The organism is Nonomuraea sp. NPDC049714, from assembly GCF_044465295.1.
Classification (GTDB): domain Bacteria; phylum Actinomycetota; class Actinomycetes; order Streptosporangiales; family Streptosporangiaceae; genus Nonomuraea.
This window is the reverse complement of record NZ_JBITLM010000025.1, coordinates 1-55,814: the sequence shown is the minus strand read 5'-3', so window position 1 is coordinate 55,814 and position 55,814 is coordinate 1. Positions and strand designations below refer to the sequence as shown.

Annotated in this window: 52 protein-coding genes (1 of these 52 running past the window's edge); 23 read left to right on the top strand and 29 right to left on the bottom strand. The window is 70.6% G+C overall.

The features are described from left to right. Positions 1 to 833: the 5' portion of an ATP-binding cassette domain-containing protein gene (locus ACIBQX_RS49465; RefSeq protein WP_397017586.1), read on the bottom strand. The gene continues 112 nt to the left of window position 1, outside the view; the window shows 833 of its 945 coding nt (coding positions 1–833); the start codon lies at positions 831 to 833; its stop codon lies off the left edge, out of view. A gap of 86 nt (positions 834 to 919) precedes the next feature. On the opposite strand from ACIBQX_RS49465, the gene ACIBQX_RS49460 reads away from it, so the two are divergent. After that, positions 920 to 1,639 carry a TetR/AcrR family transcriptional regulator gene (locus tag ACIBQX_RS49460; RefSeq protein WP_397017584.1) on the top strand — a complete coding sequence of 240 codons (720 nt, stop codon included), beginning with the start codon at positions 920 to 922 and terminating at the stop codon, positions 1,637 to 1,639. A 107-nt stretch (positions 1,640 to 1,746) separates the two neighbouring features. Here ACIBQX_RS49460 and ACIBQX_RS49455 read toward each other — a convergent pair whose 3' ends face one another. Both ACIBQX_RS49455 and ACIBQX_RS49450 read right to left on the bottom strand, forming a co-directional pair. Beyond that, positions 1,747 to 2,193, bottom strand: a complete 447-nt coding sequence (locus ACIBQX_RS49455) for a DUF6294 family protein (protein ID WP_397017582.1) — start codon at positions 2,191 to 2,193, stop codon at positions 1,747 to 1,749. Between the two features lie 51 nt (positions 2,194 to 2,244). Then, positions 2,245 to 2,952: a hypothetical protein gene (locus ACIBQX_RS49450; protein ID WP_397017580.1), complete on the bottom strand. Its 708-nt coding sequence runs from the start codon at positions 2,950 to 2,952 to the stop codon at positions 2,245 to 2,247. Positions 2,953 to 3,106: 154 nt separating this feature from the next. Here ACIBQX_RS49450 and ACIBQX_RS49445 point away from each other — a divergent pair, with 154 nt between their 5' ends. After that, on the top strand, positions 3,107 to 5,047 hold the full coding sequence (locus ACIBQX_RS49445; RefSeq protein WP_397017578.1) for a sensor histidine kinase: 1,941 nt from the start codon (positions 3,107 to 3,109) through the stop codon (positions 5,045 to 5,047). Further along, the gene (locus ACIBQX_RS49440) at positions 5,044 to 5,697 is read left to right on the top strand and encodes a response regulator (protein WP_397017576.1); all 654 of its coding nucleotides are present in this window, start codon (positions 5,044 to 5,046) and stop codon (positions 5,695 to 5,697) included. The genes ACIBQX_RS49445 and ACIBQX_RS49440 overlap by 4 nt, the downstream gene beginning before the upstream one ends. A gap of 40 nt (positions 5,698 to 5,737) precedes the next feature. Here the strand turns inward: ACIBQX_RS49440 and ACIBQX_RS49435 are convergent, their stop codons facing one another. Beyond that, positions 5,738 to 6,559: a siderophore-interacting protein gene (locus ACIBQX_RS49435; RefSeq protein WP_397017574.1), complete on the bottom strand. Its 822-nt coding sequence runs from the start codon at positions 6,557 to 6,559 to the stop codon at positions 5,738 to 5,740. Positions 6,560 to 6,756: 197 nt separating this feature from the next. Between ACIBQX_RS49435 and ACIBQX_RS49430 the strand changes: the two genes are divergently transcribed. Beyond that, positions 6,757 to 7,977: an NAD(P)/FAD-dependent oxidoreductase gene (locus tag ACIBQX_RS49430; protein ID WP_397017572.1), complete on the top strand. Its 1,221-nt coding sequence runs from the start codon at positions 6,757 to 6,759 to the stop codon at positions 7,975 to 7,977. A 38-nt stretch (positions 7,978 to 8,015) separates the two neighbouring features. On the opposite strand, the gene ACIBQX_RS49425 is transcribed toward ACIBQX_RS49430, so the two are convergent. Then, the gene (locus ACIBQX_RS49425; RefSeq protein WP_397017570.1) at positions 8,016 to 8,705 is read right to left on the bottom strand and encodes a nitroreductase; all 690 of its coding nucleotides are present in this window, start codon (positions 8,703 to 8,705) and stop codon (positions 8,016 to 8,018) included. A gap of 98 nt (positions 8,706 to 8,803) precedes the next feature. Beyond that, on the bottom strand, positions 8,804 to 9,280 hold the full coding sequence (locus ACIBQX_RS49420; protein WP_397017568.1) for a MarR family winged helix-turn-helix transcriptional regulator: 477 nt from the start codon (positions 9,278 to 9,280) through the stop codon (positions 8,804 to 8,806). 182 nt (positions 9,281 to 9,462) lie between these two features. Between ACIBQX_RS49420 and ACIBQX_RS49415 the strand changes: the two genes are divergently transcribed. Further along, positions 9,463 to 10,185 (top strand): VOC family protein, encoded by a 723-nt coding sequence (locus tag ACIBQX_RS49415; protein ID WP_397017566.1) that lies wholly within the window; start codon positions 9,463 to 9,465, stop codon positions 10,183 to 10,185. Positions 10,186 to 10,314: 129 nt separating this feature from the next. On the opposite strand, the gene ACIBQX_RS49410 is transcribed toward ACIBQX_RS49415, so the two are convergent. Together ACIBQX_RS49410 and ACIBQX_RS49405 are read right to left on the bottom strand one after the other, a co-directional pair. Continuing rightward, positions 10,315 to 10,947 (bottom strand): ABC transporter permease, encoded by a 633-nt coding sequence (locus ACIBQX_RS49410; RefSeq protein WP_397017564.1) that lies wholly within the window; start codon positions 10,945 to 10,947, stop codon positions 10,315 to 10,317. Next, positions 10,944 to 11,333: a hypothetical protein gene (locus ACIBQX_RS49405; RefSeq protein ID WP_397017624.1), complete on the bottom strand. Its 390-nt coding sequence runs from the start codon at positions 11,331 to 11,333 to the stop codon at positions 10,944 to 10,946. Before ACIBQX_RS49405 ends, ACIBQX_RS49410 begins: the two co-directional genes overlap by 4 nt. Between ACIBQX_RS49405 and ACIBQX_RS49400 the strand changes: the two genes are divergently transcribed. Then, positions 11,290 to 11,646, top strand: a complete 357-nt coding sequence (locus tag ACIBQX_RS49400; protein ID WP_397017562.1) for an SDR family oxidoreductase — start codon at positions 11,290 to 11,292, stop codon at positions 11,644 to 11,646. The genes ACIBQX_RS49405 and ACIBQX_RS49400 overlap by 44 nt on opposite strands. Before the next feature lie 61 nt (positions 11,647 to 11,707). Here the strand turns inward: ACIBQX_RS49400 and ACIBQX_RS49395 are convergent, their stop codons facing one another. Both ACIBQX_RS49395 and ACIBQX_RS49390 read right to left on the bottom strand, forming a co-directional pair. Continuing rightward, positions 11,708 to 12,559 carry a carbonic anhydrase gene (locus ACIBQX_RS49395; RefSeq protein WP_397017560.1) on the bottom strand — a complete coding sequence of 284 codons (852 nt, stop codon included), beginning with the start codon at positions 12,557 to 12,559 and terminating at the stop codon, positions 11,708 to 11,710. A gap of 145 nt (positions 12,560 to 12,704) precedes the next feature. Then, positions 12,705 to 13,304 (bottom strand): TetR/AcrR family transcriptional regulator, encoded by a 600-nt coding sequence (locus tag ACIBQX_RS49390; protein ID WP_397017558.1) that lies wholly within the window; start codon positions 13,302 to 13,304, stop codon positions 12,705 to 12,707. A gap of 257 nt (positions 13,305 to 13,561) precedes the next feature. Here ACIBQX_RS49390 and ACIBQX_RS49385 point away from each other — a divergent pair, with 257 nt between their 5' ends. After that, positions 13,562 to 14,743 (top strand): YbfB/YjiJ family MFS transporter, encoded by a 1,182-nt coding sequence (locus ACIBQX_RS49385; protein WP_397017556.1) that lies wholly within the window; start codon positions 13,562 to 13,564, stop codon positions 14,741 to 14,743. Positions 14,744 to 14,965: 222 nt separating this feature from the next. On the opposite strand, the gene ACIBQX_RS49380 is transcribed toward ACIBQX_RS49385, so the two are convergent. Continuing rightward, positions 14,966 to 15,661, bottom strand: coding sequence for a DNA alkylation repair protein (locus tag ACIBQX_RS49380; RefSeq protein WP_397017554.1), 696 nt, complete (start codon positions 15,659 to 15,661; stop codon positions 14,966 to 14,968). Positions 15,662 to 15,725: 64 nt separating this feature from the next. Continuing rightward, on the bottom strand, positions 15,726 to 16,448 hold the full coding sequence (locus ACIBQX_RS49375) for a sulfite exporter TauE/SafE family protein (protein ID WP_397017552.1): 723 nt from the start codon (positions 16,446 to 16,448) through the stop codon (positions 15,726 to 15,728). Between the two features lie 174 nt (positions 16,449 to 16,622). On the opposite strand from ACIBQX_RS49375, the gene ACIBQX_RS49370 reads away from it, so the two are divergent. Then, positions 16,623 to 17,321 carry a thioesterase II family protein gene (locus ACIBQX_RS49370; protein ID WP_397017550.1) on the top strand — a complete coding sequence of 233 codons (699 nt, stop codon included), beginning with the start codon at positions 16,623 to 16,625 and terminating at the stop codon, positions 17,319 to 17,321. Here ACIBQX_RS49370 and ACIBQX_RS49365 read toward each other — a convergent pair. The 6 genes from ACIBQX_RS49365 to ACIBQX_RS49340 all read right to left on the bottom strand — a co-directional run bounded on the left by ACIBQX_RS49365 (position 17,302) and on the right by ACIBQX_RS49340 (position 28,076). Beyond that, positions 17,302 to 22,362 (bottom strand): SDR family NAD(P)-dependent oxidoreductase, encoded by a 5,061-nt coding sequence (locus ACIBQX_RS49365; protein WP_397017548.1) that lies wholly within the window; start codon positions 22,360 to 22,362, stop codon positions 17,302 to 17,304. The two genes, ACIBQX_RS49370 and ACIBQX_RS49365, sit on opposite strands and share 20 nt — an antisense overlap. 19 nt (positions 22,363 to 22,381) lie before the next feature. Next, entirely contained in the window at positions 22,382 to 24,052 is a 1,671-nt protein-coding gene (locus ACIBQX_RS49360) for a non-ribosomal peptide synthetase (protein WP_397017546.1), read from the bottom strand. A gap of 50 nt (positions 24,053 to 24,102) precedes the next feature. Further along, on the bottom strand, positions 24,103 to 25,317 hold the full coding sequence (locus tag ACIBQX_RS49355) for a peptidogalycan biosysnthesis protein (protein WP_397017544.1): 1,215 nt from the start codon (positions 25,315 to 25,317) through the stop codon (positions 24,103 to 24,105). Between the two features lie 25 nt (positions 25,318 to 25,342). After that, on the bottom strand, positions 25,343 to 26,275 hold the full coding sequence (locus ACIBQX_RS49350) for a sulfotransferase domain-containing protein (RefSeq protein WP_397017542.1): 933 nt from the start codon (positions 26,273 to 26,275) through the stop codon (positions 25,343 to 25,345). A gap of 170 nt (positions 26,276 to 26,445) precedes the next feature. After that, positions 26,446 to 27,594, bottom strand: coding sequence for a hypothetical protein (locus tag ACIBQX_RS49345; RefSeq protein ID WP_397017540.1), 1,149 nt, complete (start codon positions 27,592 to 27,594; stop codon positions 26,446 to 26,448). Then, entirely contained in the window at positions 27,591 to 28,076 is a 486-nt protein-coding gene (locus ACIBQX_RS49340; protein WP_397017538.1) for a SigE family RNA polymerase sigma factor, read from the bottom strand. The genes ACIBQX_RS49345 and ACIBQX_RS49340 overlap by 4 nt, the downstream gene beginning before the upstream one ends. 306 nt (positions 28,077 to 28,382) lie before the next feature. Between ACIBQX_RS49340 and ACIBQX_RS49335 the strand changes: the two genes are divergently transcribed. Further along, entirely contained in the window at positions 28,383 to 29,186 is an 804-nt protein-coding gene (locus ACIBQX_RS49335; RefSeq protein WP_397017536.1) for a glycerophosphodiester phosphodiesterase family protein, read from the top strand. A 105-nt stretch (positions 29,187 to 29,291) separates the two neighbouring features. Here the strand turns inward: ACIBQX_RS49335 and ACIBQX_RS49330 are convergent, their stop codons facing one another. Further along, complete coding sequence (locus ACIBQX_RS49330) at positions 29,292 to 29,744, bottom strand: MarR family winged helix-turn-helix transcriptional regulator (protein WP_397017534.1); 453 nt, start codon at positions 29,742 to 29,744, stop codon at positions 29,292 to 29,294. Positions 29,745 to 29,826: 82 nt separating this feature from the next. Here ACIBQX_RS49330 and ACIBQX_RS49325 point away from each other — a divergent pair, with 82 nt between their 5' ends. Continuing rightward, the gene (locus tag ACIBQX_RS49325) at positions 29,827 to 30,660 is read left to right on the top strand and encodes an alpha/beta fold hydrolase (protein ID WP_397017532.1); all 834 of its coding nucleotides are present in this window, start codon (positions 29,827 to 29,829) and stop codon (positions 30,658 to 30,660) included. 14 nt (positions 30,661 to 30,674) lie between these two features. On the opposite strand, the gene ACIBQX_RS49320 is transcribed toward ACIBQX_RS49325, so the two are convergent. Next, positions 30,675 to 31,679 (bottom strand): aldo/keto reductase, encoded by a 1,005-nt coding sequence (locus ACIBQX_RS49320; protein ID WP_397017530.1) that lies wholly within the window; start codon positions 31,677 to 31,679, stop codon positions 30,675 to 30,677. 150 nt (positions 31,680 to 31,829) lie between these two features. Between ACIBQX_RS49320 and ACIBQX_RS49315 the strand changes: the two genes are divergently transcribed. Continuing rightward, entirely contained in the window at positions 31,830 to 32,672 is an 843-nt protein-coding gene (locus tag ACIBQX_RS49315) for a helix-turn-helix transcriptional regulator (RefSeq protein WP_397017528.1), read from the top strand. Positions 32,673 to 32,688: 16 nt separating this feature from the next. Here the strand turns inward: ACIBQX_RS49315 and ACIBQX_RS49310 are convergent, their stop codons facing one another. The 4 genes from ACIBQX_RS49310 to ACIBQX_RS49295 all read right to left on the bottom strand — a co-directional run bounded on the left by ACIBQX_RS49310 (position 32,689) and on the right by ACIBQX_RS49295 (position 37,143). Then, complete coding sequence (locus tag ACIBQX_RS49310; RefSeq protein ID WP_397017526.1) at positions 32,689 to 33,402, bottom strand: GntR family transcriptional regulator; 714 nt, start codon at positions 33,400 to 33,402, stop codon at positions 32,689 to 32,691. A 131-nt stretch (positions 33,403 to 33,533) separates the two neighbouring features. Further along, a complete protein-coding gene (locus tag ACIBQX_RS49305) occupies positions 33,534 to 35,228 on the bottom strand; it encodes a dihydroxy-acid dehydratase (protein WP_397017524.1) in 1,695 nt (564 codons plus the stop codon). Between the two features lie 47 nt (positions 35,229 to 35,275). After that, positions 35,276 to 36,250 carry a cyclase family protein gene (locus ACIBQX_RS49300; RefSeq protein ID WP_397017522.1) on the bottom strand — a complete coding sequence of 325 codons (975 nt, stop codon included), beginning with the start codon at positions 36,248 to 36,250 and terminating at the stop codon, positions 35,276 to 35,278. A gap of 29 nt (positions 36,251 to 36,279) precedes the next feature. Next, positions 36,280 to 37,143: a carbon-nitrogen hydrolase family protein gene (locus tag ACIBQX_RS49295; protein WP_397017520.1), complete on the bottom strand. Its 864-nt coding sequence runs from the start codon at positions 37,141 to 37,143 to the stop codon at positions 36,280 to 36,282. Between the two features lie 143 nt (positions 37,144 to 37,286). Here ACIBQX_RS49295 and ACIBQX_RS49290 point away from each other — a divergent pair, with 143 nt between their 5' ends. The 5 genes from ACIBQX_RS49290 (at position 37,287) to pta (ending at position 45,128) form a co-directional block, all read left to right on the top strand. Continuing rightward, positions 37,287 to 38,042: an SDR family NAD(P)-dependent oxidoreductase gene (locus tag ACIBQX_RS49290; protein ID WP_397017518.1), complete on the top strand. Its 756-nt coding sequence runs from the start codon at positions 37,287 to 37,289 to the stop codon at positions 38,040 to 38,042. Between the two features lie 36 nt (positions 38,043 to 38,078). Next, on the top strand, positions 38,079 to 39,125 hold the full coding sequence (locus tag ACIBQX_RS49285; protein ID WP_397017516.1) for an ABC transporter permease: 1,047 nt from the start codon (positions 38,079 to 38,081) through the stop codon (positions 39,123 to 39,125). 70 nt (positions 39,126 to 39,195) lie between these two features. Then, positions 39,196 to 40,365, top strand: a complete 1,170-nt coding sequence (locus ACIBQX_RS49280) for a substrate-binding domain-containing protein (RefSeq protein ID WP_397017514.1) — start codon at positions 39,196 to 39,198, stop codon at positions 40,363 to 40,365. Between the two features lie 70 nt (positions 40,366 to 40,435). After that, complete coding sequence (locus tag ACIBQX_RS49275; protein ID WP_397017512.1) at positions 40,436 to 42,928, top strand: ATP-binding cassette domain-containing protein; 2,493 nt, start codon at positions 40,436 to 40,438, stop codon at positions 42,926 to 42,928. A gap of 106 nt (positions 42,929 to 43,034) precedes the next feature. Then, positions 43,035 to 45,128: a phosphate acetyltransferase gene (gene pta / locus ACIBQX_RS49270; RefSeq protein ID WP_397017510.1), complete on the top strand. Its 2,094-nt coding sequence runs from the start codon at positions 43,035 to 43,037 to the stop codon at positions 45,126 to 45,128. Here the strand turns inward: pta and ACIBQX_RS49265 are convergent. Beyond that, complete coding sequence (locus ACIBQX_RS49265; RefSeq protein ID WP_397017508.1) at positions 45,111 to 46,301, bottom strand: acetate/propionate family kinase; 1,191 nt, start codon at positions 46,299 to 46,301, stop codon at positions 45,111 to 45,113. The genes pta and ACIBQX_RS49265 overlap by 18 nt on opposite strands. A 105-nt stretch (positions 46,302 to 46,406) precedes the next feature. On the opposite strand from ACIBQX_RS49265, the gene ACIBQX_RS49260 reads away from it, so the two are divergent. Both ACIBQX_RS49260 and ACIBQX_RS49255 read left to right on the top strand, forming a co-directional pair. Beyond that, positions 46,407 to 46,952: a hypothetical protein gene (locus ACIBQX_RS49260; protein ID WP_397017506.1), complete on the top strand. Its 546-nt coding sequence runs from the start codon at positions 46,407 to 46,409 to the stop codon at positions 46,950 to 46,952. A gap of 119 nt (positions 46,953 to 47,071) precedes the next feature. Then, positions 47,072 to 47,677, top strand: coding sequence for a copper resistance protein CopC (locus ACIBQX_RS49255; protein ID WP_397017505.1), 606 nt, complete (start codon positions 47,072 to 47,074; stop codon positions 47,675 to 47,677). 44 nt (positions 47,678 to 47,721) lie between these two features. Here ACIBQX_RS49255 and ACIBQX_RS49250 read toward each other — a convergent pair whose 3' ends face one another. Continuing rightward, complete coding sequence (locus tag ACIBQX_RS49250) at positions 47,722 to 48,081, bottom strand: cysteine hydrolase family protein (RefSeq protein ID WP_397017503.1); 360 nt, start codon at positions 48,079 to 48,081, stop codon at positions 47,722 to 47,724. Next, on the bottom strand, positions 48,062 to 49,408 hold the full coding sequence (locus ACIBQX_RS49245) for an MFS transporter (protein WP_397017501.1): 1,347 nt from the start codon (positions 49,406 to 49,408) through the stop codon (positions 48,062 to 48,064). Before ACIBQX_RS49245 ends, ACIBQX_RS49250 begins: the two co-directional genes overlap by 20 nt. Before the next feature lie 105 nt (positions 49,409 to 49,513). Here ACIBQX_RS49245 and ACIBQX_RS49240 point away from each other — a divergent pair, with 105 nt between their 5' ends. Continuing rightward, the gene (locus tag ACIBQX_RS49240; protein ID WP_397017499.1) at positions 49,514 to 50,476 is read left to right on the top strand and encodes a LysR family transcriptional regulator; all 963 of its coding nucleotides are present in this window, start codon (positions 49,514 to 49,516) and stop codon (positions 50,474 to 50,476) included. 53 nt (positions 50,477 to 50,529) lie between these two features. On the opposite strand, the gene ACIBQX_RS49235 is transcribed toward ACIBQX_RS49240, so the two are convergent. Further along, positions 50,530 to 51,099: a helix-turn-helix domain-containing protein gene (locus ACIBQX_RS49235; RefSeq protein WP_397017497.1), complete on the bottom strand. Its 570-nt coding sequence runs from the start codon at positions 51,097 to 51,099 to the stop codon at positions 50,530 to 50,532. An 84-nt stretch (positions 51,100 to 51,183) separates the two neighbouring features. On the opposite strand from ACIBQX_RS49235, the gene ACIBQX_RS49230 reads away from it, so the two are divergent. Together ACIBQX_RS49230 and ACIBQX_RS49225 are read left to right on the top strand one after the other, a co-directional pair. Continuing rightward, the gene (locus ACIBQX_RS49230; RefSeq protein WP_397017495.1) at positions 51,184 to 52,119 is read left to right on the top strand and encodes an NADP-dependent oxidoreductase; all 936 of its coding nucleotides are present in this window, start codon (positions 51,184 to 51,186) and stop codon (positions 52,117 to 52,119) included. A gap of 50 nt (positions 52,120 to 52,169) precedes the next feature. Further along, positions 52,170 to 52,922, top strand: a complete 753-nt coding sequence (locus tag ACIBQX_RS49225; RefSeq protein ID WP_397017493.1) for an alpha/beta fold hydrolase — start codon at positions 52,170 to 52,172, stop codon at positions 52,920 to 52,922. A 68-nt stretch (positions 52,923 to 52,990) separates the two neighbouring features. On the opposite strand, the gene ACIBQX_RS49220 is transcribed toward ACIBQX_RS49225, so the two are convergent. Beyond that, entirely contained in the window at positions 52,991 to 54,343 is a 1,353-nt protein-coding gene (locus tag ACIBQX_RS49220) for a hypothetical protein (protein ID WP_397017491.1), read from the bottom strand. 83 nt (positions 54,344 to 54,426) lie between these two features. Between ACIBQX_RS49220 and ACIBQX_RS49215 the strand changes: the two genes are divergently transcribed. Together ACIBQX_RS49215 and ACIBQX_RS49210 are read left to right on the top strand one after the other, a co-directional pair. Next, positions 54,427 to 55,188: a class I SAM-dependent methyltransferase gene (locus ACIBQX_RS49215; protein ID WP_397017489.1), complete on the top strand. Its 762-nt coding sequence runs from the start codon at positions 54,427 to 54,429 to the stop codon at positions 55,186 to 55,188. A gap of 131 nt (positions 55,189 to 55,319) precedes the next feature. Then, positions 55,320 to 55,814 (top strand): hypothetical protein (locus ACIBQX_RS49210; RefSeq protein WP_397017487.1); only part of this gene is annotated, 495 nt, incomplete at its 3' end.

The window sequence follows — 55,814 nt, the reverse complement described above, 5'->3', positions numbered from 1 at the left end:
ATGTCGGCGAGCCGCAGCGCGCCGCCGGGCAGGGCGACGCTGAGCCGGTCGGCGCCCGTCAGCGTGGGCTCGGTCCCGGTCAGGGCGTTCAGTGCGGTCGCCGCCGGACGCAACGCGGCGGGGTCTTCGAGGACGACGTCGAGGCGGTCCCCGATCGTGGCCTTCAGCTCGTCGGGGGTGCCGGTGGCGATCACCTGCCCGTGGTCGACGACGGCGATGGCGTCGGCCAGCCGGTCGGCCTCGTCCAGGTACTGGGTGGTGAGCAGGACCGTGGTGCCGTCCGCCACCAGCTCGCGGACGCTGTCCCAGATCTCGCCGCGGCTGCGAGGGTCCAGGCCGGTGGTCGGCTCGTCCAGGAAGAGCACCTCGGGGCGCAGGATGAGGCAGGTGATCAGGTCGAGGCGGCGGCGCATGCCGCCGGAGTAGCCGGCGACCTGGCGATCGGCGGCGTCCATCAGGCCGAAGCGGTCGAGCAGCTCGTCGGCCCGCTGGTGCGCCTGGCGCCGGGACAGGTGGTAGAGGCGCCCGAACATGCGCAGGTTGCCGCGGCCGGTGAGCTTCTCGTCCACGGCGGCGTACTGGCCCGCGAGCCCGATCCGGGCCCGCACCTCGGCGGCGTCGCGGACGACGTCGTATCCGGCGATGCGGGCGTGCCCGGCATCGGGATCGGCCAAGGTCGCCAGGATGCGCACCGCAGTCGTCTTGCCCGCGCCGTTCGGTCCCAGCACGCCGCAGACCGTTCCCGGCGGAACGCTCAGGTTCAGGCCCCGTAGGGCGTGGGTGCCGCCGAAGGACTTGTGCAGCCCTTCGGCGACCACGATCGGATCCGCCATGATCCCTCCAACTGGGTACGTTGTACGCGGTTATGGCGGTCACACTAGATTATTGGGTACGATGTACGCAAGGGGGAGGTGGAGCGGTGACCGACGCCGAGTACGTGAGCATCTGGATGCGGCCCGAGCGCCCGGCCCGTGGGCCCAAGCCGGCCTACAGCCGCGCCCAGATCGCCGAGGCGGCGATCCGGATCGCCGACGCCGAGGGGCTGGAGGCCGCCACCATGCGGCGCATCGCCGCCGAGATCGGCGCGGGCGCGATGTCCCTCTACCGGTACGTCCCCAGCCGCGACGACCTCGTCGAGCTCATCGCCGACCGGCTGCAGGGCGAGATCGACGTCGACGGCATGCCCTCCGGCGACTGGCGCGCGGACCTGACCCGCTACGCCGAGGGGCTGCGGGCGATGTGGCTGCGGCACCCGTGGATCGCCACCGTGCAGCGGTCGCTCCCCAGCTTCGGCCCCAACCAGCTGCGCCTGATCGAAGGGGTGATGGGCGCCCTCGACGCCCACGTCTCCATCGACGAGAACTTCGGCCTCATGGCCATGCTGAACGGTTACGTCGAGGGCGCCGTCCGCGAGGAGGTCAGCTCGGCCGAGGAAGTCCGCCGCAGCGGGCTCAGCGAGTCGGAGTGGATGGCACGGAGCTCCGCGCGCGTCCACCAGCTGCTGGAGAGCGGGGAGTATCCGATCTTCAGCAAGATCGTGACGCAGGCCAGCCGGCCGCATCTGAGCCGCGACGAGCAGTTCCGGCACGGGCTGGAACGCGTCCTCGACTGCATCGCCGCGGCCCTGCCGGCAAAGTAGCCGGGCTCCGGGACTCCGGCGCGGCCCGTGAAGAGGTCCCGTCCTCCTGCTGGAGGGCGGGACCTCTGCTCCTCGCTGAGGTGCGGGTCAGGCGTGCCGGTCCCGGCTCAGCAGTGCTTGCCCAGCGACATGCGCTTGATGAGGTGGTACTTGGCGGCGTTGAAGCTGCCGGAGGCGAACCATCGGTATCGCTGGGTGCGGCTGGGCAGGTTCTTGACGAACTTGGCCCTGTCGGCGGGGTCCTGGATGTCGGCGTTGGCCAGTGAGCCGAGCACGGCGCCGTTGGCGTCCTTGAGTCGCGCCCACATCAGCCAGGCGTCGTTGTTGCCGCTGCTGGTGACCGTGGCGTCGAACGTCGCCGTGCCGTTCGAGTACAAGATCCACCGTGCGCCATGGAACATCGTGCAGTCGCCCGCCGTCATATGGTTCCAGGTGAAGCTCTTGGAGGCGAGCGCGTTGTCGCCGTGGGCCGTCCCGGTGGCCGGGAGTGACAGCCCCGCGGTCAGGGCCAGCGCGGCCAGGGTCGAGCCGACGAGCGTGCGGATTCTACGCATGACACTGTTTCCTTCTCTTTAAGGGGATTTTTGTGGATATATCGAGCAGATTCAGCGAGGAGCGCTGAACCCCTGCGGCTCGTAGTCGTCGTCGCGCATCCTGGCCAGGGTGAGCGCGGCGGCGGCGAAGCCGAGGGCGGTCAGTCCCCAGGCGGCGCCGTCGAGGAGCTTGGGGCCCGCACTGACCACCACGGCCAGGTGCAGCGGCTGGGAGGCGATCAGCGCCACCCCGGCCCAGGCCGGGACGGCCCCGGACCGCCAGAGAGCCGCGCCGAGCAGGACGGTCCCCACGACATGGCCCAGGACGAACAGGCCGACGGAGGTCGCGAGCGCCGGCTGTTCCGCCAGCTCGGCCAGCAGCGCGGTGCCGTCCGGCGGGCTCAGCCCGGCCGTGACGGCGGCCAGTGCGGCGGCGTCCGAAACACCGAGCGCGGCGATGCCCAGATAGCCGGGCACGGCCAGCGTCGTGGCCACGATCGCCAGCACGGGCGCCCGGCGCATCGCCATCCGGGTGAGCGCGAACAGGCCGGGGACCAGCGCGATCAGGGCCAGCGGGCCGAGCCAGAGGACGGCGGCCTGCGCCTCCTGGCCGGCGGCGACCGCCGCGAGCTGAGCCGACGGGCCGTCCGTCGTGCTGTAGGGGAGCATCACCCGCAGCGCGGCTACGCACAGCGGTCCGATCGGCAGGAGCACGGCGAGAGCGTGCCGGCGGAAGGCACGCGTGTCGCGCACCTGCCGGGTGGCGGAAGTGAGGGTCATGACGTCTCCCATGAAGGTCGGTGACGCACTCATGCTCCGGCTCGGGCGGGCGCCGCGACACGGTGCGGGACCCCGGGGCGGCCGGGCGATCGTCCCGGGCGTCCTGGGGGCCCGCCCCTAGGCACGAGCGGCGGCGGGCGGCCATCATGACCGTGTGAAGGTGCTGGCCTGGATCCTGTTCGCGACCGCGGCGACCGAGGCCGTCGTGGGCGTGGCGGGCGCCGTCCTGGCGGGAATGAGCTTCCAGGGCGCCACCGACAGCTTCATCGTGACCAACTCGGCCATCGGCCTCACTCTCGCCTGCGCGGGTGTGCTGATCGCCTGGCACCGCCCGCGCAACGCCATCGGCTGGCTGTTGCTCGCGGCGGCCGTCACCCAGGCGGGCACCGCCCTGGGCGCCGGCCTGTGGGCCGTCGGCGAGGTGCACGGCTGGCCGGAGGTCCTGCAGCGGACGATCATCACCTTCGCCGCCTACTCCTGGCCGTGGTCGATCGCGCTCTGCCTGCCACTGGTACTGCTGCTCTTTCCCGACGGGCGGCCGGTGAGCCCCCGATGGACCTGGCTCGTCCACCTGACGATCGTCACCGCCCCGTTCTTCGTGCTGGAGATGGGCGCCTCTCCCAGCGGGCTGGGGGAGGGCCCGTCCGGCGTCGGCTATCTGACCTTCGCGTTCCACGACGACCTGGCGGTGCTCTGGACGGTCACCGAGATCCGCGGCGCCCTCCTGGTCCTGGTCGCTTTCGGAGGTCTGGCGCTGCGCTACCGGCGGGGCGGGGAAAGGGAGCGGCGTCAGCTCCTGTGGCTCCTGCTCGCGGTGCTGCTGCTCGCGGCGGTCGTGCTCGTCTGGGGCGTCTTCCAGGCGGGGCCGGTGCTGATGCTGCTGGCCATCCCGCTCGTGCCGATCGCGATCACCATCGCGATCCTGCGCCACGGCCTGCTCGACATCCGCCTGATCGTCTCCCGCGCCGTGCTGTACGCCCTGCTGACCTCGGCCGTGGTCGCCGCCTACGCCCTCCTGGTGACCGTGCTCGGCAGCGCGGGACTCGGCGGCTCGGCGTTCGCCACGGTGCTGATCGCCGTCGCCTTCAACCCCGTCAGGGTGCGGCTGCAGCGCGGGGTCGACCGGCTGCTGTACGGCGACCGGGTGGATCCCGCCCGTGCCCTGTCACGCATCGGGCGGCGCCTGGCCGATCCCGCACCCGGGCTGGCCGGGCTGGTGGCCGCGATCTGCGAGGTCCTGCGCCTGCCGTTCGCCGCGCTGCGGTCCGCTGACGTGGAGCGCGCCTCCAACGGCACGGCACCCGAACGCCTGCACACCGTGCCGCTCGTCTACGAGGGCGACCGGGTGGGCGAGCTGATCGTCGGCCTGCGACCGGGCGAGAAGACGGTGTCGCCGGCCGACACGCGGGTCCTGGAACTGCTCGCCGTCCCGCTGGCGGTGGCCGTACACGCCACTGATCTGTCGGCGCAGTTGCAACGCAGCCGTGAGCACATCGTGGTCGCCCGCGAGGACGAGCGGCGGCGGCTCCGGCGTGACCTGCACGACGGCCTCGGCCCCACGCTCACCGGCGTGGTCTATCGCGCCGACGCCGCCGGGAACGTGATCGCCGACGATCCCGTCCGGGCCAAGGAGCTGATCCGCACCCTGCGCTCCGAGGTCACGACCGCGATCGAGGACATCAGGCGCCTGGTGTACGGCCTGCGCCCGCCCGCCCTGGACGAGTTCGGCCTGGTGAGCGCGTTACGGCAGCAGGCCGAGCGGCTGTCGCTCACCGTCAGCGTCCAGGCCCCCGAGGATCTCTCCGCACTCCCCGCGGCCGTGGAGGTCGCCGCCTACCGCATCGTCACCGAAGCGCTCAACAACGTGGCCCGCCATGCCCGTACCTCCAGCGTGCGGGTGAGCCTCACGCTCCGCGACCTCCTGCACGTCGAGGTCAGCGACGACGGCGGAGACGGCGGCGGCGAGTGGCGAGCGGGGGTGGGCATGCGCTCCATGCGCGAACGCGCGGAGGAACTGGGCGGCACCTGCCAGGCGGGGCCGTACGCCGGCGGCGGGCGCGTCGTGGCCCTGCTGCCGCTGGCGGCGACGTCATGACCATTCGCGTCGTCATCGCCGACGACCACCCGATCGTCCGCGACGGACTGGCCGTGCTGCTGTCCACCCTGCCCGGCATGCAGGTCGCCGGCACCGCCGCCGACGGCCGCGAGGCGGTCCGCGCCGCGGTCACCCTGGCGCCGGACGTCCTCGTCCTCGACATCCAGATGCCCGGCATGACCGGCATCGAGGCCGCACGGGAGGTGGCCACGGCCGCCCCGAAGGTGGCGGTCCTGATGCTGACCATGTACGAGGACGACGAGTCGGTCTTCGCCGCCATGCGGGCGGGAGCTCGCGGATACGTGCTCAAGGGAGCTCAGCAGGACGAGATCGTCCGCGCGATCCGGGCCGTGGCCGCCGGTGAGGCGATCTTCGGCCCCGGTGTGGCCCGTCGCGTCCTGAGCTACCTCACAGCCCCGCCCCAGGGCGAGCCGTTCCCCGGACTCACCCGGCGGGAGCGGGACGTGCTCGATCTCATCGCCGCCGGACGCACCAACACCGCGATCGGAGCGCACCTGACGCTGGCGCCCAAGACCGTGAGCAACCACATCTCCAGCATCTTCGCCAAGCTGCAGGTGGCCTCCCGCGCGCAGGCCATCATCCTGGCCAGAGAGGCGGGACTGGGGCGATCCACGGACGTACCCGAGTGACACCGGCCCCGGAGCCCTGACCCGAGGCCGGCGGGCCGGTTCATCCCCGTCCGGCCCGCCAGTATCCGCAGAACACGATCCGGTCCTTCGGCAGGCCGGCCGTGATCCAGTGGCGGCGAACCGCGACGGGCAGGGCCTGTTCGCCCACCACCCAGCCGAAGGCGGGTCCGTCCGGCAGGGGCATCAGCTCGGCGGCGGCGAGTGCCGCCCGGCCGGGAAGGGCGTGCGGGTCGTCGCGGATCACCCAGTCCAGTCGCACCCCGGGAGGTGAATCCAGCTCCTGGACGTCGGCGGACGTGGGCACCTCGATCACGGCTCGGCCGCCGATGTCGCGCGGCAGCGAGGCCAGGATGCCCGCCACGGCCGGCAGGCCGCTCTCCTCGGCCACGAGCAGCACGGCGGCGGTGCCGGTGGGCGGGTTGAAGGTCACTCCCTCGTCGATGATCGCCACCTGATCGCCCGGCCGGCAGTTCTGCGCCCAGAAGGCGGCCGGCCCCGGCGTGCCACCCGCGGGCGGTTCGTGCAGGACGAAGTCCACGTCGATCTCGGGACCCTCGGCGCGGTAGGCGCGCACCGTGTAGTTGCGCAGGATCGGGCGGTCCTGCTTGGAGATCGTCAGATACCTCAGGTAGGAGGCCGCGGTCAGCTTGCCGGGCAGACGTGGCAGCGCTTTGCCGGAGATGGGGATGAACAAGCGGAACCACTGGTCGTAACCCATGGGACGGAACCGGGCGATGTCGCCGTCACCCAGGGTGACCCGTACGAAATGCGGCGAGATCCGCTCCGTGCGCCGCACTCGCAGGACGAGCGTCTCGGCCGCCTCGGGTTTGATACGGACCGCCCTGATGTTGGTCTTGGTCATGGTCTCGTCCTTTCGCCGCAGCCATCGCACTCGCTGGAGCACGCTCCGCGAGAGGCCGCCAAGACGCGCCAGGCCATCCGCGAGGCAAGGAAAGGCTAACCTAAGTTGGCCTCCGGACCGGGCACGTTTCGCTGAGGGGAGAGCGGACATGTCGGTCGAAGATTGGGTACGTCACCCACGAGGGAAGGGACCGAATCATGGCGCACAGAGCACGGGTCGTAGTCGTGGGCGCGGGTTTCGCGGGGCTCGCCGCCACGAAGAAGCTGGCTCGGACCGGGGCGCTGGTGACGCTGGTCGACCGTAACCCGTATGCGACCTTCCAGCCCCTGCTCTACCAGGTCGCCACGGCCGGGATGGGCACGTCGGACGTGTCCTATCCGATCCGCACCTTCGCCGCCAGGTGGCCCAACGTGCGGACGCGCCGGGCCGCCATGAGCAAGGTGCTGCCGGGGGAGCGGAGGGTGGAGTTCGAGGACGGGAGTGGGCTGGACTACGACTATCTCGTGGTGGCCACGGGCGTGACCACCAACTGGCTCGGCGTCGAGGGGGCGCAGGAGAACGCGCTGCCGATCTACTCGCTGCACGACGCGGCGGCGCTGCGCAACCGGCTGGGGCAGCTCCTGGAGGAAACGGCGCTCGGCCGCCGCGAGAGCACGCACGTCGTGGTGGTGGGCGCGGGCGCGACCGGGGTGGAGATGGCGGGCACCTTGGCCGAGCTGCGCCGGCGTACGCTGCCGTTGACGCATCCCGAGATCAAGCCCGGTCAGACCAGCGTGACGCTGGTGGAGCGGTTCGACTACGTGCTGTCGCCGTACAAGGAGCGGCTGCGGAACGCGGCCGCGGCGGCGCTGGGCCGAAGAGGGGTGAGGCTGCGCCTGGGGTCCACGGTGGCGGCGGTGCACCCGGACGCGGTGGTGCTGACCGACGGCACGCGGCTGCCGAGCGACCTGACGGTGTGGGCGCTCGGCGTGACCGCGCCCCCGCAGGTCGCCGACTGGGGCCTGCCGCAGGGCAAGGGCGGCCGGATCACGCTCACCGAGGCGCTGAACGTGCCGGGTCACCCGGAGATCTTCGTGGCCGGCGACCTTTCCGGGCAGCCCACGCCACAGCCGCAACTCGCCCAGCCGGCCATCCAGATGGGCGAGCACGTGGGCAGGCAGATCGCCGCGGCTCTTCAGGGCAGGCCGGCGCAGCCGTTCTCGTACCGGGACCCGGGCATCATGGCCACCGTGGGCAAGGCCGAGGCCGTGTTGCAGCTGCCCAACGGGCTGACCGTGCGGGGGCTTCCCGCCTGGCTGGTGTGGATCTTCATCCACGTGTCCTACCTGCTGGGCGGCCGTAACCGGGCCAGCGTGCTGCTCAACTTCTGGTGGCGCTACGCCGGGCCCCGGCGCAGCGCCACCAGCATCTCCCAGTAGCCGGCCGCCACCCCCAGGGGTGACGGCCGCGGCCCCGGTCAGGCCGCGTGCGAATGCCGTACTGAACCGCCGACGAACGTGACGGTCTCGTCGAGCGGCGCGCGGCCCGTGCGGACGTAGTTCACCGAGGTGTCCTCGAAGCCGATCGACATGCCGCAGTAGAGGATGAGCCCCTCAGGAGGGGACACGACCTCCGCGACGGTCTCGCGATAGACCGACCAGGCCATCTGCGGGCAACTGTGCAGCCCTTCGGCGCGCAGTAGCAGCATGACCGTCTGCAGATACATGCCGACGTCGGCCCATTGAGGCGGGCCCAGGTCGCGGTCGATGTAGCAGAACAGGGCGGCGGGCGCGCCGAAGCAGTCCCAGTTCTCGGCAGCGCTCCGCTGGCGCGCCTCCCAGTCGTCGCGCGCGATGCCGAGCGCGCCGTAGCGCTCGCGGCCGAAGGCGGACCGGCGCTCGCGGTACGGGGACTTCAGCGCGGGCGGGTACATTTCGTACTCCCGCTCGTCCCAGGGGTCGCCTGTGGCCACGCGCTCGAGGGCGCGTTTCTTGAGCCGGGCCAGCGGCGCACCGGTGAGCACGAAGGTGTGCCAGGGCTGGAGGTTCGATCCGGACGGCGCCCAGGCCGCGGCGGACAGCACACGCTCCAGCACCTCCATCGGGACGGGCTGGTCGGTGAATCCGCGCACAGCCCGTCGGCTCGTGACCGCCTCATAGACGTCCACGATCGACACCTCCCCTTCTCTGTGTCTCTAGCTTCCCCCTACGCCTATGATTGTATCATTCGCGATAGTATCAATCAATACTATTTCCGCGCGGGCCCTCACCGTCCGGGATAGGCGAACCGGGTGAGCAGATCCATCAGTTGCTCGGGCTCTCCGGGGGCCAGCTCGGCGACCAGGCGCTCGGCCAGCGGCTGCGCCGCGACGTGGGCCGCGTCGAAAAGCTCGACGCCCTTGGGGGTGATCTGCACCGCCCGCACCCGCCGGTCGCCCGGAACGGTGTTGCGCACGGCCAGTCCCATGCGCTCCAGATCATCCACCACCCGCATGATCCCGGCCTTGTCCGACCCCGTCGCCGCCGCCAGGTCCCGCTGCACCGTGGGCCCGCGGTCGACCAGCACGATCAGCACGGCGAAGTGCCGCAACTCGATGCCGAGCGGCCGGAGTGCCTCCGTCATCACCGTGGCCGCGCGCCAGTGCGCCTGGCGCAGCAGCAGGCCGAGGGCGAATGGCGAGCGGTCGCCGGGGCGGTCGGTGGCACGCGAGGCGGTGGTGTCGCGCGGCTGGTCAGCGGTCATGGGACCATATTACCCCTTATCTTTTCATTCGATACGGTCTCATGTGAAATAATTTACTCTCCGTGGCCGCGCTCCGAATAATGCTTGGCGTCCCGTTTCTCGGATGGGCTAGCGTTGCTCCGTCAGGCACCAGGAGGATGCTCCCTGGCTGCGCCGTCACGCCGGTAGATCGGAGATGCGGGATGACTTCTCGGCTCGTTGCGCTCTGCTTCGATGCGAACGACCCCCTGCTCCTCGCGCGCTTCTGGGCCGGAGTCCTGGGCCGGGAACTGGCCGACGATCCCGACGACGGCATCACGCTCCTGCCGAGCGATGACACCGGGTTCCGGATCCGATTTCGCCCGACCGAGGAGAAGAGGACCGGCCCGAACCAGATGCACTTCGATCTGACGAGCACGTCCCTCGAGGATCAGCAGCGGACGGTCGCCAGGTCGCTCGAACTCGGCGCCCAGCACATCGACGTCGGGCAACTCCCGGAAGAGGGTCACGTGGTGCTCGCGGACCCCGAGGGCAACGAGTTCTGCGTCGTCGAGGCGGGCAATAACTTCCTCGCTGACTGCGGATTCATCGGAGCGCTCTCGTGCGACGGTTCGCAGGAGGTCGGCTACTTCTGGAGCGCGGCGCTGGGCTGGCCGTTGGTCTGGGACCAGGACGAGGAGACCGCGATCCAGTCGCCGCACGGCGGTTCGAAGATCGCGTGGGGCGGTCCGCCGGTGGCGCCCAAGACAGGGAAGAACAGGCTGCACTTCGACCTCGCCCCACCGCCGCACGGTGATCAGCAGGCGGAGGTCGACCGTCTCGCCTCCCTCGGAGCGACGCGCATCGACATCGGCCGGCCCGAGGCCGGCTGGGTGGCGATGGCCGATCCCGATGGCAACGAGTTCTGTGTGCTGACTCCTCGATAACGGTCACAGCCAGCCTCGGGACTCGGCCACGTGGACGGCCTCGGCCGGTTGCGGGCTCCGGTCTTGCCGATGGCCGAGGACAGGTAGTTGATGCTCATCGTCACAGAGCTCATCGTCACAGAACCGTCGTCACAGAGCCCGACGGTAACGCCAGACGGCCAGCGCGGCGAACAGCAGGGTCCAGGCGGTCAGCGTCCGCATGCCCTCAGGCATCAGCTGGATGGGCAGCCACAGTCCGCCCAGGATGGACAGGCCGAAATAGACCGCCATCATGGCCAGATTCGCGGCCTGCCCCTTGAGCGTGTAGCCGAAGGCGACGCCCAGGGCGGTGAAGGGCATGACGCCCAGCCAGATCAACACCACCAGGGCCGGCCAGGTCCACCACGGCAGCCGTACCCCGGCCAACAGCGCGCCCGCGGCCAGCACGACGACGATGCTCGGCAGCACCCCGGCCGCCCCGCTGACCAGCTTGGCCACCACATAGCCGTGCGCCGGCAGCGGCGTGACCGCGAGCTGCCGCGCCCAGCCCTTGCTTCGCTCCAGTGCGATGGCGCCGCCGATGAACAACGCCCCGCCCATCGAGCCGTACGTGGCCAGCGACACCATGGTGGTGGCGGCGAAGTCACCCTGCTGCCCCGGCGGCACCACGTTCGGCACCTTGGTCCACAACAGATAGAGAGCCACCGGGAAGCCGGTCAGCAGAACCAGCCCGGCGGGGTTCCGGAAGCCGCGCCGGATCTCCAGGCTCAGGTACGACCTCATCGCTCCTGCCCTCCCGTCAGGCTCACGAAGGCGCTCTCCAGATCAGTGCTCGCCGTGCGTACGTCCCTGACGTCGTCGAACTCGTCGAACGTCGCGAACAGGGCGCGCAAGGTGGCGTCGGAGTCGCCTGTGCGCAGGGCGACCGTGCGTCCTTCCAGGTGCACCTGGCGGACACCGGGCAGCCCCGCGAACCGGCTCACCTCGGCGCTGTCCATACGGAAGCGGATCTCCGTACCGCCGACCAGGGATTTGATGGCGTCGACCGGCCCGTCTGCCACGATCTTGCCGTCCGTCAGCAGGACGACCCGGTCGGCGTAGTCGTCGGCCTCGGTGAGGTAGTAGGTGGCGAACACCACCGTGCGGCCCTCCGCTGTCCGGGCGCGCACCCAACACCCGGGCTCCGTTCCTGCTCGTCGGCGCATTGGCGCCCGCCATGGCCGAACGTGGGCACGGGTCCATCGTCACCATCACCGCGTCCGGATCAATGGGGTTTCGCCGGGGCCGGTCCGCACCGCGGGCACCACCGCCATGCTCGGCGACGACGTCGAGACACTCGGACGGGGCAATCTCCGCGAGCGGATCGGAGAGCCCGAGGAGATCGCCTCGGTCGTACGGTTCCTCATCGACGCCGAGAGCGGCTACATCAACGGCACCGTCATCGTCGTCAACGGCGGCGAGCCCAGTTCGTTGCCGAAATAGCGCACGTGGCCGGCAACCGGTCAGCGCGCTGGGTGAGTGGGTCGGTGAGCGAGATGCCGGTTCAGGCGGGTGCGCCGTTCAGGATCTCGACCTCGCCCGTGTCCAGGGAGTAGTACGCGCTGACCACGGCCAGGACTCCCTTGGCCACCAGTGGCGCGAGGTCCTGATTGCCGCGCAGGGCGTTCGCGGTCAGCTTCACCTGGGCTCTGGCCATCGTCTCGGCGGGGTCCGCGCCGCCCTCCCGTACGGCCTGTTCGTACGCGGGACGCATGGCCTTCGCGATCGCCTGGAGGTTGCCCGGCAGCGGCTCGCCTTCCCGCAGGGCTTTGTAGGCGGCGGAGACCGCGCCGCAGCGCTGGTGGCCGAGGACGATGATCAGCGGGGTTCCGCTGGTCATCGGCCCGTACTCGACGGAGCCGGTGATGACGGGCCCCACAGCCGTCCCGCCGCTGCGCATGACGAACAGGTCACCCAGGCCGGTGTCGAAGACAAGCTCGGGCGGCACCCGGGAATCGATGCATGACAGCACCGCTCCGTAGGGCTGCTGGCTGGCGGCCAGCAGCTGCCGGCGTGTGGGATCGCGATCCGGATGCTGGAGAGCGTTGGCCACCCAGCGTCTGTTGCCCTCCATCAGCCGTCGGTACGCGGCCTTCGGCGCCCCAGGAGCCGGTCCTGTGCGGGATACGGGCGCCGCCGTGGGCGTCTTGTTCCGCACCTCGGCCGAGGAGCAGCCGGCCAGGCAGGCCACCGCCAGGGACGCGGCCGCCGTGAGCATCGTACGCCGTCCCGGGCCGGCGCCCGAGGTGGTCTCGCCGGGCCGGCGGGCCGGCAGATCCCGGGGGGCGGCCCAGTGCCGGCCGGCATCGATGACGGCGTCGAACGGGTCGGGAGGGGAAGCGTGCGGGCTGGTCACGAAGGTGACGGTACGCGGTCGCTTCGTCACTCGTCAGGCGATCGCCCGAGTTCAGCGCCTGAGCGCCGATCCAGCGACTGAAAGATCGGGCATATGGGACTGCGGCTCGGCTCTCGTTCCCGCTGGTTTCGACTACGGCGGTTCGTCAGGGGCGGAAGGCCTTGAGGGTGATGTCGACCAGGGAGTCGGTGTACTCGGCGGTGAGCGGGCCCGAACGGAGCAGCCACCGCTGGAAGAGGGGGGCGTAGAGCGTTTCCAGGACCAGGTCGAGGTCGGCGTCCGGGGCGAGCTGACCCGCCTGCTGCGCGCTGCGCAACCGCGCCTTCTTGGCCTCGTCCACGGGACGGGCCAGCTTGTCGTGGTACTGGGCGGCGAGGTCGGGGTCGTTGATGATCTCGGTGTTGAGCGCCCGGATCGGCCTCTCGAAGTCAGGGTCGGCGAACTCGGCGGCCGTCGCGCGCATCACCAGCTTGAGGTCGGCTTCGAGGTCACCGGTGTCCGGCAGTGCCATGCCCTCGCCCTCGGTGTCCTGGCTGAGCGCGAGGAACGAGTCGAAGATCACGGCGCCTTTGGACGGCCACCACCGGTAGATCGTCTGCTTGCCGACGCCCGCCCGTGCGGCGATGGCCTCGATCGAGACCTTCCCGTATCCCACTTCGGAGATCAGCGCGCGGGTGGCTTCGAGGATCGCCTGCCGCGAGCGTTCGCTGCGCCGGGAGTGGTCCGGGTTCCTGACGTTGGGCATTCGCTCAGGTTACCGCCCTGATGAGACGGACCGGTTCGTTTTGGCTGAGCGTGCGGCCTGGTCGACGAGTGTGCACCGGGCGATCGCCGTACTCCTAGATAGAACCGGTCGGTTCGTTCTGCTGCTAGCATCCAACTTCGTACCGATCGGTTCGATCTTTGGAGTGTCATGCCGTCCTATCCCGGCTCGCCGCACCTACGGAGTGCCTCGGACGCATGGGACGTGGCCCCCGATGCCGACGCCGAGAGCGCGGACCGATGACGCGGACCGCGCGAGAGGCGAGGTCCAGGGCGATGTGGCAGGCGGGCCTGCTGGCGCTCGGCACCGCCTCGGCGATCGGGCTAGCGCGCTTCGCCTACGGCCTGCTCGTGCCGGCCATGCGCGAGAGCTTGGGCTGGACGCTGGCCGAGGCGGGGGCGATGAGCACCGCGAACGGGCTCGGCTACCTCCTCGGCGCGCTGGTGACCGCCGCGGTCGTGCGCCGCTGGGGGACCGCCGCCGTCTTCCGCGCCGGCATGGCGCTCACGGCCGTGTCCCTGGCCGCCACCGTGGCGAGCGACGCCTACGTGGCGATGCTGGCCGCGCGGACCGCGGCCGGAGCGGCGGGGGCGGTGGTGTTCGTCGCCGGCGGCGTGATCGCCTCACGCGCGGCCGCCCGCGCGTCCTCCGACGCGCCCATCGCCGTGTACTTCGCCGGCACCGGCCTGGGCATCGTCGTCAGCGGTGTCAGCATCCCCGCCCTGGGGGAGCACTGGCGCCTGGCCTGGATCGGCATGGCCGTCGGAGCCGCACTGGCGACCGTGGCGAGCTGGCGCGCAGCGGACGCGGGCGAGGGGACGCACATCGTGACGGCCGGGGGCCGGGCCCGGGTGCGCCCGCTGTGGGGAGCCGCCCTGGCCTATGTACTGTTCGCCGCCGGATACATCACCTACATCACCTTCCTGTCCGCCTATCTCGCCGACCAGCACGCCCCGCTCGGGCAGGTGATGCTCACCTGGACGGCACTGGGCCTGGCCGTCGTCGCGACGCCGGCGCTGTGGAGCCGACCCACCGCCGAATGGCCCGCCACCCGGGCCATGGCCGTCCTGCTCGCCATCCTGGCCGGCGGATCGGCGCTGGCGCTGGCCGCACCCACGCCACCGGTCATCCTCGCCTCAGCGATCATCTACGGGGCGACGTTCATGGGCGTCCCCGCCGCCGTCACCGCCCTCATCAAGGCCGACGTCCCGTCCGCCGACTGGACCGCCACGCTGGCGGCGTTCACCACCGTCTTCGCGGCGGGTCAGACCGCCGGGCCGTGGATCGCCGGCGTGGTCGCCGATCACACCTCGACCGAGGCCACCCTGGCGTGGACCGCGATCCTGTGCGCCGCGGCCTCCGTGACCGCCCTCGCCGCAGGCCGTACGCGTCCCCGGCCCGCCGTGGGGACGCGCGCCTGACAACGGGTGACCCCGCCACGCCCTCATGAGCCGTCGAGTCCGGCGAAGAGAAAGAGAGAAAGATCATGACTGACTTCGTGCTCATCCCAGGGATGTGCCACGGCGGCTGGTGCTTCGAGGAGCTCACCGGCGGCCTCGGGCACATCCGCCGCACGCGCTGGACAGCGGGCACAACCTGATGCGGGACGCGCCGCAGGCCCTGGTGAGGATCCTGCTCGGGGATCAAGCGGGTGCGGACCGGGTGACCGGCTGATCCTGCTGCCGGCGCACCATCTCGGCGATCCAGGTGGGCGCGAAAGGAGACGTGCACCCCGGGGAAGTCGGGTAGTCCTTGAGCACCTCCAGGCGCTCACCGATGCCGATGGCACGGGCGCGGTGCTCGGCGTGCTCGATCCCGATCTGCGCCAGGCAGTGGTTCATCGCCCACTGCAGGCGATCCGGGGCGTCCTTCATCTCCGCCTCGATGACGTCGAGCAGTCCTGTGAGGTCGAGGATCTCGGGCTTCTTCGTCACGCGTTCGGTGGTCAGCGCCCAGCCGGCGCTCGCGACCACGGGATCCGGATCGGCGGACCAGGCCAGGCGCAGCTCCTCGGCGTGCGGGCTCTTCTTCACCACGTAGTTCACGAGCCAGTCGTGCACCTTGGGGGAGCGCGCCTCGCGCAGCATGACGTCCAGTTCGTCCCGCCCGAACGCCTTCGGGCGGGAGATCAGGATCGCCAGCAGTCTCGCCGCGGTGTCATCGGTCTCCCAGAGCCGGTACGCGAGCTCCTGCTGCGTCTTCAGCCGTTTCGCGAGCGCGCGCAGCTTGCCGAGGTTCACACCGTGGTCGTCACCGTGTCTCTCGTTCACCTCGCGTATCTTCGGGTCCTCGAGGTCGGCCAGCTCGGCCATGACCTCGGTCAGCGTCGTCCCGGCCATCTGAGCCTCCTGTCCACCAACGAGCGAGCGAGATTCACCCTACGCCGGATCTCACCCGCCGGCGTCAGCCGTTGAGGGCGCTGAAGAGGGTCACCGCCGCGCTGACGAGGAGGGACACCAGCACCACTTTGCGGAAACGCTCCGGATCGATCCGGTTGAAGACGGCGTTGCCGGCGAACCACCCCAGCTGCACGACCGGCAGGCCCACCAGCCCGATCCAGAGCGACTGGGTGTTCACCTGGCCGGCCGCGGCGAACCCGATCAGGCTGAGCACGCTGGTGGCGGCGAACACGGCCGCGAGGGTGGCGCGGAACTTGTGGGGGTCATAGCCCATGCCCTGGAAGGCGGCGACCATCGGCGGCCCGTTGGTGCCGGTGGAGGTGGAGAGCGTGCCGGAGATGAGCCCGGCTCCCACCAGCACGGGAACATTCCCGGGCACCTTCACGCCTCGCCACACCATCACGGTGCAGCCCAGCACGCCGACCCCGATCAGCGCCGTGAGCACGCGCTCGGACGTCACCGCGTACACCCAGAGGCCGAGTGGCATGCCGACCACGATGCCGGCCGTGGCGATCACGGCCACCTTCCACTCGGCGTGGTGACGCTGACGCACGGCGATCGTGACGGTCATGGCCAGGGCGGAGAGTGTGGTGGCGACCACTGCCGTATGAGGGTCGACCGTGAGGGCCAGCAGTGGCGTGGCGACGAGGGCATACCCGAATCCGGTCACCGCGTGCACCGTTGAGGCGATCAGGATAATCACGGCGGCGGCAAGCAGCGTGGACACCTGCCACACTTTGCCATAGATCTACTGAAATGGACCAGTATTCTCCGAGAAATTGATCGTCGGCGTTAGATGGTGCGATATCTGGAGCCCGTCCGGGATCGGGGTTAGGCTTCGCCAAATGATTGGTGCGGCGGTCTTCGCACTTTGTCAATGGGGTCAATAGGAGCTGATGACGTGGGTGGTCAGGAGTTTGCGCGTTACATCGTCAGCCCGGCACTCGATGGTGACCAGGCCGTCATCTTCGTTCCCGGACTGGGAGGCCGGACGAAATTCGTGGACCGGTGGAACGAGCCGGACGGGGCACCTGTCATCCACCGGGCCAACTGGAGCGAGCCGATGAGCGTGCCCTCCATCGACGAGCGCGGGGCGGCGCTCGCCGCCCTCATCACGCACTCCGGTGTCACGGATGTCGTGCTCGTGGGCCACAGCATGGGCGGGCTCGTCTGCCTGGAGGCGGGCAAGCGCCTGGAGGGACGGCTTCGCGGGACCGTCCTCATGTGTCAGTACCCGCCGCACCGCACGCCGTCGTCGCCGCTGGCGGAGCTGCCGGACCGGGCCCTGGCCGAGGAGCTCGAGGTGCCGCCCCACATCAGGGACACGGCGGCTCTTCCTGAGTACGCGCGTCTCTGGCGGTCGGAGTACCAGCTCCTCAATCGCTATCTGGAGTCAGATCCGCGCCCGAAGCTCAACGCGCCGATCATCGCGGTCGGCGCCGCCGATGACGCGAGCTCCTGGAACACCGAGTGCCTCGATGACTGGAGCCACTACACGACGGAGTGGCTGTCGGTTCACCTGATCGACGGCGGCCACCAGATCGTCGAGGAGCTGCCCTCGGAGACCCTCCGCGCGTGGGTCAGGAAGGTTCGTGGCTGAGCCGCCGCAGCTCGGCGACCAGCTCGGCCACCGTCGGATGGTCGAAGATCGCAGCGATGCCGATGTCCACGCTGAAACCCCTGCGGATCTCCTCGACCAGCCCCACGGCGGTGAAGGAGTCGCCGCCCAGATCGAAGAAGTTCTCCTCGGGGTGGACCGACTCCACACCGAACGCGGCGCACCACAGGTCCGTCAGCCGGGCCTCGATCGACGCCGCGTCCGTGGTCCCGGGTGAACCGGCCTCCGCCCGTGCCCCGGCCGACGCCGCCGGCCGCTCGTCGGCGGTGCCGGTGCCGGTGTCGGTGCCGGTTGCGGTGTCGGTTTCGGCGTCGGCCGGCAGGTCCTCGGAGTGCCTCAGGACCGCGTCCTGCCCCGGCAGGGTGATCGCCACCTGCCGGTGACCGGGCCGGCCCAGGATGCGCAGCATCATGCCGACACCGGTCTCGGGCGTGATCCCGGCCTCGGCGCCCCGCTCCTCACGAGAGGTCTCGGGGGCGACCATGGATTCGTCGACGCGGCGCATGGTGAAGCCCCTGACCTCGACGGCGACGTCACCGCCGGCCGTCAGCACGTCGATGTCGGCCACGATCGTGTCCGAACCGCTCGGGCGCCGGCGGATGTGGCTGTACGCGAGCCCCGGTATCGACCGGTGCACCACGATCGACTGGTACGCGAAGGGCGCGTGCGGAGGCTCGTGGTCAGGGTCGCGCGCCAGTGACACCGCCGCGTCCAGGAGGGTGGGATGCAGGGCGTGCTCGCCGAGCTCATGGCCGAACGTCTCGGGAAAGGTGAGTACGGCGAGCTTCGTGCCGAGGTCGTCCCCGGACATCCAGATCTCCTCGCCGGGCCATCGTGGGCCGATGGTGAACAGCCGGTTGCCGGGATCGTTCACGGGGATCCGCCGCTCGGGCAGCGACGCGCGCAGCCCGTCCAGGTCCACCTTGCCCGCGCCGGCGTCCACCAGCAGGATCTCACCCGTCGTGTGCACACGGTAGTCGCCGGACGAGCCGGAGGACGACGCGAGCGGCGAGGTGCGCACGGTGAATCGCCAGAGGTCCTCGTCGGCTTCGAAGCCGACCTCGAGTGACACGGGCTCCGGGGTGGTGATCGGCTGCCGGAAGACCATGTGGCGCAGCTGCGCGGGACGCCCGTTCGCGGGTTCGATCGCCTCGTGGAAGGCGCGCAGGACGAAGTCGACCTGGGCCGTGCCCGGCAGCACCGGCACACCGTCCAGCCGGTGCTCGTCCAGGATCGGATAGTCCTCGGCCGACAGCGGGGTCGACCACCTGCGCACATCTCCGGCCTGCCGCCCCTGGCGGGCGGCCATACCGACCTCGGCCCAGGACGGCCAGTTGACGGTCATCGAGGCGCAGCCCGCCAACGGCTGCCGGCGCACCACCGCGTCGAGGAAGGCGTTCGCCGCCGCGTAGTCGGCACCGCCCACCAAGCCCCTGAGCGCCGCGCGGCTGGAGAAGGCCACGAAGAAGTCGAGGCCCGCCCGCCCCCGCAGTGCCTCGACCAGGGCGAGTGTGCCGTGAACCTTCGGCGCGAGTGTCGCCGACACCTGCGCCCGCGTGCGGAATCGCAGCATGCCCCCTCCCGCCACGCCGGCGAGGTGGAACACCCCGTTGATGCCTCCGAAGGCGTCCGACGCCTGGTCGAGCACCCGCCGCAGCGCGTCGACGTCGGTCACGTCGCACGCCTCGACGCGGCACTCGGCTCCCAGGGCCCGGATCTCGCGAAGCTCGGCGTCGTGTCCGCCCGGATGGCGCCCCAGCAGGAGCAACCGTGGCCGCAGGCCGGTGTCCGCCAGGCCGCGCGCCACGGCCAGGCCGAGTCCGCCGAGTCCGCCGGTGATGACGTAGGCGCCCCTGGGACGCAGGGCGGCGGGGCCCGTACCGTCAGGGACGAGCTCCCGCTCGCCCGGGATCCAGCGCCGGTCCCCCCGCAGGGCGACGATCTCCGATCGTTCGAGGCCGCGCAGCTCCGCGAGGAGCCGATCGCCGGCCACGTCGCCCTGGACGTCGACGAGCTTGCACCGGGCGCGCGGGTTCTCGAGCATGTAGCTGCGCAGGAGGCCGAGCAGCATGGCCCGCACCGGGTGCACGGTCTCGCCGCCCGTCACGTCCGCGGACAGCTCGGTGACGACCAGGACGTGGCGGCCGCGCTTGTCGGGCGACCGTCGCGCCGCTTCCTGCAGGAGCTCGACGATGCGGTGGAAACCGGCGTCGAGCTGGCCGTCGATGCTGCTCAGGTCAGGTTCGGCCGGGGCTCCGAGCTGCGTCGCGTCGATGATGAGCTCCGGGTAGCGCCGTGAGTCCCGCAGCTCGTCGAGGAGCCGGACGACGTCCTCCGGGTGCCGGGGGCGGATCACGAAGTCGTCCGCCGCTCCGGAATAGGAGGAACCGGGCCGGACCCGTAACGCGTCCCATCCGGCCCTGTCGAGCAGGGCCACCAGCTCGCCGGCTCGTCGCGCGTCGCCGGGCAGGAACACCAGGGGACGTGACCGTTCACCGGCGCCGGTGTCGTGGCGCGCGGCCGGGGCGGCCTCCACCCACGCAGGCAGCCGGAACACCGCCGCACGGTCCGCTGCCGCCTCGGCGACGGGGACGCTCGGGGACGCCCGCTCGATCCAGTACCGCTCGCGTTGGTACGGGTAGCCCGGCAGAGGCACGCGTGCACGAGGACCCGTCGCGGTCAGCGACGACCAGTTCACCTCCGCGCCCAGAGTCCACAACCGGGCCAGCGCGTGCAGGAACGAGCTGCGTTCGGTCGCGCCCTTCGACGGCCCGCTGGGGAGCGTCGGCACCGCCAGGTGCCGCTTGGCGCGCACCTCAGGATGTGCGCGTGCCAAGGTGGTGAGCGTCCGCCCGGGTCCCACCTCCAGCAGCACCCGGGCGCCGTCGGACAACACGGCGTCAAGCGCCCGATCGAACAGGACGGGCCGGGTGAGCTGCCGGCTCCAGAAGTCCACGCTGCTCACCTGTGCCGGCTCCACCAGGCCGCCCGTGGACGCGGCGTAGAGCTTCCAGCGAGGACCGCGCGGCTCGATGCCGTCGAAGGCCGGGCGGAACCGCTCGGCAGCGCTCATCACGGCCGCGACCGGGGGCGGCCCGTCCAGCGCTCGCGCTCGGGCGCTCACCAGCCGCACCGCATCCGGGAGGGTGAACACCCCGCCGATGGCCGCGGCGGCGAACTCCCCGACGCCGTGGCCGAGCAGCGCGCCGGGCTCGATGCCCAGGGCCAGCCACAGCCGCCCCAGCGCGTACTCGACGCTGAAGAGCGAAGCGGTGCCCACCAGGCCCTCCGGCGCCTCCGACCGGAGCTGCCGCGCGGGCAGGCCGCCGGCCTCGAAGAGGTCGAAGCACTCGTCGAGTGCCGCGGCGAACGCCGGCTCGGTGCGATAGAGCTCCGCCGCCATGTGGGCGTGCTGCGCCCCTTCTCCCGGGAACAGGAACACGGTGCTCCGGTCCACCTGGTCCTCCGGGGTGACGACGCGCCTGGCGTCGTCGAGCACGGCCGAGGCCGCGTCGGACATGCTCTCGGCCACCACAGCGCCTCGGACCGGGTGCGGCGTGCGCCCCTGGCGCAGCGTGAACGAGACATCGGAGAGCGGGTCCGCGCTCTCCGCGAAGGATCGGGCGAGCCGCTCCGGGTAGGCCTCGGCCGCGGCCGGCGTCCGTCCCGACCACACGATCAGCTGTGGTGGCTCCGGAGCGGGGTCGGCCGGGCGGACGGGCGCCTCTTCGAGGATCGCGTGCGCGTTCGTGCCGCCGATCCCGAAGGAGCTGACGCCCGCCAGGCGCCGGTGGCCGGCCGATCGGGGCCAGGGCCGCAGCGTGTCGTTGACGCGGAACGGTGAGCGTTCGAGTTCGAGGAGCGGGTTCACCTGCTCGACGTTGATGCTCGCGGGGATCTGCTCGTGGTCCAGCGACAGCGCGGCCTTGATCAGCGACGTGATCCCCGACGCGTGCCCCAGATGGCCCACGTTTCCCTTGATCGACCCGATGGGGCACAGCCCGGGTTCGGACGTCGCCCGAGCGCTGAACGCCTTCCGCAGCGCTGCGATCTCGATGGCGTCGCCCAGCCGGGTCGCGGTCGCGTGCGCCTCCACGTACCCGATGTCCCCGGGCCCCACGCCGGCGGCCTCCATGGCTCGCAGCACGACCTCCGCCTGCCGATCGGCGCTGGGCGCGGTGAAGCCGACCTTGTTCGCGCCGTCGTTGTTGACGGCCACGGCCCGGATCACCGCGGTGATCCGATCGCCGTCGGCCACGGCGTCGGCCAGCCGCTTGAGGACCACGACGCCGACGCCGCTGCCGAAGATCGTGCCGCTGGCCGCCGCGTCGAAGGGACGGCAGTGGCCGTCCCGGCTCAGCGGGCCGTCCTGGGCCCACCAGTACCCGTGACCGACGGGGAACTCGACGTCGGCGCCGCCGGCCAGCGCGACGTCGCACTCGTGGAGCCGAAGCGCGTTCACGGCGAGATGTACGGCCACGAGCGAGCTCGAACACGCCGTCTGCACGGTCATGCTGGGGCCGTTCAGGTTCAGCTTGTACGACACGAGCGTCGACGCGCTGTCGGGGTTGTTCCACATGCCGGCCGCCATGCCGGTGGCACTCCGGAGCGCCTCCAGGCTCCCGAGGGCGCGGCCGATCCCGTAGCGGTTCGCGGCGACCGACGAGAACACGCCCGCTCTGCCGAGTCCCAGGGCGTCATAGCCGGCGTTCTCGACGGCGGCGTGCGCGGTCTCCAGGTACAGCCGCAACTGCGGGTCGCACGCCTCGGCTTCACGCCGGGTCAGGCCGAAGAACCCGGCGTCGAACAGGTCGATGCCCTCGGGTTCCGCCACCGCCCGCACGTAGGCCAGGTCGTCCAGCGCCTCGCGTGACACGCCGTTCGACCGGAGCTCGTCCTCGGACGGGAAGCGCACCGCCTCCTCCCCGGCCACGAGGTTGCGCCAGAGCTGCCGGGTGTCGGCCGCCGCCGGGAAACGACCGGCCATCCCGATGATCGCGATCGGCTCAACGAGGTTACCCATATCGTCCGCCCCTCCGAGGTCAGGTCGAGTCGTCCAGGTGCTCCAGCAGGTGATCGGCGAAAGCCTTCAGGGTGGGATACCGGAAGACCAGCACGGGGGAGATCTCCGTGCCGAGACGGACGGAGACCTCGGACACGAAACGCATGAGGGACATCGAGGTGAAGCCGGTCTCGAAGAAGCCGCCGTCAGGGTCGATCCGGTCCTGGCCGAGAGCGGATCGCGCGCACTCCTGCAGCACCTCCCACAGCGCCGCGGCGTCCCCGGCCGCCGGTGGGGCCGGCTCGTGGTTCTCCGGTGCCGAGTCGCGCACCTCGATGCTCGACGGCAGGACCGCGGGGTCCAGATGGTCGCGGAGGACCGCACGAAGCTCCTCGCCGTCGACCGCCGTCACGGAGTCCCGTACGACGGTCAGACGCACGGATCCGGCCCCCGCGCCGTCCTCGACGAACGTCGCCACCGAGCCGACGACGCCGGGAACCAGGGCGGCCGCGCCCTCGATCTCGTCCAGCTCCACCCGCGTGCCGTTGACCTGGACCTGCCGGTCCGCCCGCCTGAGGAAGCACAGCGTGCCGTCCGGCAGGCGGCGGACGATGTCGCCGGTGTCGTACCAGCGCCGGCCGTCAAGGCCGGGAGCCAGCAGCGGGGTTCCGTCCGTGTAGCCGAGTGCGCAGGCAGCGGCCTCCACCTGCAGCCGGCCTTCCGGACCCGCACCGTCGGACACGATCCGGACCGTGGCATGGCCGAGCGCGCGGCCGATGGGGACCGGGTCCTCGATCGCGTCCCCCTCGCCGGGCGGTATCTGGTGCATGCACAGGACCTGCGGGGTCTCCGACGCGCCGTAGCAGTTGACGATGGTGGCACGTGGGGCGAACCGTGCCGTCGACCGCAGCGCCGAGGCCTTGAGTCGTGCCCCCACCGAGCAGACCAGCCGCAGGCTGTCGACGGGCGGTCTCGACGAGCCCGCCATGAGCTGGAGCAGGACCGGCGAGCCCTGGAGCACGGTGATGGAGTGCTCCGCCAGCCAGGCCGCCGTCAGCCGGGGATCCGAGGTCGTGCGGCCGTCAGGAACGAACAACGTCGCACCGGTGAGCCAGGGCGCGATCAGCTCCCGCAGGCTCGGGTCGTGGCCGGGTCTGCTGAGAAAGGCGATCCGATCGGATTCGTCCATGGGCAGTTCCTTGAAGAACGCCACACTGGCGGCCTCGAAGGCCGCTCGGCCGACGGCGATCCCTTTCGGCCTCCCCGTCGTGCCGGACGTGAAGAGGATATGACTGACTTCTCCCATGTCCGCGCCGTCGTTCCCGGCGGTGTCCAGCGGGTCCAGGCCGGTGGGGGCGGAGGATGGTCCGAAGGTCGCCGCGGCGCCGGTGGCCATCAGTGCTCCGCGCACCCGCTCAGCACCCCAGTCCCCGAGGATCGCCGGGACGGCGCCCGCGCTCCAGAGCCCCACGATCCGCGCGACGAACTCCGGGCTCCGGTCCGCCGGCACGCCCACCACGCGACCCTGCAGGCGGTGACCTCGCACCACGCGGCGGACGTCCTCGCTGAGTGCGGCGATGTCGCCGAAGGTGATGTCACGCCCCTCGTGGACGAGGGCGACCCCGCTCAGGTCACGAGGCGTCCGTCCGAGAAGTCCGGGTGCGGCTGTGCCGATCATGTCACTCAGCTCGGTCTCATCCTCGTCACCCACGCTGGCCTCCCTCGCGGGCTCGGCGTCCGGCCCATCGGATCGATGTCGCGTCACAACAACTCATCCCAGACCGGGTGGAAGTACCTGGGGTGAGTGCCGCGCAGCTTGCGCCAGTGCTCCTTGCGGTCCTCCGCCGGCGCGGTGCCGATCCGGCGGTCCGGGCGGCCTCCGGCCGCGCGGTCCGAGGGGCCGCCGGCCGCCGCCCATGCCAGGTGCACCAGCGGGAGCACTGCCGAACCACGCCTGGCCTTGCCCAGCTCCGCCCCGGCGCCGGTGACGACTCTCGACAGCCCTGCCGCGTAGGCGTGCTTGACGGGTTCGTAGATCGCCGCGTTGAAGTACACGAACGGGTCCGGCGCGTCGTCGTCGAGGCGGCCGAAGTCCGTCACGTACAGCCGGTCATGCCAGCGGCACATGACCCCGGCGCCGGCGACACGACCCCGCACACGGCACAGCACGGCCACCGACGAGGCGTCCCCCAGCGCGGACGAGTACGCCGACAGGCGCCGGGTGACCGCGTCCACGCTGTAGGCCATCCCGTGCTTGGCCCGCACGTGCACGATCATCGGCGCGATGGTCGTGATGGCCGCACGGAGGGGGACGGTCTCGGTCGCACAGTCCCTGGTGAAGAGCCCCACCTCCCGGCGGACGCTGGTGCGTGTGTTCCGTGGCAGCGTCGCGAGGTAATCGTCGAAGCCCGCACCGGGGAGCTCCAGCTCCGTCTGCGCGACGTTCGCCAGGCGGTGGTGATCGCCGTCGCCGACGACCGGGCCGAGGTCTTTCCAGGCGGAGGCGTCGAGGAACAGGAAGAAGGTGTACGGGAGCCCGCGGTCGGCCGCGACCGCGCCGGCGGCGTCCCGAAGCGCGCGCAGGACCTCTGTCCTGGCCAGATCCGGCAGGGTGCGGTCCACGATGAGCCGCGTACCGAATCCCGCGCGGGAACCGGCCAGCAGGCCCAGCCGGCCGTCGAGCGGACCCGCGGCGCGGAGCAGGTCCTGGAAGTGGAGCTCCGGCCAATACAGGTAGTCACCATGACTGGGGAGCGACTCATAGAGGGGAAGGGCGCCGAGGATGCGGGAACGCCCGGATTCGCGGGCGATCAGGTACGTGACGGGGCCCTCACCGGATCGCTCCAGAGCCCGCAGCCACGTACGGCTCTGGAACAGGTCCCGGGGGTCGGCGACGTCGTTCCACGCCCGCCCGTCGACGTCGGCCAGCGAGGGGACGCGCTCGACCGTCACGAGGCCGGGTACTTCCGGCGTCATCGCCGTGCTCTCCTGGGCACGGCGGTCAGCCGGCCCGGTGATGGAGCCATTCGAGCAGGTCCGGCTCCGCGAGCTCGGCTATCCGGCGGTCGTAGTGCGCTCGATCCTCAGCGGTGAGGAACTGCTCCCATTGGCCCGACTTGCCGCTGCGGAAAAAGCGTTCACGATCGCGGATGTAGCCCAGCTGCTCGTCGGGTGCGAGATCGGCCGCGCGATTGCGCATCTGCTGGAACGTGGCGGCCTCGACCAGCTCCGGCCAGACGCTCTCGTCGATCTCGATGTCGAGCCGTTCGGCGAGCCGTCGCATCTGGCCGGCGAGGTCGGCGGAGAGGTCGGCGTAGTGCAGCAGGATGACGTTCGGCTCCGCGCGGCGCATCCACGCGCGGCTCTGCGTCCAGATCAGCGCGCGCAGCGAGTCGAGATTGACGTACGGCGAGTCGTCGATGTCCACCCAACGTAACAGGTACGTCCGTTCGTCGAGGAGATCCCTGTCGTCATGTCCGTCGACCGGGACCTTGGCCGCCGCGTCGCCGGGGTGGGCGGCCTGGTGGATCAGCCGGCGGATGACGTCACGTTTGAGGTTCCTGCCGTGACTGCGCAGGGAGATGGCGACGTCGCGCGGGTCCCGTCCGACCGTGATGTAGGTGACCCGCGGATCGGCCGGGATGCTGTCGAGCGGGATGTGCGTCTTGATGAAACGGCGGTGCCGCTGCGCGGCCAGGTGGTCCCAGACCTCCTGCTTCGGACGTACGAGCATGTCGATCCACGGGGAGAGGCTCGACAGCGGCGCAGGCAGCCGGGGCGTCTGGAAGATCAGGAGCGCGCAGATCGTCTGGGTCCAGGTGGTGCCGCACTTCGCCGGAGAATTGATGACAATGTCGCCAGGCCGGAATTCGAAACCGTCCCACCGGGAGCTGTCCTCCATCGGTGTGAGGTAACGGGCTAGATGCGTCGTCATTGGCGTGAGTTTAATCACACTATGGGAGTAAAGGAAGGTATGTGATTTTCTGTGCGCTTTCCGGATAACAATCACACCTGGTAGGGGAGGCGTTTTATCCGGCGAAGTGCCTGGTGGGAACATTCCAAAATGAAATGGACCCGCTTTCGTGCGGCGATCGGCCGGGCCGTTCACCCGCTGCGCAGGGAGTAGGCGGTCACATCATCGGACAGGTCGGCGACGCGTGACAGCGCGCCGGTGCCGACGTTCCAGCCGAGCAGCCGGTCCCCGCTCTCGATGATCACCGTGCCAGGGCTGATCCAGCCGCGCACGGGGCAGCCGCCCTTCCCGCACCTCATGCCGGGCGAATCGCCCCAGGGCAGGAGCATCGTCCTGACCAGCCGGCCCGTGGCGGTGTCGGCCACGACGACCACGTCGGCTCTGTCCGCCAGGTCGTGGTGGGCGGGCGCGGACCTGGCGACGAGGCCGTCGCGCTGCCATCCGTGGTCGCCCACGGGCCGGCCGCCCTCGTCGGTGACGCCCCGGACGTCCAGCTCCACCTCCGACCCGCCCTCCTGGACGACCGTCCGGCCGCCGTCGGACGAGACGATCCTGAGGTCGCGATAGCCCGCCACGCCCGCGAAGCCCTTGTACGGCTGCCGCTGCGCCCTCCCCGTGGCCAGGTCGAGCAGGTAGTTCGCCTCCTTCTGCTCGACGAGGAGCCGCTCGCCGCGCCAGAGCACCATCTCGTTGTGCCCCGGCACCGGGTAGCGCCTGGCCCGGCCGATCACGAGGTCGACGACCACCACCTCGTCCTTCTGCGGGAAGGCGGCCATCGTCCCGTCGGGGGCGAGCGAGTTGGGCTTCAGCGGCGTCCCGCCGTTGCCGGCCGAGCCCAGCTTCACCTCGAGCGGGACGCGCCCGTCGGCTCTCATGACGTAGATCCGTCCGTCGCCGAACTCGGCCAGCGCCAGGACGGGTCCGGAGACCGCGGTCACGACGGGGATGCCGGCCCACCTCTCCGGCAGCGCGGTCGCGGACGCGGGCAGCGCCGCCTCACCGCTGGGTGGCGGCGCTGTGTCCATGACGGGGGCGGGCGGGATCGTGTGCGTGGGGGTGACGCTGGGATAGACGGTGATGCCGCGCTCCACCGGCTCCGGGGACACGACGATCCCCACCACGACGAGCGCGGCGACCGTCATGGCCGCCGCGGCGACCGTCCACCGGCGGCGGCTACGGCTCCGCGTGCCCTGCCGCCACAGCTCACCCGCGCGGGACGACCCCTCGGGCAGAGTCCCGGCGAGATCGTCGAAGAGCTCCCGCAGCCTCTGGTCCGTCATATCAACACCTCTTCCAGCTCGGGAGCGACCTCGCGTAACCGCTTCAGCGCCGCGTGCGTCTGGCTCTTCACCGTCCCGGCCGACACCCGCAGGATCGCCGCGACCTCCCCGACGGGCAGGTCCTCGTAGAAGCGCAGCACCAGCACCGCCCGCTGCTTCACCGGCAACCTGGCCAGCGCGCGGGCGAACACCACCTTCAGGTCCGACGCTCCCGAGGTGTCGTGGTCCGCCTGGTCGGGCGGCTCCTCGTAGGGGAACTCCCGACGCCTCCGCCACCTGGACGCCACCTCCCTGTACAAGGTGGTCCGCACGTAGTTGACCGGGTCGGTATGCACCTTCGACCAGCGGCGCGCCAGTTTGATCAGGGCATCCTGGAGCACGTCCTCGGCCAGATGCCTGTCACCGCTGATGAGAATGGCGGCACGCAGCAGCCGCGGGTGCCAGGCGGCGACGAAGGCCTCGAACGCCTCGGAATCCGTCATGTAGACAAGACGTCCGAGAGGGGGTGAACGGTTGGGACTTTTCCGAAATCAGCTATACGGCACTGACCGGCTTACACCGTCGAGGGGCCGGCGGAACACTTCGATGCACGTCAGTTGCGCTACTACGAGGCACAGGGCCTGCTCAAGCCGAGCCGGAGCGCATGACCGGGCCGGGCCCCGAGCCGGAGCCGTGCCCTGAACCGAGCGGCGCGCCCCGTAGGAGCTCTCGCTCTTGATCACGTGGGGTCTGACGCCTACGCTGATCATCCGGATCACCCTCTTGTCCAGCCCCACGGACGGAGTCGTATGACGATCAGGACGAAGGCCGCGTTCGTCGCATCGCTGACCGTGATCACCTTCGTGGCCGTCCTGCCCCCCGCGCACGCGCGGACGTCGACGGCGAGCGCGCTCGCCTGCCCGCCGGTCTTCGGGCACGGCGGCTATCCCTCCGGTCCGAATCCGTGGGACCGGGATCAGGTCCGCCAGCCCAACAACGTCCGAGCCCTGAACGACCAGAAGACTTGGGGCGCCGACGGCGTGGAAGGCGACGTCCAGCTCACCCAGCAGGGCACCAAGGCCGTCATGTGGCACAACACCACCACCAACGGGCTGACGGGCACCCGGAAGAACATCACCGCGATCTGGTGGGCGGCCGGAAGCGACAACCTGCGCGATCGCCGCATCGCGCGTGGCCCGTACCAGGGGGAGCAGGTCTACACGTTGCGGCAGTGGCTCGACCACGTGCGCTCGCGCGGTCTGATCGCCCTGCTGGAGGTCAAGCCCGAGACCAAGGCCGTGCTGTCCGACCCGGCGTACGCGGCGGCCGCCTGGAAGGAGATCTCGGATCCGATCAAGGAACGCCAGGCTTCGCAACGCATCCTCGTCTACTCCCAGGACTCCTGGGTCCAGGCCGAGCTCTCCAGGCGTCACCCGGGCCTGCTCAAGGGATCGGAGGCTCGCTGGACCGACGGCGTGGGCTGGGAGGAGCCGCCGCCCGTCTGGAGCGGCAACGCGGGCCGATGGCAGGAGGTGCTGAACCAGGCGCCGAAGAGCGTGATGACGAACTACACCAGGGAGTACCGCGCCTGGCTCAACGGCAGGTGCGGCTAGCGCTGAGCGCGTGCACGGCCTGAGTCGATGACGCCCGGGGGGAACGACCGCGCCGCCGCCGTCGCTGAGGCGTTCGACCGCAGGCTGCGTTCCGGCGTGTCTCCGTCATCTGTGCAGGCGGGTGAGGGCTTGAGGCGTCAGGCGTCGCGCGAGTTCTTCGAGGAGTGAGACCACGTCGGCGACCTGGTGCGGGTCGGTGGTGTCCATGGCTTGGGCCAGGACGGTGTCGATGGTGGTGGCGCGGACCTCTTTCACGCGGGCGGAGGTCTCGGGGACGGGCTGGACGAGCAGGCGGCGGCGGTCGCGGGCGTCGGGTTCGGTGACGATCGCGCCGGCTTCGCGGAGCCGGGCCACGGCCGCTGAGACGGCGCTTTGGGGGAGGCCGGTGCGGGTGACGATGTCGCTGATCGCGCTGCCCGGGTGGGTGCGGACGTCACTGACCACGATCAGCACGGTCCGGATGCTGCCCGGCTGGTCGTCCAGTCCTTCGGTGGGCAAGGCCTCCTCGCCGATCTTCATCAGGGTGCGTCCGAGGAGGAACAGGTCGACTCCGTTCATATGAGCCAATATACATCATTTTTGATGTATCAGTTTTGATGGAATATGGTTCACCGCGACTCCCCGAACGAGAGGACCTGTCATGACCAAGACCGCCCACCTGCGCGTCCCCGGCGCCACCCTCTACTACGAGGTGCGCGGCACCGGCCCCCTGCTGCTGATCTCCCAGAGCGGCGAAGGCGACGCCGACCGCAGCATCGACCTGGTCGACCAGCTCACCGACACGTACACGGTGATCACATACGACCGGCGTGGCCTGTCCCGCAGCACGCTGAACGCGCCGGGCCGCGGGGTGACCATGGATGAGCATGCCGACGACGTCCACCGGCTCCTGGCCGAGCTGACCGACGAGCCGGCGGCGATGCTCGGCTGCAGCATGGGCGCCGCCATCGGCCTGCACCTGGCGCTCCACCACCCCGGGCAGATCAGCACGCTCATCGCGCACGAGCCGGTGACCCCCCACCTGCTGCCGGCGGCCGAACGCATCCACCATGAGGCCGAGCTGGCCGGCATCCAGCGGCTCTACCGCCGCGAAGGACTGGCCCCGGCGCTCAAGGTCGTCGCCGAGGTGCTGGGCATCGACCCGGCCAACCCCGGCGCCGAGCCGGACCTGACCCCGCAGCCGATGACCCCCGAGCGGATCGCCAACTTCGGGTTCTTCATCGAACACGACTTCACCGCCGTCATCGGCGCCACCCTCCCTGCCGCCGGCTTGCCCTTCACCGGCACCCGTATCGTGCCCGCCGCCGGCCGGACCACCGCGCGCACCGTCTTCGACCACCGCTGCGCCCAGGAACTGGCCGGCCTGCTCGGCACCGAGCTCACCGAATTCCCCGGCGGGCACAACGGCAACACCACTCACCCTCGCGCGTACGCCGCGCGCCTGCGGGAGATCCTGCACGCTCCGGCCGGCTGATCGACTCCTTGCCGCTACCCCGTCCGGCGGCGGAGGCTCGCCTGCTGGAGGGCCGGCGGCACGTACGCCTGGTCGAGCGTGCCGACGTCGGTGCCCGGCGGGACGATCTCGTCGATCCGGTCGAGGATGTCGTCGGTGAGCGCCACGTCGACGCCGGCGAGCAGGTCGTCGAGGTGGCTCATCGTGCGCGGCCCGACGATCGCGCTGGTCACGCCGGGATGAGCGATCGTGAACGCCATGGCGAGGTGGGTCAGCGGCAGGCCCGCCTCCTCGGCGAGCGTGATGAACCGCTCGACGGTGTCGAGGCGGCGCTCGTCGTTGAGGTGCCGGAAGAAGCCGGCGCGGCGGAGTTCGTTCTGCCCGCCCTTGCGGACGCGCCCCGTGAGCAGTCCCTGCCCGAGCGGGCCCCACACCAGCGTGCCCATCCCATGGCGCTGGGCGACGGGCAGCACCTCGCGTTCGATGCCGCGGTTGAGCAGCGAGTACGGCGGCTGCTCCGTGCGGAACCGTGCCAGGCCGCGCCGCTCGGCCACCCAGTGGGCTTCGACGATGTCGGACGCCGGCATCGCGGAGGTCCCGATCGCACGGACTTTCCCGCTGCGGATCAGGTCAGTGAGCGCGGAGAGCGTCTCCTCGATGTCCGTGGCGGGGTCCGGGTGGTGGATCTGGTAGAGGTCGATGTGGTCGGTGCGCAGGCGGCGCAGCGAGTTCTCGACCGCGGTCATGATCCAGCGCCGAGAGGCGCCTCGCTGGTTGGGGTCGTCACCCATCGGGCGGCTCACTTTGGTCGCGAGGACGACGTTGTCCCGTCGTCCTTTGAGCGCGTCGCCGACGACCTCTTCGGAGTCGCCGTAAACGTCGGCGGTGTCGATGAGGTTGATTCCCGCGTCCAGCGCCTTGTGGATGATGCGGGCCGAGTCGCCGGGATCGGGGTTGCCGACGGACGTGGCGAACATCAGGGCGCCGAGCGCATAGGGGCTGACCTTGATCCCGGTCCCGCCGAGCGTGCGGTACTGCATGCGAAATCTTCCTCCCGGTAGAAGCGCCGAACAGCGCTGCCGAATCCGAGCTGCCAGCATGCGGCCGTGCGGGCGCCGGCGGGAGAGACGTCCCTGTCCGGGGACGGGCGGTCCCTGGCTGCGGCCGGCGGCACAGGGCATGGTGGAGGTGTGGACAGAACCGAACTGGCCGACTTCCTGCGCCGCTGCCGTACCCGGCTCTCCCCCGCCGACGTGGGGCTGCCGCAGGGAGCGCGGCGTCGTACCCCGGGACTGCGCCGCGAGGAGGTGGCGCAGCTCGCGGACATGTCCACCGACCACTACACGCGGCTGGAGCAGGCCAGGGGCTCACGCCCGTCCCGCCAGATGCTCGCCGCCGTCGCCCGCGCGCTGCGGCTGACCGGCGACGAACGGGACCACCTCTTCCATCTGGCCGGCGAGGAGCCCCCGCGCAACCGGCCGACCACGGAGCACGTCCGCCCCGGCCTGCTCCTCGTTCTCGACCGGCTGACCGATGTTCCCGCCCAGGTGGTGAGCGACCGCGGTGACGTCCTCGCGCAGAACGCGATGGCCAGGGCGCTCCACGGTGACGCGTCCGCCCGCTCCGAGGCGGAGCACAACATCGCCTGGCGCTACTTCACGGACCCCTCCACGCGGGAACTCTTCCCGGCCGAGGACCATGAGCGTGCCGCCCTCGCGGTAGTGGCGGATCTACGCGCCACACTCGCCCGCCGCCCGGACGACGCGCGGCTGGCGGGGCTCGTACGCCGGCTTCGTGCCCGCAGCGAGGAGTTCTCGGCGCTGTGGGACACCCACCAGGTCGCCGTACGCCGCACCGACGTCAAACGCTTCCTGCATCCGGTCGTCGGCCTACTGGAGCTGGACTGTGAGGTGCTGCTGAACCCGGAGCACGACCAACGCCTGATCGTCTACACCGCCCGCCCGGGCAGCAGGTCCTACGAGCGGCTGGAACTGCTGCGCGTGGTCGGTCTCCAGGCCCTGACCCGTAGCTGAACCACTCCGCCGGGGGCTAGTGATCGTCGGTGAAGACGGGAAGCACAGGAGGGGTGAAGGCGGCGCCGGCCTCCGGGTCACCGGTCGACTGGGTCAGCAGCAGCCGCGTGGTCTCAAGAAGGTGATCACGCATGGCCTGCGCGGCCCCCTGGTCGTCCCGGGCCTGGATGCGCAGGAAAATGCGTTCGTGGACCCGCCAGATGTCCCACAGGGTCCGAGTCTTGGTGGTGGACAGGCCACGTGCCGACATCTGCGCCCGCATCGTCGCGACGGACTGGGTCACCCGCGTGTTGCCCGCGGCGTCCAGGATCAGCTCGTGGAACTTCACGTCCTCTTCCTGGAACAGCCGCTCGTCGCCGGTCTCGCAGGCCTGCCGCATCCTCTCGAGCGCCTTCGAGATCGGGGCCACCTGAGCGTCGGTGATCATGGTCGCGGCACGATAGGCCGAGGGGACTTCGAGCAGGAAGCGGAGCGAGTAGATCTCTTCGATGTCGCGGGTCGCTATCTGAAGGATCCGGACGCCCCGGCTCCGCTCGAACCGCACCACCCCGTGCGTGGCGAGCTGCAGCAGGGCCTCGCGGACGGGTGTCCGTGACACGCCCAGCTGAGCGGCGATCTCCACCACGGAGTGCAAGGTGCCGGGTGCGAGCTCGCCGGAGACGATGGCCCGGCGGACTGCCTCGAAGGTCTGGGCCGCCAGCGACGTCTGGTCCGTCGAGATCTGCTCCATTTGGACTTGGCTCCCGGTCAGTCGGTCCGCACAGCGCCTCGCCGGATGGTCCGGAACGCCTTGGTCGGCCGAGACGATATCACTCAGAACAAGGATGTGGCATGCAACATGCAACACTGCCACTCAAGAGATCAAAGGAACGACAAGTCGGCTCCCTCGCTGGCCGGCAGGACGGTCTGCGCGTACAACCTCCGCCAACCACGTTCGGGCAGTTCGGGCGGGGTGAAGTCCGCGCGCCGCCGCTCCAGTTCATCCTCCTCCACGAGGAGGTCGAGCCGCCGCGCCGCGACGTCCAGCCTGATGAGGTCGCCGTCGCGGACGAGCGCGATCGGCCCTCCGGCGGCGCTCTCCGGGGCGCAGTGCAGCACGACGGTGCCGTAGGAAGTGCCGCTCATCCGCGCGTCGGAGACCCGCACCATGTCCCTGATCCCGGCCTGAGCCAGCTTGGCGGGGATGGGCAGGGCACCGGCTTCGGGCATGCCCGCGGCGATGGGTCCCGCGTTGCGCAGCACCAGTACGTGGTCGGGGGTGACGTCCAGGTCCGGGTCGTCAAGGATCCGCTGGGCGTCCTGAGCCGAGTCGATGACCAGGGCCGGTCCGGTGTGGTTCATCAGGTGCGGGCTCGCGGCCGCCGACTTGATGACCGCTCCGCCCGGCGCGAGCGTGCCGTGGAGCACCGCCAGGCTCCCCGCCGCGCCGAGGGGGTCCTCCAGCGGGCGGATCGTCGTCTGCCAGTCCTCGCGGGCGGGGCTCTCGGCGATCAGCGAGCCCAGGGTTTCCCCGGTGACCCCGACGGTCTCCCGCTCAAGCAGGGGTTCGAGGACCTTGAGCAGCGCGGGAAGTCCGCCGGATCGGTGGAAGTCCTCCAGATATCCCGATCCGGCGGGCTTGCAGTCGACCAGGAACGGCACGTCGGCGCCGACCACGTCGAAGTCCTCGAGGCTGAGTTCCACTCCGGCCCGCCGCGCGACCGCGATCAGGTGGATCAGCGCGTTCGTCGATCCGCTCATCGCCGAGAGCACCCGGATGGCGTTGCGGAAGGCGGCCGGGGTGAGGATCTCGCGGGGAAGGGGACCTCCCGACCGCGCCAGTTCGACGGCGCGGCGACCGGTCTCGGCGCCGTGCCGGAGGCGGGCGCCGGTGGCCGCCGGGGGAGTGGCGCCGCCCGGCAGCATCATGCCGAGGGTCTCGGTGAGGCAGGCCATGGTGGACGCGGTGCCCATGACCCCGCAGGTGCCCGCGGTCGACACGAGTTCGTTGCGGACGCTGGTGATCTCGGACTGATCGAGTTCCCCGCCGCGGTGCTTGCCCCAGAATCGCCGGCAGTCGGTGCAGGCCCCGAGCCGCTCGCCTCGCCAGCTGCCGGTCATCATCGGTCCGACCACCTCGAGCAGCACCGGCTTGTCGGAGGAGGCGGCGGCCATGAGCTGGGCCGGTACGGTCTTGTCACACCCCCCGAGCAGAACGGCGGCGTCCATCGGAAGGGCGCGGATCATCTCCTCGGTGTCCATCGCGAGCAGGTTGCGGAACAGCATCGTCGTCGGGGAGGTCAGGATCTCCCCCAGCGAGATGGTCGGGAAGTCCATGGGCAGGCCGCCGGCCTCCAGGACGCCCCGTCTGACGGCCTCGAGCAGGGCCGGCATGTCGCGATGGCAGGTGTTGTAGTCGGATTTGGTCACCGCGATGCCGATGATCGGCCGGTCCAGCGCCTCGTCGTCGTACCCGCTGGAGGCAAGGAAGGCACGCCGCAGGTACGTGCTGAAACCGTCATCGCCGTAGGACGTATGGTTCCGGTCGATGGCCGATTCAGTCGGTCGGGCGGGCATGTGGACCTCCGGGGTCTGGCTGGTTCGGGAAGAGAGGGCCGGCGGCATCAGGGGCGCAGCGGCATGGCCAGCGGGCGCATCGGAGCACCGGTCGCACCGCGCAGTTTCATGGAGGCGGCGACGAAGGCGAACTCGTAGAGCCGTTCGGCCGAGATCTGCTCGCAGTCGACCACCTCCATGATGGGAACGCCCGCCTCCCCCAGGAGATAGGTGTGGACGACCTGCCAGTTCTCCTCGTCCTTGCCGGGCATCTGCTCCAGGGCGAGAGTGTCGCCGCCGATGACGGAGGCACCCAGCCGGGCGAGGAACCGGGCGCCGTCCAGGTTCAGTCCAGGGCTGTTGTCGATGTAGGCGTCGATCTCGGGCCAGGCGCGCATCCGGCCGGTACGGACCAGCGCCACGTCACCCGGCCGGAATTCGACATTCTGGCGGCGCATGGCCTCGCGCAGATCGTCCGCGCCGATCCCGTAGTTGTCCGGGAGCACGTCGGTGTCGTGCAGGGCGGCGATGTCGAACAGCACCCCGCGGGCGATGATGGGAGGGATCTTGTCCGCGCCGCACCTGGTCCAGTGCCGCGAGCTGATGTGCTCCTGGGCGGAGAACCCGTTCCAGATCTGGCCGTTGTACCCGAAGTGGTTCAGGGTGTCGATGTGCGTTCCGCAGTGGGTGTACATCGAGATCGCGTCACCCGAGTAGGAGACCAGCTCGTTCTGCGCGCGGCCCACCCCGGTGATGTCGTCCAGGACCGTGCCGGCGGGTGTGTGCGTCATCCACTGCTGGAAGTTCGGGTCGCCGGCCTTCGTCCACGAGGGCATGCCGACGAAGTAGTCGACCGACAGGTCGATGACGCTGCCGCCGTCCGCCCGGGCCAGCACGGCACGCGAGGCCTCCGGGGTGAGCAGGTTGAGCATGCCGATCTCGTCGTCGGGACCGAAAGGGCTGCGGCTGACCTCGCGGAACTCCGCACAGTACGCCGCGATCTTGTTTCTGGTCGCTTCGCTGATGAGCGCCGGTCCACACATGGTGGTGCCCGCCTTCCTGTTCGATCCGGTTACTGGCCCGAGGTCATCGGGCGGATGAGCTCGCCGTACATCTCGGGCCGGCGGCCGGAGAACACGGGAAGCTCGAATTCGCCCGGCTTCTTGATCAGCCGCTTGGTCCGGGCGGCGTGGACGTCGATCACCGCGCCGAACAGCCCTTCGTCCTGACCCGCGTCGGCCAGCACCGCTCCGGACGGCGCGATGATCTGGCTTCTGCCCATGAAGCGGGTGCCGACCTCGAAGTCGGCGCGGTCGGCCACCGCGAGATAGACCAGGTTCTCCAGTGCGCGTACCCGCGTCATGTGGTCGGCGAGCATGTCCGACCCCAGGGGCCAATTGGTGGGCATCGCGATGACGTCGGCGCCCTGGAGTGCGAGCTCCCGGGCCGATTCGGGGAACCGCAGGTCGAAGCAGATCATCACGCCGACCCGGCCGAAGGGGGTGTCGGCCACCCGGGGCGCCGCATCGGCGCCCGGGTCGACGAACCGGTCCGCGCCGAGGTACGGCAGGTGCTGCTTGCGGTAGCGGCCGATGATCCCGGAAGGTCCGAGCACCAGGGCCGAGTTGTAGACGTGCCCGTCCGCTTCCTCCAGCAGGCCCACCACCGCGGTCGTGGAGTTCTCGCCGCAGGCTTCCACGATGCGGCCGATCCTGGGGTCCGCGGCGTTGATCGCGGCGGCGCGCGTCTCGGCGCGGGAGCCGAACAGGTATCCGGTGAGCACGCATTCGGGGAAGACCAGGAGCTGATGCCCGGCCGTCGCGCCGTCCCGCACGGTCTGGACGACCCGATCGACGTTGGCCGCCACGTCCGTCCGGTCGACGCTGATCTGGGCGACACCGATCAGGACGCCGCTTTCAGTAGGTGAGCCGGTCAACGTGCCATCCCTGGGTGCGGTGGTTATGGAATACCCGGCAGAGTGGCATGCAGCATGCAGCACGTCAAGTCGTTGACATGCTGCACGCTGCATGCAATGGTGGCCCGATCGAATCGGACATTCCATGGGAGAAGGGCCAAGTTGTGCCAGAAGTAGTGATCCTCAGCGGTGCTGGAGGCGGGATCGGCGCCGCGACGGCGCGCGAATGCGCGACGGCCGGCGCGTCCGTCCTCCTCACGGATCAACGCGTCGAACTCGTGGAACGGCTCGCCGCCGAACTCCGTTCCAGCGGCTGCGACGCTCTGGCACACGGCCTGGACGTCACCGACGAGGAGGCGGTCGCCCGTGCCGTACGGGTCGCCACCGAGCGGTGGGGCCGAGTCGACGGCTTGGTCAACTGCGCCGCCACGATCGTGGCGAAACCACTGGTCGACACCACCCTCGACGAGTGGAACCGGGTCATGACGGTCAACGCGACCGGCACCTTCCTCCTGTGCAGGAACGTGGTGAGCGCGATGCTCGCCCAGGGGACGCCCGGGTCGATCGTCAACCTCTCCTCGATCTCCGGGACGGTCGGCCTGCCCGGCCAGGCCGCTTACTGCGCCTCCAAGGGAGCGGTGCTGCAACTGTCCCGCCAGATCGCCGTCGACTACGCCGCCTCAGGGATCCGGTGCAACGTCGTCAGCCCTGGCTCGGTCGCCACCGAGCAACTGGCCACCTACCTCGGCTCCCAGCCGGATCCCGACGCCGCCCGGCAGCGGCTCATCGCCGGCCACCCGATCGCGCGCCTGGCCAACCCGCACGAGGTGGCCAAGGTGGTCACGTTCCTGCTGAGCTCCGCCGCCAGCTTCGTGACCGGCGCGGACGTGGCCGTAGACGGCGGCTACACCGCCATCTGAGCACAGACCCGCAGACTTCCCGGAAGGTACTCGTCAATGTCGCACCGTACGACCTTGCCGCCGGCCGAGCGCGCCGGTCCTGGCGGGCTGATCGATCTGCGTCGCCTCAAGGCCGGTCGGTTCTCCTCGATCTGGCTGATCACCCTGCTGCTCTTCGCCGCCAGCCCGCTGATCTCGCCCGGCAGCCTTTCCGGATCCGCCGTGCTGTCCATGCTTCCGTTCGCTGCGGTGATGGCGATCGCCGCGCTCGGGCAGACCCTCGTCGTCGCCCATGGCGGCATCGACCTGTCGGTGCCCGGCGGGATGGCGCTGGCCGCGGTGCTCGCGACCAAACTCCCCGCCGGATCGGGGGTCCCGGTCTGGGCGGCCGTCGCGCTCGCACTGGTCGTGGGCGCGCTGGGCGGCCTGGTCATCGGGTTCGCCGTGGTCCGGCTGTCCATCGCGGCGTTCGTGGCGTCCCTGGCGGTCAACTCGATCCTCATCGGCGTGGTCCTGCAGGTCTCCAACGGCTTCCCCGCCTCGGCCGCCGCCACGCTGAGCGCGTTCGCGGTCGGATCCGTCGCGGGCATCCCCAACCTGCTCCTGGTCGCGGTCGTGGTCGTCGGCCTCGCGCACTGGATCATCCGGCACACGGTGCTCGGCCGGCGCTTCATCGCCGTCGGCGCCGGACGGCCCGCGGCGCGACTGCTCGGCCTGCCCACCGGCTCCTACGAGATAGGTGCGTACGTGGGGGCGGGCATCTGCTACGCACTGGCCGGAGCCCTGCTCGCCGGCTATCTGCGGACCCCGGACATCCTGCTCGGCAACACCTACCTCCTCCCGACCATCGCAGCCGTCGTCCTGGGCGGAAGCCTGCTGTCCGGCGGCATCACCAACCTGGCCGCCACCGCTGTCGCCGCGCTGTTCCTCACCCAGCTGGACCAGGTGGTCCTCGCCGCCGGCGCGTCCACCGCCACCCAGCTCCTCGTTCAGGCGGCCGTACTCGCGCTGAGCGTGGTGGCCCGCGGGGTGCCGTGGGGCTCCATCCGCGCGCGGCTGAGAGGCCGCGCCCCCGATCCCGCGGCCACGCTGCCATCGCCCTAGCCGCCCGCCCTAGCCGCCCGCTCTAGCCGCCGCGTCCCGCTCACCCATGTCCCCCAGACAGGAGATCCCCATGACTTTCTCCAGACCCCGATCCCTGGCCCGCCGCTCAGCCGCCGTCCTGGCCCTCGCCGCCCTCGGCGCGGCGGGCTGCGCCGGCGGACCGGGCACGTCGAACGCCACCGAGGGCGGTGTCGAGGCCGTCTACGACAATGCGGCCAAAATCGGAGACGTCTCACAGCTTCGCCCCATGAAGGACTTCTGCGGCACCAAGCCGGTGAAAGTGGCGCTCGCGGACGGTACCGGCGACAACGCCTTCCGGAAGACGGCTCGCGCCGAGTTCGAGGACGAGGCGAGCAAGTGCCCCAACATCACCGTGCTGCCCTACGCCGACGGCCAGAACAACCCGCAGAAGGCGATCAGCGACGTCAAGGCCCTGGTCGCTCAGGGCGTGGAGGCCCTCGTGGTCTTCCCCGACGCCGGAGAGGCGCTGCTGCCGACACTGCGTGAGGCCTACAAGGCCGGCGTGCAGGTGGTGCCGTGGACGGCGAACCCCGGCGGCAAGCCCGGCACGGACTACACCTCGTTCGTCGGCCACAACACCGTCAACGACGGCGTGACCTGGACCCGCTGGATGTGCGAGTCACTCGGCACCAAGGGCGGGAACGTCATCTTCCTCGGCGGCACACCGGGCAACACCCAGAGCCTCACCGAGATGGTCGGCATCGAGAAGGAGCTCAAGGAGAACGCCGCCTGCGCGAAGGTCAAGCTGCTGAACGAGCCGGGCAAGCCGATCGACACCAATTGGAACCCCGCGCAGATGCAGAAGGTCGTGTCCGGGCTGCTCACCAAGTACCCGGCCATCGACGGTGTGATCACCGACTCCGGTGACGCGTCACTGGGCGGCATCCGCGCCTTCCTCCAGGCTGGTCGGCCGCTGCCGCTGTGGACCGCCAACGACCTCAACGGCTTCGCGTGCGCCTGGAAGGAGAACGCGGACAAGCACCCGACCTTCCAGAGCGTGACGGTGTCGGCACGTACCTGGATCATCCGCCTCGCACTGCGCAAGGCCGTCGCCGCGCACCAGGGAATCGAGAACGACGAGCCCGAGATCATCAACATCCCGATCTTCGAGAACACGCTCGACGAGTCCAAGCCCCCGAAGTGTGACCCCACCCTTCCCGCCAGCGCGATCCTGTCCTCCGAGCTCACGCCGGAGCAGCTCAAGCAGGCCTACAGCTGATCGCTCGTTGCCCTCCGCCGGGCGCGTGCCCGGCGGAGGCGATGAGCCGGAGTGAGGAGTGATCCTTCGCATGGTCGATTCGACAGCTGGACTGGTTCTCCGTGGGGTGACCAAACGCTTCCCCGGCGTCGTCGCGCTCGACGCGGTCGACTTTCAGGTGCACCCGGGCGAGATACATGCCCTGGTGGGAGGTAACGGGGCCGGAAAGTCCACACTCATGGCGGTGGCGTCGGGAGCGCTGGCACCTGATGCGGGCACCGTCGAGATCGCGGGCGAGCCGATGCGGCACCTGTCCCCGATCGCCGCACGGGAGCAGGGCCTGGCCATCGCCTTCCAGCATCCGGCGCTTCTCCCCGACCTCACCGTCACCGAGAACCTGCTGCTGAGCGTGCCGAAGCGGCTCCGGCCGTCGTTCGGCGACGCTCAGGACTGGGCTCGGGAACGACTGCTCCCGATGGGGATGGACATCGACCCGGCCGCCGTGGCCGGCCGGTTGACCCTGGCCGAGAAGCAGGCGCTCGAGATCTGCGGGGCCCTGGCCTGCGAGCCCGGCGTCCTGATCCTCGACGAGCCCACCGAGCCCTTCATGGTGGCCGAGATCGAGAGGCTGTTCGAGCAGGTACGCAAGGCCGCCGCCCGCGGGATGGCCGTGGTCTACATCAGCCACCGGCTGCCCGACGTGATGGCCCTGTCCGACCGGCTCACCGTGCTCCGCGACGGGCAGATACGCGGAACCTTCCTCGCCTCGGAGGTGACCGAGGAGGAGATCATCACCCGCATCGCGGGCCGGGAGATCGACGCGCTGTTCCCGCCGCGTCCCCCTTCCGTCGGCGATGTCGTGATGGAGGTGCGCGATCTCCGCTCGGACCGGCTCCGGGGGATCACCACCACGCTCGCCCGCAACGAGGTCCTCGGTCTCGCCGGCGTGGAAGGCAACGGCCAGCGCGTGTTCATCCGCGCGCTCGGCGGAGCCGACCCGGTCACCGGTGGCGACATCACCGTCGACGGCCGCACCGTCGAGCTCGGCAGCCCCCGACGTGCCCGCCGCGCCGGGGTGGTGCTCATGCCCCAGGAACGGCACGTCGAGGGCGTCGCGACCGTACTCTCCGTCAAGGAGAACCTGGGCGTCGCCGCCACGAACCAGACCGCCGTCGCCGGCGTGGTCAGGGGATCGGCCGAGAACGCGGTGGTGGCCAAGGAGATCGAGCAACTCGGCATCAAGGTGGCCTCACCCGACTCCGCGGTGGACCACCTGTCGGGAGGAAACCAGCAGAAGGTGGTACTCGGCCGTTCGCTGCTCTCCGCGCCCAAGGTGCTGCTGTGCGACGAACCCACCCAGGGCATCGACGTCGGTGTGCGCTCCGACATCTACCACCGGCTCCGCTCCACCGCCGAGTCGGGAACGCCGGTGGTCGTGCTCAGCTCCGACAACGTCGAGCTGGCCGGGCTGTGCGATCGGGTGCTGGTGTTCTCCCGAGGGCAGGTCGTCCGCGAACTGACCGGCGACCAGATCTCCGAGCACGCCATCACCGAGGCGTCCCTCACCGCGGCGACGTCGGATCAGACCTCGGCGGCCACCGGGCCGGCACGACGTACGGGGCCGCTCGACCGGTTCCGCCGGCTGCTCTCCAGCGAGCAGGCGCCCAGCGTGTTCCTTGCGGCCGCGATCGTGCTGCTGGCCCTGGTGAGCGCCACCAGGAGCGACCGCTTCCTGTCCGAATTCAACATCGCCAGCATGCTCGGGCTGGTGGCGCCCGTGCTCTTCCTCGCCGCCGGGCAGCTCATCGTCATGCTCACCGGAGGAATCGACCTGTCGGTCGGTCCCCTGAGCGGGACGCTCGTGGTCATCGCCTCGTTCTACGTCCTCGACGGGTACGGAGCCGGGTGGTGGATCCTGGGATTCGTGCTGATGATCCTCGCGGCGGCCGGTGTGGGACTGGGCAACGGGATGATAGTCAGATATGCCCGGGTGACACCGGTGGTCGCCACCTTGGTCACCTACACCGCGCTTCAGGGATTCTCCCTGGTCATGCGTGACTCGCCCGGAGGGTCGATCTCCAGCACCATCACCGACGCGCTGGGCGCGCGCATCGGCCCCGTCCCCTGGGCGGTGATCGTCGGTGCCGCCGTCCTCATTCTGCTGGAAGTGATGTCCCGGCGTTCCATGATGGGGCTCCGGCTGCGGGGCACCGGCTCGTCCGAGCATGCCGCGCGCAACCGGGGAATCCCGGTGGCCCGCGTCCACCTCGTCGTCTACCTCGTCAGCGCGCTGCTCACCATGCTCGGCGCGCTGCTGCTGATGGCACAGATCGGCGTGGGCGACCCCACCGCCGGCGTCAGCTACACGATGGCCAGCATCACCGCCGTCGTCCTCGGCGGAGCCTCGATCTTCGGCGGCCGGGGCAGCTTCATCGGCGTCCTCTTCGGAGTCGTACTCCTGCAGCTCATCCAGAACACCACGGTGTTCCTCGGCCTGTCACAGGCGTGGCAGTACTGGATGCTCGGCCTCATGGCGCTGGCGGCGACGGCCATCTACTCGCAGGTCCGCGCGGCACGAGCGTAAGGAGGGTGTCGCGCCGGTACCTGCCGCCGGATCCACCGTCCCGGCAGGTACGGCTCAAGCCGTCCGCCCACACCCCGTCCCTGGCTCGTCCACCACAATGAGGGACATGACACGTGCGGTGTACGTCGCGGCGGGTGAGGCGGGAAGCAACAAGGGGACCGTCGCCCTGGGCCTGGTCGAGCTGCTGTCCCGGCAGGTGGGCACGGTGGGGGTGTTCCGTCCCGTGGTGCGGGCGGGGCGCGAGGACAGCCTGATCAACACCATCCGGAGCAGGTTCCAGCTCGGCCTGCCCTACGCGGCGTACGCGGGCGTCACCTACGACGAGGTGCACGCCGACGCCGAGCGGGCGGCCGGCGAGATCGTGGCCCGTTATCGTGCGCTCGCCGGCCGGTGCGACGCGGTGGTGGTGGTCGGCACCGACTACACCGACGTGGGCGCGCCGACGGAGTTCGGGTACAACGCCAGGCTGGCCGCCGACCTGGGGACGCCCGTGATCAACGTGGTGAGCGGAAGGGGGCGGACAGGGGAGCGGATCGCCGCGGCCGTCGAGCTGTCGTCCAGGGAGCTGGCGCAGCATCACGCCCACGAGCTCGCGGTCGTGGTCAGCCGGGCAGCCGCCGGGCCGCTCACGATCACGCATCCGACGCCGGTGTTCGTGCTGCCGGAGACCTCCTCCCTGCGCGCGCCGACCGTCGCCGATCTGCTCGACGCCTGTGACGGCAGATTCTTCCTGGGCGAACGGGACGGACTCGGCCGGGAGGCGAGCGCGCTGATGGTGGGCGCGATGTCGCTGCCCAACATCCTGGACCGCTACACCGAGGGCACGGCGGTGATCATCCCGTCCGATCGGGCCGCCGCGCTCCTGCCCGGACTCATCGCGGCGCACACCTCGCCGGGCTTCCCCGCGCTGTCGGCGGTGGTGGTCACCGGCGGCACGGACCTGCCGGCCCCGGTCGACCGGCTGCTGCGCAGCATGGCGATCCCCCTGCCGGTGATCGCCACCGACCACGACACCTTCGACACCGCGACCCGCCTGTCGGCGGTGGAGGGCCGCTTCACCCCGGAGGCAGGCGGGAAGATCGATACGGCGCTGCGGCTGTTCGCCGAGCACGTCGACGGCCGGCTGCTGCTGGAGCGGCTGGCGATCACCAAGACCGACGTCGTCACACCACTGATGTTCGAGTACGAACTGCTGGACCGGGCGCGCGCCCGGCGCCGGCACATCGTGCTGCCCGAGGGCGAGGAGCCGCGCATCCTGCGCGCGGCCGACGTCCTGCTGCGCCGGGGCGTGGCCGAGCTCACGCTGCTCGGCGACGAGGAACGCATCAGGGTACGGGCCGCTCAGCTCGGCCTGGACCTGGACGAGGCCAGGGTGCTCAGCCCGTTCGACGCCGAGCTGCGCGAACGGTTCGCCCGCGAGTACGCCGCCGTCCGGGCGCACCGGGGGATGACCGTCGAGCTGGCCCGCGACACCGTCACCGACGTCTCCTACTTCGGCACGCTGATGGTCCACACCGGCATGGCCGACGGCATGGTCTCCGGTGTGGCCCACACCACCGCGCACACCATCAGGCCGGCGTTCGAGATCCTGCGCCTGGGCCTGGTCTCCAGCGTGTTCTTCATGTGCCTGGCCGATCGGGTGCTGGTGTACGGCGACTGCGCGGTCAACCCCGTGCCGACCGCCGAGCAGCTCGCCGACATCGCGATCTCCTCGGCGCGCACCGCGGCGTTGTTCGGCGTCGATCCCCGGATCGCCATGCTGTCGTACTCGACGGGCGCCTCCGGCGCCGGCGCCGACGTCGACAAGGTCCGCACCGCCACCGAGCTGGTCCGCGAACGCCGCCCCGACCTCCAGGTGGAAGGGCCGATCCAGTACGACGCCGCGATCGACCCCGGCGTGGCCCGGACCAAGATGCCCGACAGCCAGGTCGCCGGACACGCCACCGTCTTCGTCGTGCCCGACCTCAACACCGGCAACAACCTGTACAAGGCCGTCCAGCGCAGTGCCGGCGCCGTCGCGGTGGGGCCGGTGCTCCAGGGGCTGGGCAAGCCGGTCAACGACCTGTCGCGCGGCGCCACCGTCGCCGACATCGTCACCACCGTCGCCGTCACGGCCGCGCAGGTGGGGGAGCGGGCTCACGGTTCCGCGCCGAGCCCTGTACGGCCATCCACCGGCCCCGGCTCAGGAGCGGCCCGTTGACGGCAGCCGCGCGAGGGTCTGGCGGGCGATCTCCCACTCCTCGTCGGTGGGGATGACCAGGACGGGCACCTCGGCGCCGGGGGGAGACACCGCGCGTTCGCCGGCCGATTCCCCCTGATTTGACCCAGGGTCCACGGCGATGCCGAGCCGGCCGAGCCCCGCCAGACAGGCGGCGCGGGTGGCGGCGTCGTTCTCGCCGACGCCGCCGGTGAACACGATCGCGTCCACCCGGCCGAGCAGCGCGTGGTACGCGCCGACGTACTTGCGGATCCGCCGGGTGTAGATCTCCAGGGCCAGCCGGGCCTCGTCGTCATCGCGGCCGCGTACCTCGCGCATGTCGCTGGATCCGGTCAGGGCGAGCAGGCCGCCCTGGTGGCTGAGCGCGTGCTCCACCTGCTGGGCGTCCAGGCCGCCGGCCCGGGCGAGGTAGCCGGCGAGTGCCGGGTCGGCGTCGCCGGAACGGGTGCCCATGACGAGTCCTTCGAGCGGCGTCATGCCCATGGAGGTGTCGACGCTGCGGCCGCCCTCGATCGCGGTGGCGCTGGCGCCGTTGCCGAGGTGCAGCACGATGAGGTTGACCTCCTGGGGGTCGCGGCCCAGGAAGGCTGCTGCTCGCCGGGACACGTACGCGCACGAGGTGCCGTGGAAGCCGAAGCGCCGCACGCCGAGCCGCTCGCGCCACTCGCGCGGCACCGCGTAGGTGTAGGCCTCCGGCGGCAGCGTGCGGTGGAACGCGGTGTCGAACACGGCCACCTGCGGCACTTCGGGGAACATCTTGCGCGCGAGCCGGATGCCGGTCAGGTTGACCGGGTTGTGCAGGGGCGCGAGCGGGGCCAGCTCCTCGATGGCGGCGATGACCTCGTCGTCGATGAGCACGGCCTCGGCGAACCGGATCCCGCCGTGCACCACCCGATGCCCGACCGCGATCGGGGTCGGCTCCGGTCCGGCGGCGGCGAACGCCTCCATCATCGCCTCCAGACCTTCGTCATGACCCGGGAAGGGGCGGTCACGGACATACGGCGGTCCATCCCCGCTCCGGTGCGTGAGCCGACCCTGCTCCTCCCCGATGCGTTCGACCAGGCCTCTGGCCGGACGCTCGCGGGTGCGCGGGTCGACGAGCTCGTACTTGATCGAGGAGGAGCCCGTGTTCAGGACGAGAATGCGGTCGGCCATGCCCATGACCCTATTTCCGCTGGCTCCTCCTCGGGCAGGGGCCGGGTTCTCCAAGCCGATGATCCCCGATTCCCGCCCGCCGCACCGGACTGACAGGATGTGGTCATGGCCCTGGCTCTTCGCCTGATCCGCGCAGCCGCCTTCGCGGTGGTCTGCGTCATGGTCTCGGCGGGTGGTCACACGTTCGCCGGGGGCGGCGCGCTCTCGGCCCTCTCGCTCGTGGTCAGTTCGGTGGTGCCCTTCGCCCTCGCGCTCGTCTTCAACGGGCGTGAGCGCGCGTGCGAAACCGTGCTGGCCGCCACAGCGATCACTCAGGTCGTCCTGCACCAGGTGTTCGCGCAGATCGCGCCCGCCGTGCCTGCCGGTGGCGGTCACAGCCACGTGAACGTCGGCATGGCGCTGGTCCATCTGACGGTCGCCTTGCTGAGCGGCTGGTGGCTGCACCAGGGCGAGAGCGTCGTGTGGACCATGCTGCGGCTGTGGGCGACGGCCCCGCTGCGGCTGCTGTTCCTGATGGCGGCCGGTCCCGTGCGGGCCCCTGCCGGACGACGGCCGGCCCTGTTCGCGGTCCGGAGCAGGCCGTGGCGCTCACGGGAGTTCGCGGCGGCGGTGCGCCGGCGGGGTCCGCCCATGCTCGCCCACGCCGGCTGACGCATCCGTTTCCCGGCGCCCCGTAGTCATCCGGTGCGCGCGCCGTCCTGGCCGCGCGCCCGTTCGCCGCACCCGGCCGCGCCGCGCGCGGGCCGGGCTCGTATCTACGGAGTCGCACGATGGCCATCGCGCCTCGTTCCATCCTGGCCGCCTTGATCTGCGGCCTGCTCGTATTGTTCTGCTCTCCCGCCGCCCTGGCTCACGACCGGTTGAAGGCGAGCTCACCAGCCAAGGACGCCGAAGTCACCTCGCTCGACGAGATCGAGCTGGAGTTCTCGGCCCGTGTCCGGATGCCTTTCGTGATTCTGCGCAATGCTCAGGATCGACAGGTCCAGATCGGCGAGCCGGCCGTCGAGGGGAAGTTCGTCCGTGCCGAGGTGCCCGCGCCCCTGGTGGCCGGGACGTACGTCATCGCCTGGCGGGTGGTGTCCTCAGACGGGCACCCGATCGAGGGCGAGATCCCCTTCACCGTCGAAGGCGAACCCTCGCCCGACCCCACGACGCCGGCCTCGGCCACCGCGCCGAGCACCGGGCCGAACACCGCGCCGAACACCGGGCCGAGCACCGCGCCGAGCGTCTCGGCCACCACCAAGGCCCCGGCCGAGCCCGCGTCCGCGGAGAGCGGTGGCGGGATCCCGGCATGGATCTGGGTGGCCGCCGTGGTTCTCGCCCTGCTCGGTGTCGGCCTGTGGCTGGTCGGCGCCAAGGCCAAGCGTCAACGGTGACACGTCCTCTCACCGGCACCGCCTGACATGAGCGGAGGAGGGACCTACCGGCACCCTTGGCCAGCCCGCAGGAGGGTGGGCAACGCGGCGGTTTCGATGAGATGAGCCCGTGCGGGAAGGACCTGACGGAGCAGGACGTCGTGCGCGTCGGGGTCAGGGTCGGCGACGCCGTCGGTCAGGACGTAGAGCCGGTAGTCGCGGTCTGCCGCGTCGAGGACGGTGGACAGGACGACGCCGCTGGTACTGACGCCCGCGATGATCAGAGTGGTGACGCCGTGCGCGCGCAGCCGCTGATCGAGGTCGGTGGTGGACAGGCCTCCGTAACGGATCTTACGCACGATGATGTCTCCGTCCTGGGGAGCGAGACGTTCGTGGACAGCGGTGTCAGGGTCCGCGTGGTGCATGAGACGGTGCTGGGCCACCGGGGCGAAGGACTTGTCGGTGGGCGGGATCGCAGCCCAGTCGGCCTCGGTGAAGCCGACCTGTTCGCCTTTCCGGTGGCGCCTGGTCGGCGTTCTTGAGTGGGGGCGTGTGGTCGTACCGGGGGAGGAGGAGCGGGGTCGTCAGGAGCAGGAGCCCCGCGATCGCGATCGCGGTGCGGGGACTGGTGAGGCCGGCCAGCAGGCCCCACAGGCCGGTCATGGTCGCGATGGTGGCTTTACTGGTGATCGACCAGGCGGACAGCGTGCGGACGATCCGGTCCGGCGGGAGCTGTTCGAGCCGGTAGGTGGCGAACACCGGGTTGAACACGCCCATGCAGGTGATCAGCCCGAGCTCGACGGCGATGACGAGGAAGAGCCCGGTGGGGCCGGGGTGGACGAAGGCCAGTCCGAGTGGCCAGCACGCGCGCAGCGTCCCGGCGGTGCGCATGACCTTGTGCCGGCCGAACCGGGCGAGGAGCGGGCGGGCCAGTCGCGAGCCGATGAGGCCGCCGACACAGGGGATGCCGAAGGCGAGGCCGTACTGCCAGGGTGCGAACCCGAGCTCGCCGAGCATGAGGACGGCGAGCAACGGTGAGACGGCCATGATCAGGCCGCTGACCAGGACGGTGTTGAAGAACAGCGGGCGCAGCGCCGGGCTGGCGAGAATGTGGCGCCAGCCCTCCAGCAGGTCGCCGGCTCCAGGCCGGGGCGGTGCGGCGGGCCGCGCGGGACGTGGCTCCCGCCCGCCGATGGCCCGGATCCCCGCGGCCGAGAGGAGGAAGCTGACCGCGTTGACCGCCACGCTCGCCACCGGGCCCACCAGCCCGATCGCGGCGGTGCCGAGCGGCGGTCCGAGCGCGGTGGCGGTCCAGGTCGTGGCCTCGAACCGCCCGTTCGCAACGAGCAGGTCCTCGGACCGGACGAGCGCCTTCAGACATGCTCCGCTCGCAGCGGTGAAGGCGATGTCGGCCGCGCCGACGACGACCGCCACGACCAGGAGCTGCGCGAAACTCAGCCTGCCGAGCACGTAGGCGGCGGGAACGCTCATCAGCGCCGCGAACCGGACCACATCCATCGCGATCATCACCGGCCGCTTGCGACGGAACTCCACCCACGGCCCGAGCGGAACCGCGACGACCGCCCCCACCGCGAGCCCCGCGGCGGCCAGCACCGACACCTCGGTCGGCCCGGCGTCCAGAGCGAGAATCGCGATCAGGGCGAACGCGTCGAACGCGAGCCACGTGCCGAACGCGCTGACCGCATACGCGGCCCAGAACCACCTGAACCGCCGCCCCAGCGACCTTCCCAACGCGCACCCCGCCATCTCTCGGAAACAACCAGCCGTTGATCCCTGAGATCAAAACGCTCAGGTGATAGGCAGGTCAAACAACCGGATTGCCGCGCTTACACAACCATGAGTTGTGCACTAAGGTCGGTCGGTGTGGATCTCGATGCTGTGCGCACGTTCGTCGCCGTCGTGGACACCGGCCAGTTCCAGCACGCCGCCGCAGACCTGTCGATCACCCAGCAGGCCGTCTCCAAGCGCATCGCCGGGCTGGAGCAGGACCTCGCCGTGCGGCTGTTCACCCGCACCGCGCGCGGGGCCCGGCTCACCATCGACGGGCAGGCGTTCCTGCCCCACGCCCGTGAGCTGCTGCGCGTCGCCGAGCGCGCGGTCGCGTCCGTGCTTCCCGGCAGCCGGCCGCTGCGCGTCGACGTGATCGCCTCACGCAGCGCGACCTCGGGCATGATGCGCGGCTTCCACCGCGCGCATCCCGAGATCGAGCTCGACGTGGTGATGTTGTTCGACGTCGAGACGGCCGTCGCCGCCATTCGGGCCGGGACGATCGACGCGTCGTTCCGCGCCGTCGCGGTGCCCGGCCGGCCCCTTCCCGAGGACATCGAGTCCGTACGGGTGCTCGACGAGCCGCTCCAGCTCCTCACCGGGCCCGGCCACGCGCTGGCGGGCGCCCGGTCGGTGACCGTCGCTCAGCTCGCCGGGCACCGGATCTGGATGCCCGGCATCGTTCCCGGTACCGAGTGGGCCGCCTACTACGACGACCTCGTCGCCGAGTTCGGCCTCACCATCGAGGCGACGGGCCCCAACTTCGGCTCCGACGTGCTCATCGACACCATCGCCGACACCCCGGCCCTGGCCACGTTCATGAGCGAGCAGACCCGCCTGGTCTGGCCCGCCGACCACGGCCTGCGCCGCATCCCGGTGACCGACCCGACGCCCGTCTACCCGCACTCGCTCCTGTGGCACCGCGACAACCCCCACCCAGGGCTGACCACCCTCCGCGCCCACCTCGCCGCCACGGCGCCCGGCCACGACGCGGCCGGGACCTGGACGCCGGGCTGGGTGATCCCGCGCTGAGAACGCCGCCGCGTCCAGGGGCGCCGTAGTGAGCGCGGCCGGCTTGTCGGCCGTCAGCACGAGGCGCTGGCTGCTCGCACTTCGCCGAATGCCCGCTGCACGTATTCGCTGTAGTCGTCGCCGTCGGCCGTCTCGCTCCAGCGTGCATAGGCGATCTTCCCGGCGAGCGCGCCCAGCTCCGCGGCGACGTACGCGGTCAGGTCGGGAACGCCGCGCCGCTTGAGCGCGCCGATCATCGCCGCGGTGAGACCGAGGCCCTTCAGCGCTTCGCGCTCTTGCAGTTCCGGGTTGGCGGCGATCACTGCCCGCCTGCGGGCGCTGAACTCGCGGCGAGCGGGTGTGAAGGCTTCCCTCCCGGCCGTGTCCAGGGCATGGGCCACCGCTTCGAACGGGGTCGCGGTTGCCGGCGCGGCGGCTATCGCCTCGACGAGCAGTCCGGTCATCGTGTCGCCGCCGAAGAGCACTTCCCGCTTGTCCTGGAAGTGCCGGAAGAACGTGCTCTTCGTCAGCCCCGCGCGCTGCGCGATGTCGATCACCGTCGTGTTCTCGTAGCCCCGCTCCGCGAACAGGTCGAGGGCGGCGAGGGCTAGCCGCTCTGATGCCTTTGGTTGCCATCGGGCCATGGAAGAAGCATACGGCACTTGGTCCCATCATTGATGTATGGTGACGGAACCAAGTCCCATCACCTGTCCGCTGGAGGTCTGTTCATGAGCCGAGCTGTCATTCACGAGACGTTCGGAGGTCCCGAAGTGCTGGAGCTACGAGAGGTTCCGGAGCCGCACGCCGGTCCGGGTGAGGTTCGCGTCCGCGTGGCGGCCGTCGGGCTGAACCCGATGGACTGGGGCATCTCCGCACGGCCTGAGGCTGCGGCGCGGTTCGGCATCACCGCGCCGTCCGGCTTCGGGTCCGATTTCGCCGGCACCGTCGACGAGGTGGGCGGCGGCGTCACGGGTCTTGCCGTGGGCGACCGCGTCTACGGCGGCGCGCTGGGCAGAGCCGCTGCCGACTTCGTGGTGGTCAGGACGCCCACCGCGCTGCCCGACGCCCTCTTCCGTACGCCGGAGGGCATCAGCGACGAGGTGGCGAGCACGCTTCCGGTGGCCGGCCACACCGCCGCCGCCGCTCTGGCGGCGATCGGCCCGCGGTCCGGCGACACCGTCCTGATCGGCGGCGCCGCCGGCGGCGTGGGCGTGTTCGCCGTACAACTCGCGAAGCTCGCCGGCGCCACCGTGATCGGCACGGCCTCGGAGGGCACCTTCGCGTTCCTGCGGCACCTGGGTGCCGAGCCCGTGGCCTACGGCCCCGGACTTGCGGACCGGGTACGGGCGCTGGCTTCCGCTTCCGGCGGAGTGACCGCGGCGACGGACCTGTTCGGCACGGAGACGGCCGAGGCCGCGCTCGCGCTCGGCGTACCGCCCGAGCGGATCTCCACCATCGCCGCCGGACCCAACCCGCCCACCGGGGTGCGCCCCGTCGGTGCCGTCGACGCGGGGCCGGATGCCTTGGAGCGGATCACCGATGCGATCCTCGCCGGCGAGATCACCGTGCCGATCGCCGCGACCTTCCCGATCGAGAAGATCGGCGATGCCGTGACACTCCAAGCCGGCCGCCACGTCCACGGCAAGATCGTGATCACGCTGTGAGCCCGAGCATTCAGTAGACCGATCAGATCCTCACGTAAGGAAACTCGCACATGACCATCGCCTTCGTTCACAGCGTCCTCGTCACCTCTGCGGTGTGGACGCCGCTGCTCAAGAAGCTGTCCACGTTGGGCCACGACGATGTGGTCCTGCTCTCGCCCCCCGGTTTCGGCGCCCCTCTGCCCGCGGGTTTCGGCGCCACGCTCGATGACTACCGGAGCTGGCTCATTGACGAGCTCTCACGATTCGATGCACCTGTGGACCTCGTCGGCCACGCCATGGGAGGAGCGCACGTTCTGGAAGCCACGATGGCTCGCCCTGACCTGGTGCGCAGCTGGGTCAGCGACTCCATCGGCGGTTACGAACCGGACTTCGTCTGGCACGAGCTGGCACAGATCTGGCAGACGCCGGGCGAGGGAGAGCGGCACCTCGAGGAGCTCTTCGCCGGCGGTGTCGATGATCGGGCGGCGCGCATGGTCGAATGGGGCATTCCCGAGCCGGCGGCCGGCGAGATCGCGCTCGGGCAGGGCGCGGAGATGAGCAAGGCCATTCTGGCGTTGTACCGGAACGCGGTGCCGCCGAAGCTGCATGAGCGTGGCCGCGATCTTCCCAACGTCGCCACCCTGCCCGGTTTGGTTCCCGTTGCCACCGAGGACCACACCATGGGCAGCGTGGCCACCCGCCACAGTGCCGCCGAACGCGTCGGCGCTCGCGCCGTGGAGCTCCACGGAATCGGTCACTGGTGGATGGTCGAGGACGTCCCTCAGGGGGCCCGCATGCTGTCCGAGTTCTGGAACAGCCTGTAACGCTTCGGGTCGTCGCAGGGATGCCTCCGCTGGGGTGATTCCCAGATCGATACCTGCGATCAGGCCGCTCAGGGGATGCGCCGTACGGTGTTGCTGACCTTGCCGTCCTTCATCTCGGCGGAGAGCTTGAACGAACGGGACTTCACCTCGGCGGAGAACCAGCGGACGCCGCCCGGGCCGCCCGCCGGTCCGAGCGGAAGCTCCGCCGAGGCGCCGTCCGCGTAGCTGATGCGCACCTTCCTCACTCCGGTCCCCGCGAAGCCGATGAGGATGTCGTCGCTGGGCAGGTCGAGCTCCCTGTCCATCACGTCATGCATGATCGTCAGCGGTGCCCGGCCGTACTCCGGCTTCCACGGGCTGAAGCTCCCGCCGCCGCCGTCCACGATCTCGGCCCGGCGGGAGAGCACGCGGAGCGCGGACGTGAAGGTTCCATCCTGTAGTCCGGCGCTCATGGCCCAGGCTCGTTCGGCGTTCCTGCCGTGCGTGACGACACGCGATGGACGGTTCTCCTCGTCGACCGGCGGGAACAGCAGGTCGGGAGGATATTCCAGGATCTGGCCACGCGCCCGCTCGACGGCCTCGGGGCCGGCCGGCCGCAGATCCCGGACGAACGCGTCCACCACCTCGTCGGCCAGCCCCACTGCGGACACCTTGACGATCATGCCGTTCTCCCGCCAGAGCCGGATCTCGGGCACCATGAGTGCCCGGTCCTGGTTCACCCAGTCCATCATGACCGTTCCGCTGCTCAGCAGGTCGCCACCCGCCAGACCGATGGTGCCGCGGATCTCCCGAGGCTCTCCCCTGACCGTGGTACCGGCGAGAACCTCCATGCCGGCATCGCCGGGCAGTTGACTGACGGAGATTCTGGCGCGCGCCCGCCGGTTGGTCCAGACCTGCTCCGTCCCGCCGAGTTCCGCCTGCCAGTTGCCGAAGGGCAGCGAACCGGTCTTGACGAGGTCCAGTCCCTGCGGCAGATGCGCGGCATCGATCCGGGGCCGGCGCAGATCCTCTGCCACTCCGTTGGCCGCCCTGGTCAGCTCGGCGTCCGACAAGCCGTGGCCCAGCACCGCGAACGACTCGAAGTCCTGGCTCGCCTTGACCGGCCAGGTGATCCAGCGGTGCTGTCCCGATCCGCCCATGGTCGCCTCGTGCTTGTCCAGCTTGATGGGCTTTCCACCGTACGGCTGCTCCCAGTCCTCCGACTCTGTCACCAGGACGGCCAGCGTCCTGTCGCCGGGTGCGTCACCCTCCGCGTACGCCGTGACCGGATCCGGCCCGGCGTCCGATGTGACCAGCTGCTCCAGATGGAGGTCCCCTGGCCGCTCCGGCAGGAGTAGCGCCGTGGAGGACGCCGCGTCGCCGCCGCACCCTGCGCCCAGGACGACAAGGGCGCCCGCCAGGAGCATGCGTAAGAATCTCATTCATGCTTTGACGCGATCTTCCGCGCGCGAGTTCTCGCGCCGCGGGGGTTCTCTTGGCCGGACCACCTGATACGGGAGCTGCGATGAGGCGGATCGACTACGACACCGAGCAGTACCAGAACTACCCGCGCGGCCGTGCGCTCACCGAGCAGCAGTTGCAGACCTGGATCAGCGCCTTCGAGGCCGTGCTGCCCGAGCGGCGTCCGCTGGCGGGGCTGGACGTCGGCTCGGGGACCGGCAGGTTCACCCCCGCGCTGGCGCGAGCGTTCGGGCCGGTCACAGGCGTCGAGCCGTCGGTCCGCATGCGCGAGACCGCGCTGGCGCGGTCCCCGCATCCCGGGGTGCGATATCTGGCAGGCTCCGCCGAGGACATGCCGGTGCCGTCCGGCAGCGCCGACTACGCGCTCATGTTCTTGTCCTGGCACCACGTCCAGGACCAACCGGGGGCGGCCCGGGAGCTGGCCAGGGTGCTCAGGCCCGGCGGGCGGCTGCTGCTGCGCGCGAATTTCAGCGACCACCATCCCAGGCCGTGGTGGCTGGAGCACTTCCCCCGCGGCTTCGAGGTGGACGCCTCGCTGTTTCAGCCGCTGCACGAGGTCATCGAGATGTTCACAGCGGACGGCTGGCGTGTCACCGATTTCGGCACGGTGACCGAGCCGTCCTACGGCACCTGCGGTGACGTGCTCGAACGGTTGCGCCTGCGTACCCTTTCGTTCTTCGCTCAGCTCAGTCCCGACGAGCTGGAGGCCGGCTTCCGCCGCCTGGAGCGGGCCGTCGCCGCAGATCCCGGAGCCCCCGCGCCGGTGTTCTCCGAGCCGCTGCTCACGCTGGAACGGCGCCGGTGACGAAGATCCGCTCGCGCGGGACGGCAGCCGTGAGCCAGATCACGGTTGAGGTTGACCTTGGGTCAGGGTGGAAGCTCGTCACAGCGGCACGACGCCGGCCTGATGTAACAGATGTGTAGGAGCGAACCGCCATGTCCGTCACCCTTTCCGACCAGGACAAGAGCACTCTGCGGACCGCCGCGTACGGTGCCGTCTCGCTGATGGCCGCCGCCACCGGCTCGCCCCACAAGGCCGTCACGGCTGCCTCCATCGCCCTGACGTCGGCGACCGGTCTGGTCGGGCACGTGCTCGCCGCGAAGGCCAAGGACATCGACCTGAAGGGCACGACCGTCGCCGAACTCGCCGACCGGGTACTGCCGGCCCTGACCGCAGCCATGAATCTGCTCGGCCGGCAAGCTCCGGCAGAGGCCGGCAACTTCCGCAGCACCATCCTTCTCGCCCTCGAAGCCGCCCAGGTCCACCCGGACAAGCCCAGCACCACCACGGCCGAGATGGCCCGCAAGATCACCGCCGCCCTTGCTATGGACGCTGCGGGGCAGGATCGTCCGGAGTTGCAGAAGGTGATCGAGGAGGTGGTCGATGCGGGTTTCGTCGGGGTGTCGTTGCGGGTGCGTGATGAGCGGGGT

Coding starts and splice junctions, on each gene's coding strand:
- ACIBQX_RS49430 (WP_397017572.1), top strand. CDS start 6,757: ATGGCGCACAGAGCACGGGTCGTAGTCGTGGGCGCGGGTTTCGCGGGG.
- ACIBQX_RS49325 (WP_397017532.1), top strand. CDS start 29,827: ATGACCAAGACCGCCCACCTGCGCGTCCCCGGCGCCACCCTCTACTAC.
- pta (WP_397017510.1), top strand. CDS start 43,035: ATGACACGTGCGGTGTACGTCGCGGCGGGTGAGGCGGGAAGCAACAAG.
- ACIBQX_RS49285 (WP_397017516.1), top strand. CDS start 38,079: ATGTCGCACCGTACGACCTTGCCGCCGGCCGAGCGCGCCGGTCCTGGC.
- ACIBQX_RS49345 (WP_397017540.1), bottom strand. CDS start 27,594: ATGACGGACCAGAGGCTGCGGGAGCTCTTCGACGATCTCGCCGGGACT.
- ACIBQX_RS49450 (WP_397017580.1), bottom strand. CDS start 2,952: ATGACCCTCACTTCCGCCACCCGGCAGGTGCGCGACACGCGTGCCTTC.
- ACIBQX_RS49385 (WP_397017556.1), top strand. CDS start 13,562: ATGACGCGGACCGCGCGAGAGGCGAGGTCCAGGGCGATGTGGCAGGCG.
- ACIBQX_RS49365 (WP_397017548.1), bottom strand. CDS start 22,362: ATGGGTAACCTCGTTGAGCCGATCGCGATCATCGGGATGGCCGGTCGT.
- ACIBQX_RS49220 (WP_397017491.1), bottom strand. CDS start 54,343: ATGAGATTCTTACGCATGCTCCTGGCGGGCGCCCTTGTCGTCCTGGGC.
- ACIBQX_RS49255 (WP_397017505.1), top strand. CDS start 47,072: ATGGCCATCGCGCCTCGTTCCATCCTGGCCGCCTTGATCTGCGGCCTG.
- ACIBQX_RS49260 (WP_397017506.1), top strand. CDS start 46,407: ATGGCCCTGGCTCTTCGCCTGATCCGCGCAGCCGCCTTCGCGGTGGTC.
- ACIBQX_RS49440 (WP_397017576.1), top strand. CDS start 5,044: ATGACCATTCGCGTCGTCATCGCCGACGACCACCCGATCGTCCGCGAC.
- ACIBQX_RS49275 (WP_397017512.1), top strand. CDS start 40,436: ATGGTCGATTCGACAGCTGGACTGGTTCTCCGTGGGGTGACCAAACGC.
- ACIBQX_RS49305 (WP_397017524.1), bottom strand. CDS start 35,228: ATGCCCGCCCGACCGACTGAATCGGCCATCGACCGGAACCATACGTCC.
- ACIBQX_RS49380 (WP_397017554.1), bottom strand. CDS start 15,661: ATGGCCGGGACGACGCTGACCGAGGTCATGGCCGAGCTGGCCGACCTC.
- ACIBQX_RS49310 (WP_397017526.1), bottom strand. CDS start 33,402: ATGGAGCAGATCTCGACGGACCAGACGTCGCTGGCGGCCCAGACCTTC.
- ACIBQX_RS49215 (WP_397017489.1), top strand. CDS start 54,427: ATGAGGCGGATCGACTACGACACCGAGCAGTACCAGAACTACCCGCGC.
- ACIBQX_RS49355 (WP_397017544.1), bottom strand. CDS start 25,317: ATGACGCCGGAAGTACCCGGCCTCGTGACGGTCGAGCGCGTCCCCTCG.
- ACIBQX_RS49280 (WP_397017514.1), top strand. CDS start 39,196: ATGACTTTCTCCAGACCCCGATCCCTGGCCCGCCGCTCAGCCGCCGTC.
- ACIBQX_RS49420 (WP_397017568.1), bottom strand. CDS start 9,280: ATGACCGCTGACCAGCCGCGCGACACCACCGCCTCGCGTGCCACCGAC.
- ACIBQX_RS49435 (WP_397017574.1), bottom strand. CDS start 6,559: ATGACCAAGACCAACATCAGGGCGGTCCGTATCAAACCCGAGGCGGCC.
- ACIBQX_RS49415 (WP_397017566.1), top strand. CDS start 9,463: ATGACTTCTCGGCTCGTTGCGCTCTGCTTCGATGCGAACGACCCCCTG.
- ACIBQX_RS49225 (WP_397017493.1), top strand. CDS start 52,170: ATGACCATCGCCTTCGTTCACAGCGTCCTCGTCACCTCTGCGGTGTGG.
- ACIBQX_RS49265 (WP_397017508.1), bottom strand. CDS start 46,301: ATGGCCGACCGCATTCTCGTCCTGAACACGGGCTCCTCCTCGATCAAG.
- ACIBQX_RS49235 (WP_397017497.1), bottom strand. CDS start 51,099: ATGGCCCGATGGCAACCAAAGGCATCAGAGCGGCTAGCCCTCGCCGCC.
- ACIBQX_RS49455 (WP_397017582.1), bottom strand. CDS start 2,193: ATGCGTAGAATCCGCACGCTCGTCGGCTCGACCCTGGCCGCGCTGGCC.
- ACIBQX_RS49250 (WP_397017503.1), bottom strand. CDS start 48,081: ATGCACCACGCGGACCCTGACACCGCTGTCCACGAACGTCTCGCTCCC.
- ACIBQX_RS49335 (WP_397017536.1), top strand. CDS start 28,383: ATGACGATCAGGACGAAGGCCGCGTTCGTCGCATCGCTGACCGTGATC.
- ACIBQX_RS49300 (WP_397017522.1), bottom strand. CDS start 36,250: ATGTGTGGACCGGCGCTCATCAGCGAAGCGACCAGAAACAAGATCGCG.
- ACIBQX_RS49410 (WP_397017564.1), bottom strand. CDS start 10,947: ATGAGGTCGTACCTGAGCCTGGAGATCCGGCGCGGCTTCCGGAACCCC.
- ACIBQX_RS49230 (WP_397017495.1), top strand. CDS start 51,184: ATGAGCCGAGCTGTCATTCACGAGACGTTCGGAGGTCCCGAAGTGCTG.
- ACIBQX_RS49320 (WP_397017530.1), bottom strand. CDS start 31,679: ATGCAGTACCGCACGCTCGGCGGGACCGGGATCAAGGTCAGCCCCTAT.
- ACIBQX_RS49350 (WP_397017542.1), bottom strand. CDS start 26,275: ATGACGACGCATCTAGCCCGTTACCTCACACCGATGGAGGACAGCTCC.
- ACIBQX_RS49340 (WP_397017538.1), bottom strand. CDS start 28,076: ATGACGGATTCCGAGGCGTTCGAGGCCTTCGTCGCCGCCTGGCACCCG.
- ACIBQX_RS49390 (WP_397017558.1), bottom strand. CDS start 13,304: ATGCCCAACGTCAGGAACCCGGACCACTCCCGGCGCAGCGAACGCTCG.
- ACIBQX_RS49240 (WP_397017499.1), top strand. CDS start 49,514: ATGAGTTGTGCACTAAGGTCGGTCGGTGTGGATCTCGATGCTGTGCGC.
- ACIBQX_RS49330 (WP_397017534.1), bottom strand. CDS start 29,744: ATGAACGGAGTCGACCTGTTCCTCCTCGGACGCACCCTGATGAAGATC.